Annotated in this window: 49 protein-coding genes and 2 pseudogenes (1 of these 51 cut by a window edge); 25 read left to right on the top strand and 26 right to left on the bottom strand. The window is 70.2% G+C overall.

From position 1 onward, the window contains the following. From hemC to QLQ12_RS14890, 6 genes are all read right to left on the bottom strand, one after another. A protein-coding gene (gene hemC, locus QLQ12_RS14865) for a hydroxymethylbilane synthase (RefSeq protein WP_282760306.1) crosses the window boundary here: on the bottom strand, nucleotides 1–814 show its 5' portion. The gene continues 116 nt to the left of window position 1, outside the view; 814 of the gene's 930 nt are visible here — the first part of the coding sequence; the start codon lies at nucleotides 812–814; the stop codon falls past the left edge of the window. Continuing rightward, nucleotides 811–2,112, bottom strand: a complete 1,302-nt coding sequence (locus QLQ12_RS14870) for a glutamyl-tRNA reductase (RefSeq protein WP_282760308.1) — start codon at nucleotides 2,110–2,112, stop codon at nucleotides 811–813. The genes hemC and QLQ12_RS14870 overlap by 4 nt, the downstream gene beginning before the upstream one ends. Further along, a complete protein-coding gene (locus tag QLQ12_RS14875; RefSeq protein ID WP_282760310.1) occupies nucleotides 2,109–2,897 on the bottom strand; it encodes a redox-sensing transcriptional repressor Rex in 789 nt (262 codons plus the stop codon). The genes QLQ12_RS14870 and QLQ12_RS14875 overlap by 4 nt, the downstream gene beginning before the upstream one ends. Before the next feature lie 232 nt (nucleotides 2,898–3,129). Next, nucleotides 3,130–3,771 carry an HAD family hydrolase gene (locus QLQ12_RS14880; RefSeq protein WP_282760312.1) on the bottom strand — a complete coding sequence of 214 codons (642 nt, stop codon included), beginning with the start codon at nucleotides 3,769–3,771 and terminating at the stop codon, nucleotides 3,130–3,132. A gap of 10 nt (nucleotides 3,772–3,781) precedes the next feature. Further along, nucleotides 3,782–4,027, bottom strand: coding sequence for a glutaredoxin family protein (locus QLQ12_RS14885; protein WP_282760313.1), 246 nt, complete (start codon nucleotides 4,025–4,027; stop codon nucleotides 3,782–3,784). After that, nucleotides 4,024–5,499 (bottom strand): class I adenylate-forming enzyme family protein, encoded by a 1,476-nt coding sequence (locus tag QLQ12_RS14890; RefSeq protein WP_282760314.1) that lies wholly within the window; start codon nucleotides 5,497–5,499, stop codon nucleotides 4,024–4,026. Before QLQ12_RS14890 ends, QLQ12_RS14885 begins: the two co-directional genes overlap by 4 nt. Nucleotides 5,500–5,877: 378 nt before the next feature. Here QLQ12_RS14890 and QLQ12_RS14895 point away from each other — a divergent pair, with 378 nt between their 5' ends. Together QLQ12_RS14895 and QLQ12_RS14900 are read left to right on the top strand one after the other, a co-directional pair. Continuing rightward, nucleotides 5,878–6,921, top strand: a complete 1,044-nt coding sequence (locus QLQ12_RS14895) for an ECF subfamily RNA polymerase sigma factor, BldN family (protein WP_407651483.1) — start codon at nucleotides 5,878–5,880, stop codon at nucleotides 6,919–6,921. Between the two features lie 175 nt (nucleotides 6,922–7,096). Next, a pseudogene (locus QLQ12_RS14900) lies at nucleotides 7,097–7,954 on the top strand (DUF5667 domain-containing protein); the annotation flags it as partial. A 396-nt stretch (nucleotides 7,955–8,350) separates the two neighbouring features. On the opposite strand, the gene QLQ12_RS14905 reads toward QLQ12_RS14900, so the two are convergent. The 5 genes from QLQ12_RS14905 to QLQ12_RS14925 all read right to left on the bottom strand — a co-directional run bounded on the left by QLQ12_RS14905 (nucleotide 8,351) and on the right by QLQ12_RS14925 (nucleotide 12,087). Further along, nucleotides 8,351–9,343, bottom strand: a complete 993-nt coding sequence (locus QLQ12_RS14905) for a lysophospholipid acyltransferase family protein (protein WP_282760316.1) — start codon at nucleotides 9,341–9,343, stop codon at nucleotides 8,351–8,353. After that, nucleotides 9,340–10,419 (bottom strand): NAD-dependent epimerase/dehydratase family protein, encoded by a 1,080-nt coding sequence (locus QLQ12_RS14910; protein WP_282760318.1) that lies wholly within the window; start codon nucleotides 10,417–10,419, stop codon nucleotides 9,340–9,342. The genes QLQ12_RS14905 and QLQ12_RS14910 overlap by 4 nt, the downstream gene beginning before the upstream one ends. A gap of 76 nt (nucleotides 10,420–10,495) precedes the next feature. Further along, complete coding sequence (locus QLQ12_RS14915; RefSeq protein WP_007465623.1) at nucleotides 10,496–10,597, bottom strand: 30S ribosomal protein bS22; 102 nt, start codon at nucleotides 10,595–10,597, stop codon at nucleotides 10,496–10,498. Nucleotides 10,598–10,772: 175 nt separating this feature from the next. Continuing rightward, nucleotides 10,773–10,985 carry a helix-turn-helix domain-containing protein gene (locus QLQ12_RS14920; protein WP_282760329.1) on the bottom strand — a complete coding sequence of 71 codons (213 nt, stop codon included), beginning with the start codon at nucleotides 10,983–10,985 and terminating at the stop codon, nucleotides 10,773–10,775. Between the two features lie 181 nt (nucleotides 10,986–11,166). Beyond that, nucleotides 11,167–12,087 (bottom strand): proline dehydrogenase family protein, encoded by a 921-nt coding sequence (locus tag QLQ12_RS14925; RefSeq protein WP_282760331.1) that lies wholly within the window; start codon nucleotides 12,085–12,087, stop codon nucleotides 11,167–11,169. Between the two features lie 122 nt (nucleotides 12,088–12,209). Here QLQ12_RS14925 and QLQ12_RS14930 point away from each other — a divergent pair, with 122 nt between their 5' ends. After that, complete coding sequence (locus QLQ12_RS14930; protein WP_282760333.1) at nucleotides 12,210–12,749, top strand: CGNR zinc finger domain-containing protein; 540 nt, start codon at nucleotides 12,210–12,212, stop codon at nucleotides 12,747–12,749. Between the two features lie 39 nt (nucleotides 12,750–12,788). Here the strand turns inward: QLQ12_RS14930 and QLQ12_RS14935 are convergent, their stop codons facing one another. After that, nucleotides 12,789–13,622 carry a sugar phosphate isomerase/epimerase family protein gene (locus tag QLQ12_RS14935; protein WP_282760335.1) on the bottom strand — a complete coding sequence of 278 codons (834 nt, stop codon included), beginning with the start codon at nucleotides 13,620–13,622 and terminating at the stop codon, nucleotides 12,789–12,791. 85 nt (nucleotides 13,623–13,707) lie between these two features. Between QLQ12_RS14935 and QLQ12_RS14940 the strand changes: the two genes are divergently transcribed. Next, nucleotides 13,708–14,541 (top strand): hypothetical protein, encoded by an 834-nt coding sequence (locus tag QLQ12_RS14940; RefSeq protein ID WP_282760337.1) that lies wholly within the window; start codon nucleotides 13,708–13,710, stop codon nucleotides 14,539–14,541. A 105-nt stretch (nucleotides 14,542–14,646) separates the two neighbouring features. Here QLQ12_RS14940 and QLQ12_RS14945 read toward each other — a convergent pair whose 3' ends face one another. Together QLQ12_RS14945 and QLQ12_RS14950 are read right to left on the bottom strand one after the other, a co-directional pair. Then, a complete protein-coding gene (locus tag QLQ12_RS14945; protein ID WP_282760339.1) occupies nucleotides 14,647–15,330 on the bottom strand; it encodes a response regulator transcription factor in 684 nt (227 codons plus the stop codon). Nucleotides 15,331–15,359: 29 nt separating this feature from the next. Then, complete coding sequence (locus QLQ12_RS14950; protein WP_407651484.1) at nucleotides 15,360–16,640, bottom strand: sensor histidine kinase; 1,281 nt, start codon at nucleotides 16,638–16,640, stop codon at nucleotides 15,360–15,362. A 184-nt stretch (nucleotides 16,641–16,824) separates the two neighbouring features. On the opposite strand from QLQ12_RS14950, the gene phoU reads away from it, so the two are divergent. Then, nucleotides 16,825–17,490 (top strand): phosphate signaling complex protein PhoU, encoded by a 666-nt coding sequence (gene phoU, locus QLQ12_RS14955; RefSeq protein WP_282760341.1) that lies wholly within the window; start codon nucleotides 16,825–16,827, stop codon nucleotides 17,488–17,490. An 81-nt stretch (nucleotides 17,491–17,571) separates the two neighbouring features. On the opposite strand, the gene QLQ12_RS14960 is transcribed toward phoU, so the two are convergent. Then, nucleotides 17,572–18,321, bottom strand: coding sequence for a phosphoglyceromutase (locus tag QLQ12_RS14960; protein WP_282760342.1), 750 nt, complete (start codon nucleotides 18,319–18,321; stop codon nucleotides 17,572–17,574). A 138-nt stretch (nucleotides 18,322–18,459) separates the two neighbouring features. Here QLQ12_RS14960 and QLQ12_RS14965 point away from each other — a divergent pair, with 138 nt between their 5' ends. Further along, nucleotides 18,460–19,698, top strand: a complete 1,239-nt coding sequence (locus QLQ12_RS14965; protein WP_282760344.1) for an MDR family MFS transporter — start codon at nucleotides 18,460–18,462, stop codon at nucleotides 19,696–19,698. A gap of 731 nt (nucleotides 19,699–20,429) precedes the next feature. Here QLQ12_RS14965 and QLQ12_RS14970 read toward each other — a convergent pair. Beyond that, nucleotides 20,430–20,912: a type III secretion system chaperone family protein gene (locus QLQ12_RS14970; RefSeq protein WP_282760346.1), complete on the bottom strand. Its 483-nt coding sequence runs from the start codon at nucleotides 20,910–20,912 to the stop codon at nucleotides 20,430–20,432. Next, nucleotides 20,906–22,204, bottom strand: a complete 1,299-nt coding sequence (gene mshA, locus QLQ12_RS14975; protein WP_282760348.1) for a D-inositol-3-phosphate glycosyltransferase — start codon at nucleotides 22,202–22,204, stop codon at nucleotides 20,906–20,908. The genes QLQ12_RS14970 and mshA overlap by 7 nt, the downstream gene beginning before the upstream one ends. A 150-nt stretch (nucleotides 22,205–22,354) precedes the next feature. Between mshA and QLQ12_RS14980 the strand changes: the two genes are divergently transcribed. Both QLQ12_RS14980 and QLQ12_RS14985 read left to right on the top strand, forming a co-directional pair. Then, entirely contained in the window at nucleotides 22,355–23,110 is a 756-nt protein-coding gene (locus tag QLQ12_RS14980) for an SDR family oxidoreductase (RefSeq protein WP_282760349.1), read from the top strand. A 5-nt stretch (nucleotides 23,111–23,115) separates the two neighbouring features. Then, complete coding sequence (locus QLQ12_RS14985; RefSeq protein ID WP_282760350.1) at nucleotides 23,116–23,886, top strand: class I SAM-dependent methyltransferase; 771 nt, start codon at nucleotides 23,116–23,118, stop codon at nucleotides 23,884–23,886. On the opposite strand, the gene QLQ12_RS14990 is transcribed toward QLQ12_RS14985, so the two are convergent. Both QLQ12_RS14990 and QLQ12_RS14995 read right to left on the bottom strand, forming a co-directional pair. Continuing rightward, the gene (locus QLQ12_RS14990) at nucleotides 23,883–24,290 is read right to left on the bottom strand and encodes a response regulator (RefSeq protein WP_282760352.1); all 408 of its coding nucleotides are present in this window, start codon (nucleotides 24,288–24,290) and stop codon (nucleotides 23,883–23,885) included. The two genes, QLQ12_RS14985 and QLQ12_RS14990, sit on opposite strands and share 4 nt — an antisense overlap. Before the next feature lie 154 nt (nucleotides 24,291–24,444). Then, nucleotides 24,445–25,692, bottom strand: a complete 1,248-nt coding sequence (locus QLQ12_RS14995) for a S8 family peptidase (protein ID WP_282760354.1) — start codon at nucleotides 25,690–25,692, stop codon at nucleotides 24,445–24,447. Between the two features lie 268 nt (nucleotides 25,693–25,960). Here QLQ12_RS14995 and QLQ12_RS15000 point away from each other — a divergent pair, with 268 nt between their 5' ends. Both QLQ12_RS15000 and QLQ12_RS15005 read left to right on the top strand, forming a co-directional pair. After that, complete coding sequence (locus tag QLQ12_RS15000) at nucleotides 25,961–26,173, top strand: DUF7455 domain-containing protein (RefSeq protein ID WP_282760356.1); 213 nt, start codon at nucleotides 25,961–25,963, stop codon at nucleotides 26,171–26,173. 80 nt (nucleotides 26,174–26,253) lie between these two features. Next, nucleotides 26,254–28,041, top strand: a complete 1,788-nt coding sequence (locus QLQ12_RS15005) for a sensor histidine kinase (RefSeq protein ID WP_282760357.1) — start codon at nucleotides 26,254–26,256, stop codon at nucleotides 28,039–28,041. A gap of 91 nt (nucleotides 28,042–28,132) precedes the next feature. Here the strand turns inward: QLQ12_RS15005 and QLQ12_RS15010 are convergent, their stop codons facing one another. Beyond that, on the bottom strand, nucleotides 28,133–28,972 hold the full coding sequence (locus tag QLQ12_RS15010; RefSeq protein ID WP_407651486.1) for an SRPBCC family protein: 840 nt from the start codon (nucleotides 28,970–28,972) through the stop codon (nucleotides 28,133–28,135). A gap of 79 nt (nucleotides 28,973–29,051) precedes the next feature. Continuing rightward, on the bottom strand, nucleotides 29,052–29,801 hold the full coding sequence (locus tag QLQ12_RS15015; RefSeq protein WP_282760362.1) for a hydrolase: 750 nt from the start codon (nucleotides 29,799–29,801) through the stop codon (nucleotides 29,052–29,054). A 219-nt stretch (nucleotides 29,802–30,020) separates the two neighbouring features. Here QLQ12_RS15015 and QLQ12_RS15020 point away from each other — a divergent pair, with 219 nt between their 5' ends. Continuing rightward, nucleotides 30,021–30,872, top strand: coding sequence for a M23 family metallopeptidase (locus QLQ12_RS15020; RefSeq protein ID WP_282760364.1), 852 nt, complete (start codon nucleotides 30,021–30,023; stop codon nucleotides 30,870–30,872). A 43-nt stretch (nucleotides 30,873–30,915) separates the two neighbouring features. On the opposite strand, the gene csrA is transcribed toward QLQ12_RS15020, so the two are convergent. The 5 genes from csrA to QLQ12_RS15045 all read right to left on the bottom strand — a co-directional run bounded on the left by csrA (nucleotide 30,916) and on the right by QLQ12_RS15045 (nucleotide 34,608). Continuing rightward, complete coding sequence (csrA, locus tag QLQ12_RS15025) at nucleotides 30,916–31,161, bottom strand: carbon storage regulator CsrA (RefSeq protein ID WP_282760366.1); 246 nt, start codon at nucleotides 31,159–31,161, stop codon at nucleotides 30,916–30,918. An 82-nt stretch (nucleotides 31,162–31,243) separates the two neighbouring features. After that, nucleotides 31,244–31,681, bottom strand: a complete 438-nt coding sequence (gene fliW, locus QLQ12_RS15030; RefSeq protein WP_282760367.1) for a flagellar assembly protein FliW — start codon at nucleotides 31,679–31,681, stop codon at nucleotides 31,244–31,246. Between the two features lie 2 nt (nucleotides 31,682–31,683). After that, nucleotides 31,684–32,643: a flagellin N-terminal helical domain-containing protein gene (locus QLQ12_RS15035; protein ID WP_282760368.1), complete on the bottom strand. Its 960-nt coding sequence runs from the start codon at nucleotides 32,641–32,643 to the stop codon at nucleotides 31,684–31,686. A 13-nt stretch (nucleotides 32,644–32,656) separates the two neighbouring features. Then, nucleotides 32,657–34,123, bottom strand: coding sequence for a flagellar hook-associated protein FlgK (gene flgK, locus QLQ12_RS15040; RefSeq protein WP_282760369.1), 1,467 nt, complete (start codon nucleotides 34,121–34,123; stop codon nucleotides 32,657–32,659). Beyond that, nucleotides 34,123–34,608 carry a flagellar protein FlgN gene (locus QLQ12_RS15045; protein WP_282760370.1) on the bottom strand — a complete coding sequence of 162 codons (486 nt, stop codon included), beginning with the start codon at nucleotides 34,606–34,608 and terminating at the stop codon, nucleotides 34,123–34,125. Before QLQ12_RS15045 ends, flgK begins: the two co-directional genes overlap by 1 nt. A gap of 246 nt (nucleotides 34,609–34,854) precedes the next feature. Here QLQ12_RS15045 and QLQ12_RS15050 point away from each other — a divergent pair, with 246 nt between their 5' ends. The 14 genes and pseudogenes from QLQ12_RS15050 to QLQ12_RS15115 all read left to right on the top strand — a co-directional run. Next, entirely contained in the window at nucleotides 34,855–36,078 is a 1,224-nt protein-coding gene (locus QLQ12_RS15050) for a flagellin N-terminal helical domain-containing protein (protein WP_282760372.1), read from the top strand. A 128-nt stretch (nucleotides 36,079–36,206) separates the two neighbouring features. Further along, nucleotides 36,207–37,610: a flagellar filament capping protein FliD gene (gene fliD / locus QLQ12_RS15055; RefSeq protein ID WP_282760374.1), complete on the top strand. Its 1,404-nt coding sequence runs from the start codon at nucleotides 36,207–36,209 to the stop codon at nucleotides 37,608–37,610. 47 nt (nucleotides 37,611–37,657) lie between these two features. Continuing rightward, the gene (fliS, locus tag QLQ12_RS15060) at nucleotides 37,658–38,032 is read left to right on the top strand and encodes a flagellar export chaperone FliS (RefSeq protein WP_282760376.1); all 375 of its coding nucleotides are present in this window, start codon (nucleotides 37,658–37,660) and stop codon (nucleotides 38,030–38,032) included. Further along, entirely contained in the window at nucleotides 38,029–38,364 is a 336-nt protein-coding gene (locus QLQ12_RS15065; protein WP_282760377.1) for a hypothetical protein, read from the top strand. Before fliS ends, QLQ12_RS15065 begins: the two co-directional genes overlap by 4 nt. 179 nt (nucleotides 38,365–38,543) lie before the next feature. After that, complete coding sequence (gene flgB, locus QLQ12_RS15070; protein WP_282760379.1) at nucleotides 38,544–38,891, top strand: flagellar basal body rod protein FlgB; 348 nt, start codon at nucleotides 38,544–38,546, stop codon at nucleotides 38,889–38,891. A gap of 2 nt (nucleotides 38,892–38,893) precedes the next feature. Beyond that, entirely contained in the window at nucleotides 38,894–39,286 is a 393-nt protein-coding gene (locus QLQ12_RS15075; RefSeq protein ID WP_282760380.1) for a flagellar basal body rod protein FlgC, read from the top strand. A gap of 5 nt (nucleotides 39,287–39,291) precedes the next feature. After that, the gene (gene fliE, locus QLQ12_RS15080; RefSeq protein WP_282760381.1) at nucleotides 39,292–39,648 is read left to right on the top strand and encodes a flagellar hook-basal body complex protein FliE; all 357 of its coding nucleotides are present in this window, start codon (nucleotides 39,292–39,294) and stop codon (nucleotides 39,646–39,648) included. A gap of 1 nt (nucleotide 39,649) precedes the next feature. Beyond that, entirely contained in the window at nucleotides 39,650–41,257 is a 1,608-nt protein-coding gene (fliF, locus tag QLQ12_RS15085; protein ID WP_282760382.1) for a flagellar basal-body MS-ring/collar protein FliF, read from the top strand. A 16-nt stretch (nucleotides 41,258–41,273) separates the two neighbouring features. Continuing rightward, entirely contained in the window at nucleotides 41,274–42,299 is a 1,026-nt protein-coding gene (fliG, locus tag QLQ12_RS15090; RefSeq protein WP_282760384.1) for a flagellar motor switch protein FliG, read from the top strand. Continuing rightward, on the top strand, nucleotides 42,283–42,951 hold the full coding sequence (locus tag QLQ12_RS15095; protein WP_282760386.1) for a FliH/SctL family protein: 669 nt from the start codon (nucleotides 42,283–42,285) through the stop codon (nucleotides 42,949–42,951). The genes fliG and QLQ12_RS15095 overlap by 17 nt, the downstream gene beginning before the upstream one ends. Nucleotides 42,952–42,977: 26 nt before the next feature. Beyond that, nucleotides 42,978–44,285 carry a FliI/YscN family ATPase gene (locus QLQ12_RS15100; RefSeq protein ID WP_282760388.1) on the top strand — a complete coding sequence of 436 codons (1,308 nt, stop codon included), beginning with the start codon at nucleotides 42,978–42,980 and terminating at the stop codon, nucleotides 44,283–44,285. Between the two features lie 320 nt (nucleotides 44,286–44,605). Then, nucleotides 44,606–45,055, top strand: coding sequence for a flagellar export protein FliJ (locus QLQ12_RS15105; protein ID WP_282760390.1), 450 nt, complete (start codon nucleotides 44,606–44,608; stop codon nucleotides 45,053–45,055). After that, complete coding sequence (locus QLQ12_RS15110; protein ID WP_282760392.1) at nucleotides 45,052–46,026, top strand: transglycosylase SLT domain-containing protein; 975 nt, start codon at nucleotides 45,052–45,054, stop codon at nucleotides 46,024–46,026. Before QLQ12_RS15105 ends, QLQ12_RS15110 begins: the two co-directional genes overlap by 4 nt. Before the next feature lie 72 nt (nucleotides 46,027–46,098). Continuing rightward, a pseudogene (locus QLQ12_RS15115) lies at nucleotides 46,099–47,249 on the top strand (hypothetical protein); the annotation flags it as partial.

Genomic DNA, 47,249 nt, shown 5'->3' on the forward strand with positions numbered 1-47,249 from the left:
GAAGCCCATCCGGGCTGATCACCGCACCGCGCAGATAAATCTCGTCGCCGTCGTCGCCCTCAGCGACTTCGGCGTGTGCCGCGACCGGTGCGGAGCACCCGGCCTCGAGCGTGGCAAGCATCGACCGCTCCGCCACCACGGCGGCGCGGGTCGGTGCGTGATCGAGTGCGGACAGCAGCTCGATCAGGTCGGTGTCGTCGGCCCGGCACTCCACCGCCAGCGCTCCCTGAGCGGGGGCGGGCAGCATCAGCATCGGGTCGAGCGTCTCGGTGATCTCCGCAGAACGGCCGAGACGGGCCACTCCGGCCCGGGCGAGAACGACGGCATCGAGATCAGCCTCGGGTCCGAGTACCCGGGCGATACGCGAGTCGACGTTCCCTCGGATCGGTGTGACCTGCAAGTCTAGGCCCAGAGCGTGCAATTGCGCGACACGGCGCACTGCACCGGTGCCGATGGTCGACCCCGGCGGCAGCTCGGTCAAGGTCAGGCCGTCACGGGCGATCAGGGCGTCCCGCGGGTCCTCCCGGGGCGGCACCGCGGCGATGTGCAGGCGAGGGTGCTCGGCGGTGGGCAGGTCCTTGTACGAGTGGACGGCGAAGTCGATCTCACCGGCCAGCAGGGCGTCCCGCAGCGCGGACACGAACACACCGACCCCGAGCTGAGCCACCGGAGCGTCGGATCGGTCGCCGGGGGTGACGATCCGGACCAGCTCGACCGGGCGGCCGGTGGCGGCGGTCACGTCGTCGGCGACCATCTGCGACTGGGTGAGCGCCAGGGCGCTGCCCCGCGTCCCCAGACGAAGCGGTGTGCTCACGGCTTTCCCCCGATCTCCGGCACCGCGTCAGCCTGGGTGGCGAGCGGCACGTCCAGGTCGAACAATTCGCGGAGCAGGGCCGCGTACTGGTCTCCGCCGGGCTCGGCGGCGAGCTGGCGGACACGCACCGTGGGTGAGTGCAGCAGCTGCTGGACGACCCGGTGCAGGGTACGGGAAACATCCGCCCGCTGCTCCTCGGTGAAATCCGGCCGCCTGGAGATCAACTTGCGCATCTCCGTCGACATGACCTCTTCCGCGCGGGTGCGCAGTGCCGCCACCGTAGGCGCGATCTCCGCCCCGCGCAGCCAGCCGAGGAAGCCGTCCACCTCACTCGCGACGATCTGCTCGACGGCCGCGGTCTCGGCCACCGCCGGCTGGGTGCGGCGCCCGGCGGCGAGACTGTCGATGTCGACGACGACCATGCCCGGCAGTTCAGCGGCGTCGGGCGCCACGTCCCGGGGGACGGCCAGGTCGAGGACGACCAGCTCCTTGACGGCGAGCGCCTTCGCCAGACGGTCACGGGTCAGCACCGGCTCGGTGGAGGCGGTGGCCGTGACCACGATGTCGACCTCACCGAGCACCGCGTCGAGCTGCTCGAAACCGACGGCGATCGCGCCGTACGCCTCGGCCAGCCGGTCGGCCCGATCGTGGCTGCGGTTGGTGATCCGCAGCGGGCCGACGCCGGCCCGGGTGAGCGTGGCCACCGACAGGGCGCCCATCGCACCGGCGCCGATGACCAGCGCGGACCGCCCGGTCAGGTCGCCGCCGAAGTGCTCGGCGGCCACATCGAGGGCGGCGGTGACGACGCTCTGCCCGGCCCGGTCGATGCCGGTCTCGGCGTGGGCCCGCTTGCCGACCCGCAGCGCCTGCTGCATCAGCTCGTGCAGCAGCCGCCCGGCCGAGTCGACCTCGGTCGCCGCGTGGTACGCGTCACGCAGTTGCCCGAGGATCTGCGCCTCACCGACGACCATCGAGTCGAGGCCGGACGACACCCGGAACGAGTGCCGGACCGCCGCTTCGCCGTAGTGCACGTAGAGATGACCGGCCAACTCGGTGGCCGGGATGCCGGAGTGCTCGGACAGCACGTTGCAGATGTCGCCGAGGCCGCCGTGGAAGCCGCTGACCGCCGCGTACACCTCGACCCGGTTGCAGGTGGAGACGACGACGGCCTCTCCCACGTACGGCTGGGCGACCAGGCGTTGCAGCAGGTCGGGGACGGCGGACTCGGAGATGGCGAGGCGCTCCAGGACCGCGACGTCAGCGGTGCGGTACGAGGCGCCGATGCTGAGCAGGTTCACGAACCGACCGCCTCCTGATTTCCCGGCACGGCGTTCCCCGGCGCTGCCTTCCCCGGCGCGGCATCGGCCGCCACGGCGGCGGCCCGGCCGCCCGGGAGCGCGGTCAGGGACGCCTTGCGGTGCTCGTGGAACGAAAGGATCTGGAGCTCGATGGCGAGATCCACCTTACGGACGTCGACGTTGGGCGGCACCGAGAGAACTCCCGGGGCGAAGTTGAGAATGCTCGTCACCCCCGCGGCGATCAGCGCGTCGGCGACCGCCTGCGCGGTTCCGGGCGGGGTGGCGATGACGCCGATCGCGATCGACTCCTCGGCCGCGATCCGCTCCAGGTCGTCGGTGTGCTGCACGATGAGGCCGTTGATCTCCTCACCGACCTTCTTCGGGTCGGCATCGAAGAGCGCCACCACCCGGAAGCCCCGGCTGGCGAAGCCGGCGTAACCGGCCAGGGCGTGCCCAAGATTGCCGACGCCGACCAGGCAGACCGCGCGGTTCTTGTCGAGACCGAGGATGTACTCGATCTGGTAGACGAGCAGGGCGACGTCATAACCGACGCCACGTGTGCCGTACGACCCGAGGTGGGAGAGGTCTTTGCGGAGCTTGGCCGAGTTGACCCCGGCGGCTGCGGCCAGACCCTCGCTGGAGACCGTCTCCGCGCCGGTCTCGGCGAGGTGATGGAGGGCGCGCAGGTATTCCGGAAGTCGCGCGATGGTCGCCTCCGGTAGATCCGGGAAGGCCGGGACGCCATCGGCTTCGCCGGGCGTGCTTCCGTGACGCTGCTGGCTCATCTGACTCCGTGCCGACGAGGCGGACCTGCGGTGAGCCCTGTCTGTGCGATACCGGTGAAACCCTCTGGGGGTGGCTGTGGTAGCGGGGCTCGTCGGAGTCACAGAGTAGGCGCTTGTGAAGGCGTGCACAAATCGCGATCTTGCCGGGACAATTGGACAAGATCGACCCGGCTGTGTTAGTCGGGCCGACCTGTCGAGTATTACCGCTTCCACCCCGCCAGGGCCACCTGGCTCAGAGTGACATGGCCATCTTTACCGCTTCCACCAGCGTGTCGGCGACCGGACGGCCGGATTCACGCAACCGTGCGGGGTGGGTGAACCCGCCGGTGTAGAGGACCGCCTGCCCGCCGACCGACTCGGCGGCCTCCGCGTCGTCCAGCGAATCGCCGATCAGCACCACGTCGGCGCCGGCCACGCCGAGCTCGGCCAGGTGCGCGGCGAGATGCCCGGCCTTGAAGCCGCCGCCCAGCTCGGCACGCAGGCCGTCAATGCGGGTGAAGAGGCCGGCCAGCCCGTAGCCCTCGACCGCCGGGACGAGCTCGCTGTGGAACCACATGGAGAGCAGCGACTGGCTGCCCGGCCAGGTCTTGATCGCGGCCATCGCGTCGGCGGCCAGGGAGACGTCGGTCAGCCCCAGGCGGTACGCGTCGTGAAAGATCTTGTCGAGCCGCCCGAACTCCTCGGCGTCCACCGCCCGGCCGAGCATCTCGGCGTAGAACTCGGCCACCGGGCGGCGGAAGGCCCGCCGGTGCTCGTCGGCGTCCACCGCGCGGCCGCCGACGTGGGCGAAGGCACCGTTGGTCGACGCGACCACCAGGTGGAGATCGTCGAGAAGTGTTCCGTTCCAGTCCCAGACCAAATGCTTTGCTGTCACCCGCGAGAAACTACAGGCGGGGCTCACCCGGTTGTCGAGCCAAATCCCGCAGCAGCCGGTCCTCCTCGATCCGCCAGTAGCCGTGCTCCTTGCCGTCCAGCAGCACCACCGGCACCCGGTCGCCGTAGTCGCGTTCCAGCTCGATCGACGAGTCCACGTCGACCCGGGCCCACTGTCCCGGCGCGATCCGGTCCAGCGTCCGCTCGGCCACCTCGCACAGGTGACATCCGTCCCGGCTGATCAGGGTCAGTCTCACAGGTCCCTCTTCCGTACCTTGCCGATCGCCGTCCGCGGCAGTTCGGCCACCAACTCGACGCCCGGCAGCTTGAACCGGGCCAGCCGGGCCGCGCAGTGCACCTGCAACTCGGTCGCGCTGGGCGGCGGATCGCCGGAGACCACCACGTACGCGTGCGGGCGCTGGCCGGTCTCGGTGTCCGGCACGCCGACCACGGCGGCCGCCGTCACCCGTGGATGCGCCGCCAGCACCCGCTCGATCTCGGCCGGGTAGACGTTGAAGCCGTTCACCAGGATCAGCTCGCCGATCCGGTCGACCAGCACTAGGTCGCCGTCGCCGTCGGCGTACGCGATGTCGCCGGTGGGCCACCAGCCGTCCGGGCCGGGGCCGTCACGGCCGTCCGGCCAGTAACCGGAGAACACGTTCGCCCCGCGCACCACGATCTCGCCCGGATCGGTGCCGGCGGACTCCGCCACCTCGAGGCCCTCATCGACCGAGGCGGTGCCGTCCCGCCACAATTCGGCGCCGGAGACGGTGCGCAGCAGCAGCTCGACACCGGGCAGCGGGCGGCCGATCGAGCCGCTCTTGTCCCGGTCGCTGACGGCGGTCGTGGTCAGCACCGGGGCGGTTTCGGTCAGGCCGTACCCGATGAGGATGGCCCGGCCGGTCAGGGCGCGGTAGCGCGCGGCGACACCGCCGTCCAGCGGCGCCGCGCCGCACACCGCGGTCCGCACGCCGGCCAGCGCCGCGCCGGCCTCCGGGAGCGCGGTCCACGCCTGGTACATCCCGGGCACCCCGACCGTGACGGTCACCGCGTGCCGGGTGATTATTTCCAGACTCTCCACCGGGTCGAAGCGCTCGACCAGCACCCCGGTCGCCGCGTGGTGCGCCACGCTGCCGAGCCCGGTGTTCAAGCCGTAGGCGTGGAAGAACGGCACCGCCAGCAGCACGACGTCGTCCGGCCCGACCACCGCCGGCTCGATGCGGTCCAACTGGTCGTGGTTGGCGGCGAGGGCGGCGTGGGTGAGCATCGCGCCCTTCGGGCGCCCGCTCGTCCCCGAGGTGTAGAGCAGAACGGCGAGATCATCATTCTTCGGTACGCCGTGGGCGTGCCCGCCGTCCGCAAGAGGCGCGCCGGTCGCCTCCGGGGACGGGCGGCCCTCCGCGGGCAACGGGCCGTCGACGGTCAGAGCCGCACCGGAGTCGGCGATCGCGAACTCCCGCTCGTCGGCGGTGTAGCCCGGGTTGAGCGGCACCGCCACCCGGCCGGCGCGGAGCACCCCGAAGTAGACGGCGGCGAAGTCGGCCGTGTTGCCGAGCAGCAGCGCGACCCGGTCGCCGGGCGCGGTGCGCGAGGCGATCCAGCGGGCCGCCGCGGACACTCGCGCGTCCAGTTCCGCCCAGGTGACGGATGCGTCCCCGGCGATCAGCGCGGGCCGGCCGGGACGGCGTCGGGCGGCCTCGGCAACGGGGTCGCGCGCGGGTTCCTCCACGAGGCCCGAGTCTGGCACAAAGGCCCCTCCACCGGGACGCCGGACATCCGGTCCGTCCGGAATGCGGCTTGTTCCATCAACGTGACCTTGACGAGGGTTGCCGAGTTCGGCGCGATTCGCGGCTTTGCGCGCACCGCACACGGTGTGCGACTCCGCGTGTCCGAAGTCGGCAATACTTCCGCTCTTAGTAACGGAATCACACCAACGGGTGAGGGCGACCGGCTTTTCCGCGGGTTGTCCCACCCCTTTTGTTGTGAGTGACCACCCTCATCCCGAGGAGGCCGCTGTGCCCCACAAAGCACAAAATCACGGTGAATCTACGTCTGGCGGGACGGATTCGCTGTCATGGCAGCAGGCCCGCCGGGTTGAGGAGGCGCAGTGACTCATGTGTACGCCGAGGACCCGTACCACCGCGATGTCCTCGCGGCCCGCCACGCGCTCACCGAGGGGCTGAACGTTCTGCGCGATTCAGTGAACCATTTTCAACCTGGCATCGGCCTTGGAGTGTCCTGGATGATGACGGGCACCGGGCCGCAGCGCCCTCGCCACGTTGAAAAAAGTTCATTCGACGGCGTGATCGTCAACGCGATCCGTGGTGACAGCTCGAAGCAGACCGGCAGTCGCCGGACGCCCAACGGGCCCCCCGCGGTCGCGTCGCCGCAATCCGGCAACGGCAAGTTCAGCGGCGGCCGCGTGGGCGGACCCCGGACACCGTCTCAGCCCACCGCGGGCCAGCGGTCCAACATCGGCGAGGGTGAGACCGTCGCCGGCGACCACACCGTGGTCCTCCCGACGCAGAGCACCACCGGCCCCCCCACCGAGGCCACTCCACCGAAGGCCCGGCCCGACCGCGGTGATCCGGCCGCCGAGGTGTGGGCCCTCGTCGAGCGGGCCCAGGCCGGCGAGTCCGAGGCGTTCGGGCTGATCTACGACCGTTACGTCGACACCGTCTTCCGGTTCGTCTACTTCCGCGTCGGTAACCGGCAGCTCGCCGAGGACCTCACCTCGGACACCTTCCTGCGCGCTCTCAAGCGCATCGGCAGCTTCACCTGGCAGGGCCGTGACCTCGGCGCCTGGCTGGTGACGATCGCCCGGAACCTGGTCGCCGACCATTTCAAGTCCGGCCGGTACCGCCTGGAGGTGACCACCGGCGACGTGCTCGACGCCGACCGCGAGGACCGGGGCCCGGAGGGCAGCCCGGAGTCCGCGGTGGTCGACCACATCACCAACGTCGCTCTGCTCACCGCGGTCAAGCAGCTCAACCCGGAACAGCAGGAGTGCATCGTGCTCCGGTTCCTCCAGGGCTTCTCGGTGGCCGAGACCGCGCAGACCATGGGGAAGAACGAGGGAGCCATCAAGGCGCTGCAGTACCGGGCGGTGCGCGCGCTCAACCGGCTTCTGCCGGACGGGTTCCAATCTTGACCGGGCGTCCGCGGATGTCGATCTCCGATACCCGATGGCACCGTCGCACACCCGTAACCGGGGCCGCGTGTCGCGCGTTTGTCCGGATGCGACCCGGAACCGTGAACGACGGCACGGTCGCCGGCGTCGGCCCGCTGGCCGGCGAGACATTAACAAGCGAGGGGAGGTGCCCACGGTGAAGTTCGCGTTCCCGAACTCCCGGAGTGCCGAGCGCTTCGCGGAACTTATCGACGACACCGGCGGCACGCGTCGGCACCACAGCCGTGGTCAAGCCGACGAGGAGCTCAACCGACTGGTCGCCATCGGCAGCCGGCTCTCCGCGGCCCGGCCCGGCGCAACGGTCGAATCCGAGTTCCGCGTCGGCCTGCGCGCCATGCTGGTCGCCACAGCCGAGCGGGACGGCATCGGGCGGACCGCCGCCGAAGCCGATCCCGAGGTGATCGTCGAGGCCGCCGTCCGGCGCCCGCTGTTCGGCCGCCGGATACGTGCCCGTGGAGCCATCGTGATCGGCGTAGCCGCCGGCGCGATGGCCGTCTCCGGGATTTCCGCGGCTAGCGAGAGCGCATCACCGGGCGACGCCCTGTACAGCGTCAAACGCCAGACCGAACGAGCGCAGCTGGCGATCGCCGGTTCCGATGTGACGCGGGGGCAGCTGTCGCTGGACTTCGCGCGGACCCGGCTCTCCGAGGCTGTCTCGATGAAGGGCGACGAGCCCGAGTTCGCGCTGGTGCTGGACGACATGGACGCCGACACCCGCAAGGGGGTACGGCTGCTGACCACGTCGTCGGTGGCTCAGCGGGACACCAAACCGCTGGCCACACTGGACGGCTTCGTCACCGACCAGCGCAAGTCGTTCGCCCCGGCCATGGAGAAGCTGTCCACGGCCAACCGCGAGCGGGCCACCGTGTCGCTCGGCCTGCTGGAGGACGTCGCCCAACGCGCCGACGACCTGCGCACCGGGCTCGGCTGCGACAAGGTCACGCCGGCCGGTTCCGACGCGCTCGGGCCGAAACTGCGCGACTGCACGGCCGGATCCACCGGCGGCGGCGGGCCGGACGTGACGTCCAGCCAGGATCAGAACGACAAGACCGGGACCAGGCAGGGTGGGCAGACCACGACGCCGAAGCCGTCCAAATCGGGAGCCGCCGTGGATCCCGCGGTGACCGGGCAGGCGACCGTTCCGGGCAAGTCGGCCGGACCGGGTGTGGCACCGGCCGTCAGCGGCGGGGCGGCCACGCCGGCGTCCGGCGTGCCGGTCGGCCCGCTGGACAGTGGGCCGGCGAACGAAGAAGACGGTGTGCTGGGCGGCCTGCTCGGCGACCTCTTCTGACGGAACTGGCGAGGGGCGGTGCCGGAGCTCATCACTCCGGGGCCGCCCCTCAACCGTCACTATAGGACGGACCGGGCGAACCGTGCCAGAAGAATGGCATTACGGCCCGAACGGGTCGGGGCGCTTCTCCAGCAGCTCGTGCAAGGTCGCCTGGATGGTTTCGCGGACCTGGTCAGCCAGGTTGTAAACGACCAGAGGATCGTCCGCGAACTCCGTCAGATGCGCGGTGGGGATCGGCGGGCAGAACTGGATCAGCCACTTGCTCGGCAACGGCACCATGCCCAGCGGTCCCAGCCAGGGGAACGTCGGGGTGACCGGGAAGTAGGGCACACCGAGCAGCCGGGCCAGCGGTTTCAGGTCAGCCAGGATCGGATAGATCTCCTCGGCGCCGACGATCGCCACCGGGACGATCGGGGTGCCGGTGCGCAGAGCCGCCGAGACGAACCCGCCCCGGCCGAACCGCTGCAACTTGTAGCGGTCGGCGAACCGCTTCCCGATGCCCTTGAAGCCTTCCGGGAAGACTCCGACCAGCTGCCCCGAGTTCATCAGGCGCTCGGCGTCGGGGTTGCAGGCCACGGTGGCGCCGGCCGCACGAGCCAGCTCGCTCATCACCGGCATCCGGAAGACCAGGTCGGCGCCGAGCAGGCGCAGATGCCGCTGGCGGGGGTGCTTGTCGCGCAGCGCGACGGTGAGCATCAGAGCGTCGAGCGCGATCGTGCCGGAGTGGTTGCCGACCACCAGGCCGCTGCCGTCGGCCGGAACGTTCTCGATACCGAACACCTCGGTCCGGAACCAGTCCCGGTAGAGGAGCTTGAGCACCGGGTGGAAGAGCGCGTCGGCCAGTTCCGGGTCGAATCCGAACTCGTCCACCTCGTACGCCCCGGCCAGCCGCCGCCGGAGGAACGCCAGGCCGTCGGCGACCCGCCGGTCCCAGACGTCCAGGCCGTCGTCGGCCTCGGCGGGCGGTGCGGGCCGCGGGGCGGGTTTCTCCGGCACCGGCCGGCGCCCGTTGACCCGCTGCACCGGCGGCGGGCCGGGAAGCTGGAAGTCGGTGTGCCCGGGAAGCATGTCGCGGAACTCGTCCTGGCTCACGAGCGCTCACTTCCCGCCGGTGCGGGCTCGGCCGCTGCCCGGACCCGGCGGATGCCGTCCAGAATCGCGCTCTCGGCGGCGGCGAGCCGGTCGGCGGTCAGCGTCGAGCCGGCCACATGCGCCTGGATGAAGTCCTCGAAGGCGGCCACGGTGCTGCGCGGGGTGAAGCCGAACTCGTTGATCAACCGGGTGGTGTCCACCACCCGACCGTGCACGAAGAGGTCGATCTGGTCCATCCCGATCTGCTCGACACCGAGGTTCCGCAGCAGGGCCGCCCCGGCGGAGAGGGCCGACTCGGGCAGTGGCAGGGAGATCCGCCCGGCCCGGCGGACCGCCTGGGAGAGCATCAGGACACCGGAGCCGGCGACGTTGAACGTGCCCGGGTGATCCTCGGTGACCGAGCGGTGCAGGATCTCCAGCGCGTCGTCGGCGTGCACGAACTGGAGCCGGGCGTCGCGGCCGAGCACGGTGGGCACCACCGGCTGGGCGAAATAACGGGTCAACGACGTCTCGGCGGACGAGCTGATCATGGGGGCGAAGCGCAGGACGGTCGCCGCGACCTCGGGCCGGCGGCGGCGGAATCCGCGGACGTACCCCTCGATGTCGAGGATGTCGCGGGCGAACGAGCCACGCGGGACCGCACGGGGCTCGGTGTCCTCGGTGAAGACCGCGGGGTCGCGGAACGAGGCGCCGTAGGCGGCCGTGGAGGAGCGCACCACGAGCTTGCGCAGGCCGGGAGCGCCCTGGGCGGCGGCCAGCACCTGCATGGTGCCGATGACGTTCTGTTCCTTCATCGCCGCGCGGCCGCCGTGCTGGGCGTCGGGCACGCTGGTCATGGCCAGGTGGACGACGGCCTCGGCACCGAGGTCGGCGATGGCCTCGGTGGCGGCACGCGCGTCGGCCCGGATCCGCTCCACACCGTCGAGCAGGCCGAGAAGGCCTGCCGGCGGGTCATGCGGATCCAGACCGACCACACGGTCGATTCGAGGATCTGCGGCGAGGCGTGCGGCCACCCGAGCGCCGATATAACGGCTTACTCCGGTGACCACGACAACGCTGGGTGGTGAGGTCACCAAGGAGGCACCTTTCGATGCGCGGCCTCGAACATTAGGCAAGTGCCGTCACTGGCCGGGAGATGGTCCCGGCCGACGATCACTTGCCGAGACGGCGACGCTGGACGCGGGTCTTGCGCAGCAGCTTGCGGTGCTTCTTCTTCGCCATACGCTTGCGGCGCTTCTTGACCACGGAGCCCATACGAAAAGCCTCTCGAAACCATGTGAATGGAACCGGCGCGCCCCGAAAAGAGCGCGACCGGAAGCCGGACTGGGATGGGACCCGGAGTAACGGACGATCCGGGATCCAACCGGTCCAGCGTAGCGGCATGCCGCAGCGGGGCCAACACGGCCCCGTTCGTCAGGCGCCTGCTTCGTTAGGCACTGCGCGAGAACGCGCCGCGAAGATACTCGTGTACCGCGTGCTCAGGCACCCGGAAGGAGCGGCCGACCCGTACCGCGGTGAGGTCACCACCGTGCACGAGCCGGTAGACGGTCATCTTGGAAACCCGCATGAGCGCGGCCACCTCGGCCACCGTCAGGAACCGTACCTCCGAGAGTCGTTCCTCGGTCTGGGCTGGACCCGTCATCTCGTCGCACCGATCCTTTCGCAGGCACGATCCGCCGCGGCCGGAGGATCCCGGACGCCGCGGGGACCACGTGCGTGTCATCAGAACGGTATCGAGACGGCTGTGACCAACGCGATACGTTCCGTGAAATGCCCACAAAAAGTCAAGCGCGACACGCCGGTTCTGTGGCGATATGGACCCTTTACTTACGGGAAGCGACGGCTCGTGCCACGAAACCGGCGTGCGCCGGGCTGGCGGCGAGGCGGCGCATCAGATAGCCGTACCACTGATCGCCGTAAGGCAGGTAGATCCGCACCGTGTGGCCGCCGCCGGCCAGCCGGGCCTGCTCCTCCGGGCGCACGCCGTAAAGAAGCTGGAACTCGTACTCCCCGGTGGAGCGGTCGAACCAGCGGGCCCGGTCCTCGGTGATCGAGATCAGCCGAGGGTCGTGGGTCGCCACCATCGGGTACCCCTCCCCCGACATCAGGATGTTCAGGCAGCGCACGAACGACTTGTCCACGTCCAGCGCGGACTGGAACGCCACCGACTCGGGTTCCGAGTACGCCCCCTTGCAGAGCCGCACTCGCGACCCGGCCGTCGCCAGTTCCCGGCAGTCGCCCTCGGTCCGCCGCAGATGCGCCTGAAGCACCGCCCCCGTGGACGGATGGTCGCGCCGCAACTCGACGACGGCCTCCAGGGTCGCGTCGGTGGTGCTGTGGTCCTCGGCGTCCAGGGTCACCGTGGTGCCCGCCTCGGCCGCCGCGGCGCAGATCGCGTGGGCATGCTCGTACGCCAGCTTCTCGTCGATCGCCTGGCCGAGCGCCGAGAGCTTCACGCTGACCTCGACCGCCGGAGTCAGCCCGGCGTCACGCAGCCGGCCCAGCACCGCGAGGTACTCGTCGCGGACGGCCGTCGCCTGCTCCGCGGTGCGGGTCTCCGCGCCCAGATGATCGAGGCTGACGGCCAGGCCGTCGTCGGCCAGTTCGCGACTGACCCGCACAGCCTCCTCGGCACTGTGGCCGGCGACGAACCGCTGCACGATCCCCCTGCTGACAGGGGCGGACTCGACCAGTCGCCCGAGCCGGGCGGACCCGGCCGCGGCGAGAAACAGGGAACGGAGCATGGGCCGAGCGTAACGTCCGGGCCCCGGCCGGCACCCAGGGTGCGGGCGGGGTTCCCACTTACCAGACCCGATGGCGCAGCACATACGTGTCCCATCGGGCCGGGTGCCGCTACCGTTGTCGGGTGAACTTCGATGCGTACGCCCGGACGGCGATCGACCTCGTCAACGCCGGTCTGGACGATCTCGCCGGGCTGCGGGCACTGTTCTCCGGCGAGCAGGCATACATGCGCGACCAGGTCGCCGAGAAGGACCTGGTCCCGTTCCGCCGCGCCCAGCGCCGGCTGCGTGAGGTCTTCGAGTTCGGCACCTCCGGGCGCGACGCCGAGGCCGTGCACGAGCTGAACGGCCTCCTCGAGGCCTATCCGGTGCAGCCACGCATCTCCGGGCACGACGCCAGCGACTGGCACATGCACGTGACCAGCCGCGGCTCGTCGGTCAGCGCGGAATACCTCGCGGGCGCCGTCTGGGGTCTGTCCGTCTGGCTCTGCGAGTTCGGCAGCGCCCGTTTCGGCATCTGCGCCGACGAGCGGTGCGGCAACGTCTACCTGGACACGTCATCCAACAACTGCCGGCGCTTCTGCTCGGAGCGCTGCGCCACCCGGTCGCACGTGGCCGCGCACCGGGCCCGCAAACGGGCCGCCGAGAACCTCACCCCCGCGTGACCGCGGCGCGTTCCGCCCGCCGGCGCCGAGGCGCCGGCCTCAGGGCCGCAATGCCGCCGAGCCCGAGGCGAGGCCGTCGGACACGGTCGGCTCCAGGTGGCGCCGGGCGAATTCCAGCGCCTCCCGGAGGTCCGCCTCGCGTGCCGGGCGGCTCGCCGCTTTCCGGGTGGAGACCTCCAGCGCCACCGAGCCGGTGAACCCACGGCCGGCCAGCGACCGCAACAGCTCCGCGCATGGCTGGTTGCCACGGCCCGGGACCAGATGCTCGTCACGGCCCTCGCCCGTCCCGTCGCCGAGGTGCACGTGCCGCAGGCCGGGGCCCATCCGGTCGGCCAGCTCCAGAGCGTCGATCCGTGACGCGGCACAGTGCGACAGGTCCAGCGTGTACGCGTCGAAGCCGGTCTCGGTCGGATCCCACCCCGGGTTGTAAGGCACCACCCAGCGGCCGGCCATCTTGACCGGGAACATGTTCTCCACCGCGAAGGTCAGGTCGGGATGCCGGCCGCTGACCTTGGCCAGCCCCTCGGCGAAGTTGCGCGCGTAATCACCCTGCCAGCGGAACGGCGGGTGCACCACCACCGTCGGCGCGCCCAGGGACTCGGCGAGCTGAGCGGCCCGGCTGAGCCGTTCCCAGGGGTCGGAACTCCACACCCGCTGCGTCACCAGCAGGCAGGGGGCGTGGACCGAGAGAACCGGCACGCCGTAGTGGTCGGCCAGCCCCTTGAGGGCGCCGGTGTCCTGGCTGACGGCGTCGGTCCACACCATGACCTCAAGACCGTCGTAGCCCACCGTGGCCGCCATCTCGAACGCCGCCGCCGTCGGCTCCGGGAAGACCGAGGAGCTGGAGAGAAGCACGGGTACGCGGGAAGTCACGCCCTCCAGCGTAGCCGCGCTCCACCGGGACGGATATATCAGCTCTAAACGGTCATGATCCATCGGTACGCGTACGCTGACCCGGATGAGCCGCACGCAGCCACCCCGGGAAGTACCGCTCGACTTCCCTCGCGAGTGGATCGAGTTCCTCGACCCCGCCGACGAACAGCACCTGATCCGAGCCGACCTGACCTGGCTGCTCTCCCGCTGGACCTGCGTCTTCGGCTCCGCCTGCCACGGCATCCTGCCCGGCCGCGCCGAGGACGGCTGCTGCTCACACGGCGCCTTCTTCACCGACACCGACGACGAGAACCGGGTCCGGGCGGCGGCCGCCAAGCTCACCCCGCAGACCTGGCAGCACCACCGGCGCGGGTTCAAGAATTACACCGAGGTGGACTCGGTCGACGGAACCACACCCGCACGGCGTACGGCCACGCGCTCCGCCGACGGCCCCTGCGTCTTCCTGAACGAGGCCGATTTCGCGGGCGGCGGCGGGTGCGCCCTGCACGCTCAGGCCTTGCGTGACGGTGTGCACCCGCTCAAATACAAGCCGGACGTCTGCTGGCAGCTTCCGGTGCGCCGCGAGCAGGACTGGATCACCCGCCCCGACGGGACGAAACTGCTGCAGTCCACTTTGAGCGAGTTCGACCGGCGCGGCTGGGGGCCCGGCGGCCACGAACTCGCCTGGTGGTGCACCTCGTCGCCGGAGGCCCACGTCGGCACCGAGCCGATGTATGTCACCTACGCCCCGGAGCTGGCCGAGCTGGTCGGCGAGGCCGCTTACGAGAAACTGGCCGCCCTCTGCGCGGCGCGCGTCAAGACCGGCCTGGTGGCCGTGCACCCGGCCACCACGCTCGCCGCGGCACCGAAACGCCGTGGCGGCCGGGAGCCGGCCACTCCCCGCAAAAGCGCGGGTTGAGGGTGCCGGATGACCCGATCACGGGCGGGTCATCCGGCCCCCACATAGTCGCATGACTGGTAGTCGCTAAGCAAGAACGAGCCGGACGGTTGTCCGGCTCGCGGCCTAGGACTCGAACTTGTAACCCAGGCCGCGGACCGTGACGATGTAGCGCGGCGCGGAGGGCTCCGGCTCCACCTTGGAGCGCAGGCGCTTGACGTGCACATCGAGCGTCTTGGTGTCACCGACGTAGTCGGCGCCCCAGACACGGTCGATGAGCTGGCCACGGGTCAGCACCCGGCCGGCGTTGCGCAGCAGTAGTTCGAGCAGCTCGAACTCCTTCAGCGGGAGCTGAACGCTGGAGCCGTCGACGGTGACGACGTGACGCTCCACATCCATCCGGACCGGGCCGGCGGCCAGGGTCGGGGTGGTGACCTCGGCCGCCTCGGCGCCCTGGCGCCGGAGCACGGCACGGATGCGGGCGACGAGTTCGCGCGGCGAGTACGGCTTGGTGACGTAGTCGTCCGCTCCGATCTCCAGACCGACCACCTTGTCGATCTCGCTGTCACGGGCGGTGACCATGATGATCGGAACCGCCGAGCGCTGCCGCAACTGACGGCAGACCTCGGTGCCGGACATCTCAGGCAACATGAGGTCGAGAAGCACGATGTCGGCACCAGTCCGGTCGAACTGCGTCAGGGCGGAGGTTCCGGTCGCGGCGACCGAGACTTCGAAACCCTCCTTACGCAGCATGTACGACAGGGCGTCGGAGAACGACTCCTCGTCCTCGACCACGAGCACGCGGGCCAATGCAGTTCCTTCCGTCGTCGGTGACCGGGCTAGCGCCCGGCCACACCGGACTCGATCTCAATCGCCGTCGGTGACGACGAGGGGGACTCGGGGGGTCGCGCCGGTAGGCGCAGGGTGAACGTAGATCCATCGCCGAGTGAACTGGTCACGTCGACGCGGCCACCGTGATTGGTGGCGATGTGCTTGACGATGGCGAGGCCGAGGCCCGTGCCGCCGGTCGAGCGGGATCGAGCTTGATCGGCTCGGTAGAACCGTTCGAAGACCCGCTCGACGTCCTGGGGGGCGATGCCGATGCCCTCGTCGGTGACGTCGATCTCGATCCAGTCGTCGCTGTTGCGCATGGTGAGCGAGACTTTGGTGTCCTCACCCGAGTACGCGATCGCGTTCTCCACCAGGTTGGTGACCGCGGTGGCGATCTGGCTGTCGCTCCCGTAGGCCATGGTGCCCTTGGGACCTTCGTAGGTGATCTCGATGCCCTTGGCCGAGGAGGTCGTGCGGGTCCGGTCGATCACCTCGGCGATCACCCAGTCCAGCGAGACCGGTTCGGGGTGGGGCAGTGGCTCCGCGCCTTGGAGCCGGGTCAGTTCGAGCAACTCGTTCACGAGACGGCCCATCCGGGCGGACTCGTGATGGATTCGCTCGGCGAAGCGGCGCGCCGCCATCAGGTCCTCGGACTGGGCCTCGGGAGCCGTGTCGGGGAGCTGGGTGGCGTCGAGCAGCGCCTCGGCCAGGAGCTGGAGGGCTCCGATGGGCGTCTTGAGCTCGTGGCTGACGTTGGCCACGAAGTCACGGCGAACCCGGGCGAGGCGGTGCGACTCGGTCACGTCGGCGGCCTCGACGGCGACGTGGGTGGAATTCAGCGCGACCGCACGCAGGTGCAGTCCGAGCGGGGCGTGCCCGCCGCCGGCGCGACCGCGGGGCAGGTCGAGCTCGACCTCCCGCCGGACGCCGGTGCGCCGCACCTGGCCGGCGAGGGTCCGCAGGATCGGATGCGCGGCGATGGTGCCGGGCGCTCCGCCGGAACGCAGCAGTCCCATCGCCCGCGCCGCTGGATTGACCAGCACGGGATGGTCGTCGGCGTCCAGGACGACGACACCCACCCGTAGCGAGTCGAGGCTCTTGCGGCCGAGCCCCTTGAGGCCGTGCTTGTTTGCCGGGCGATCGTCGTCCGGTTCGATGTCGGCTCTCCCCTCCGGTGCCCCGTCCCGGGCCGGTGCGCCCGGTCGGCGTATCCGGGCAAGGGCGAGTCCCGCTCCCACACCGACGGCGAGCGCGGCTGAAACCATGCCGACGGCGTATTCCCACTCCACGCTGCGATCGTAGGGTCATTGTTTACCTGAGCTACAGGGCCATTACGGCAAATCGGGCGCACGTCGAATAATGTTCACCACTAGGCCCGGCGTCGTTCACCGGTGTTCATGTTGAGGCAGCCCCACACCCCTAGCGTGGGCGGCAGACACCCGGCCGCCGCCACCGAAAGAGGGACTTGAGAACATGCGCGAGGAGTACCAGGCCGATCTGGTCGAGGTGAGCCGCCTGCTGGTGACCATGGCGGAGTCGGTTCGCGCCGCACTGCGCAAGGCGACGTCGGCGCTGCTGACCGCCGATCTGGAGTCCGCTCAGGCCGTGATCCAGCGCGACGCCGAGGTCGACGCCATCTACGAGCAGGTCGAGGTGAAGGTGGCCGACACCATCGCCCGGCAGGCTCCGGTCGCGTCCGACCTGCGGCGGGTCATCACCGCCCTGCACATCGCCGCCGACCTGGAGCGGATGGGCGACCTGGCCGAGCACGTGGCGAAGACCGCGGCCCGGCGGCACCCGTCCCCGGCGGTCCCGGCCGAGCTGCGCCCGACCTTCAAGGGCATGGCCGAGGTCGCCGACGAGATGGCCGAGAAGATCACCACCCTGCTCGGCAAGCCGAACGCTGAGATGGCCGCTCAGCTCGAGAAGGACGACGACGCGATCGACGACCTCGAGCGCAAGCTGTTCAAGATCATGCTGGCCGACGACTGGCCGTACGGCGCGGAGACGGCGATCGACGGGGCCCTGCTGGGCCGCTTCTACGAGCGGTACGCCGACCACGCTGTCAACATCGGCGAGCACTTGATCTACCTGATCACCGGAGAAACGGCCGGTCAGGCTCAGGTCACCCAGAACTGATCAGATCCGGGGGCGCGCGGGAGCGCCCACCCCCGGGATCCGGGGGCCGGGGCACCACGGGGGTGTCCCGGCCTCTGTCTCTTACTTGCGGCCCTGGTTGGCTACGGCGGCGGCGGCCTCTTCGGCGGCCTTCGGGTCGAGGTAGGTGCCGCCGGAGTTGGTCGGGCGCAGGTTCTCGTCGAGGTCGTAGCGCAGCGGGATGCCGGTGGGGATGTTCAGCTTGGCGATCGCCTCGTCGGAGATGTCGTCGAGGTGCTTGACGATGGCGCGCAGCGAGTTGCCGTGCGCCGCGACCAGCACGGTCTTGCCGGCGCGCAGGTCGGGGACGATCGCGTCGTACCAGTAGGGCAGCGCACGCAGGAGCACGTCCTTCAGGCACTCGGCCCGCGGCAGGATCTCCGGGGCCAGGTCCGCGTAGCGCGCGTCGCCGAACTGGGAGAACTCGGAGCCGTCCTCGATGGGGGGCGGCGGGACGTCGTACGACCGGCGCCAGAGCATGAACTGCTCCTCGCCGTACGTCTCCAGGGTCTGCTTCTTGTCCTTGCCCTGCAGGGCGCCGTAGTGGCGCTCGTTGAGGCGCCAGTGGCGCTTCACTTCGATCCAGTGCCGGTCGGTGATGTGCAGCGCGATCTCGCTGGTCCGGATCGCGCGGCGCAGAAGGCTGGTGTGCACCACGTCGGGCAGCACCCCCTGCTCCTTGAGAAGCTCGCCACCACGCCTGGCCTCGTCCTCGCCCTTGGCGTCCAGGTCCACGTCGACCCAGCCGGTGAAGAGGTTCTTGGCGTTCCACTCGCTGTTGCCGTGCCGCAGCAGCACCAGGGTTCCAGTCATGAACACATCTTCCCCCGAGGCCCGCCGCCCTGTACGGGCCACCCGGCACGTGTCCGCCACCACACCGGAATCCGGTTGCGCCACCCGCGCGAATGTAAGGGAATAGTCCTCGGCCGCTACTTACCGCAGGAGGCGTCGGTGCGAGGTTGGTTACGGCGGGCCGCGGGCGGGCTTCCCCGGCAGTTCTGGTTCCTGTGGACAGGCACCCTGATCAACCGGGTCGGCGGGTTCGCGGTGTTGTTCCTCAGCATCTACCTGACCGCGGAGCGGGGCTTCTCGCAGAGCATGGCCGGCCTGATCCTCGGCATTTACGGCGTCGGCGGCGCGATCGGCGCGGTGGGCGGCGGTGTCCTGGCCGACCGCTGGGGCCGGCGGCCGACCATGCTGACCGCCCAGTTCGGCGCCGCCGCTCTGATGCTCGCTCTCGGCCTGGCCCAGACCTACGCCCAGATCGCGGTGGCGACGTTCCTGCTCGGCCTCTTCGCCGAGGCGGTCCGGCCGGCGTTCTCGGCGATGATGGTCGACATCGTCCCGGAGCATGACCGGGTCCGGGCGTTCTCGCTGAACTACTGGGCGATCAACCTCGGCTTCGCCTGCGCGGCGATCATCGCGGGTTTCGCCGCCAGCATCGACTATCTGCTGCTCTTCGTCGGCGACGCGGCCACCACGCTGATCACCGCCATCATCACGGCGATCTTCCTGGCCGAGACCCGGCCGGCGGCCCGGTCCTCGCGCAGAGCGGCCGGCCCCGGCCTGGGCGCCGCGCTGAAGGACCGTGTCTTCGGCGTCTATCTGCTGCTCACTCTGATCTCCGTGCTGGTGATTCTGCAGCACCTCTCGACGCTGCCGATCAGCATGCTGGCCGACGGTCACTCGGCCGCCACCTACGGCGCGATCATCGCGGTCAACGGCGTGCTGATCCTCTCCGGCCAGCTCTTCGTCCCGAAGCTGATCGAGGGCCGGGACAGCGCGAAGGTCCTGGCGGTCGCGTCCGTGCTGGTCGGTTCCGGTTTCGGGCTGGTCGCCCTCGCCGAAACCCCGCTGGTGTACGCGCTGACCGTGATCATCTGGACGCTCGGCGAGATGCTCCAGTCCCCCAGCAACGCGGCCACCGTGGCGGCGCTCTCCCCGCCCGAGTTGCGTGGCCGTTACCAGGGCCTGAGCTCGCTGTCCTGGTCCGCCGGCAGCGCGCTCGCCCCGATCATCGGCGGGCTGGTCCTGCAGAAGGCCGGCGACGTGGTCCTCTGGGGCGGCTGCTTCGCCCTGTGCGTCCTGGTCGCGGTGGGCCATCTGATGGCCGGTCCGGCACGCGCCCGGCGGGCCGCACGGGTGCGGGCCCGGGAGATCGAAGAGGCGCTCGCGGCGGCCGCCGTCTGATATCGGCGCCGATCGCGGGTGGGCCGGAAGCCACAGCACATCGGACGTTGTGCTGATCGCGTCATGGATTACGCAAACGCGCCCATCGCCATTAACCGGCGGCCTCGCGACAGAAAGATCCGGGTTGTGTTCATCTGATGAACGCTTAGAAACAAGCCGGAAACAAAAGCGCCGGCGGCGGCGGGCGACACCCATCCCCATAGGCGCCGCCCGCACTTACCGCCGGTCTCGGGTCGCGCCGTCCCCCAACGGCTCATGCCACCCGTCCCCAAACGCCGGACCGCGGCGATCATTGCTGATCGACCCGTTCCCCGAACTGACGGCTCGGCGTCCATCGACCACGCTAGTTGGGGCGGTCAAGCCTCACAACCCGATTTCGTGTCGACATCTGTCTTAACCGTCACATTGCCCAACAACCAACCGATCGGCTGATCCACCAATCACTCGTCCGGGTTTCTCGGACAGGCGAGAAACATGCCGCGGCAAATGGCGTGGGCGGCTCGGCGACCGCCGCGTCGGCCGCCGTCGACCCTCAGGAAAACATCAGCACATCGACAGGAGACTGCCAGTACCCAGGGTCGGCGCGATCCACGCATCGACCATCGTTCGCCTTCCATCCCGGACGCGAATCGATCGCGATTGCGGGCACCCGCCACAATGGACGGATTGCCACGGATAGACGGCACTTGATGATCAAATTGCGGCGGCAAGCACTCCGGTCGCCGCGGGCGTCAGTCGGTGCGCTCGACCAGGTGCTGGAAGGCCCGCAGGTTCGCCGTCGATTCGCCGCGCTTGACACGCCAGTCCCACTCGCGGCGGATCGACGTCTCGAAACCGATCTCCAGCATGGTGTCGAACGACTCGTCGGCGTAGGTCAGCACCGATCCGAGAAGCCGGTCCAGTTCGTCCTCGTCGAGGCCGTTCAGCGCCACCCGGCCGGTGAGGTAGACGTCGCCGGCCGCGTCGATCGAGAAGGCGACGCCGTACATCCGGGCGTTGCGGCGCAGCAGCCAGGCCCAGAGCTCCTCGTGGCGCTCGTCGGGCCGGCGCATCACGAACGCCTCGATCCGCAGCGAGTGCCGGCCGACGATCAGGTTGCACGCGGTCTTCAGCTTGTGCGTGCCGGGCAGGCTGACCACATAGGAGCTCTCCCCGGTGGACTCCCACTCCAGCTCGCGCTCGGTCAGGACCCGCTCGATCAGTTCTGTCACCATGCGCACGACGCTCCCTCGACCCGCGCCGTGATCAGCGCTCGGTGTTCGCTCACCGCGTCACGGTAGACCCGCAACAGCGTCTCGGCGGTCCGATCCCAGGAGAAGTGCGACGCGTGGGCGACCGCGCCGGCCGCCAGCCGGCGCCGGTGACCGGGCGCGTCGAGCAGCCGGTCCAGCGCCTTCGCCCAGTCCCGCGGATCGTGCCCGTCGACGAGCACGCCGCTGACCCCGTCACGGACCGCGGTCACCAGGCCGCCCACCGCGGCCGCGACCACCGGCGTGCCGCAGGCCTGCGCCTCGAGCGCGACCAGACCGAACGACTCGTTGTAGGAGGGCACCGCGACCAGGTCCGCGGCCCGGTAGAGGGCGGCCAGGTCGTCACCGGTCTGCGGGGGCAGGAACACCACCGAGTCGCTGACCCCGAGCCGGGAGGCGAGCTCGATCAGCGAGGACGGCCGGTCCAGGCCGCTGCCGCTGGGGCCGCCGCAGATCACCAGGGTGGCCGTGGAGCCGGCGGCCCGCATCTCGGCGAGCGCGGCGATCAGCACATCGGGGGCCTTGAGCGGCTGGATCCGGCCGACGAACGCCACGATCCGGCCGTGCTCGGGCAGGCCGAACCTGGCCCGGTCCGCCGCACCGGGCCGGAAACGCCGCAGGTCCACACCGGGCTCCACCACGCTCACCAGGGCCGGGTCGGCGTCGTAGTGGGTGATCAGATCCTGCGCCTCGAAGCCGGTGTTCGCGACCAGCCGGTCGGAGGCGGCCACCACCTGCTCCTCGCCGATCACCCGGGCTTTCGGCTCGGGACGGTCGCCGGCCGCGATGAACCGGTTCTTGACCTTGGCCAGAGTGTGCGCGGTGTGCACGTGCGGCACGCCCCAGCGCTCCCGGGCCAGCCAGCCGACCTGGCCGGAGAGCCAGTAGTGGGAGTGGATCAGGTCGTAGTGGCCGGGCGGGTGCGCCGCCTCGGCCCGGAGCACCCCGTGGGTGAAAGCGCACAACTGGGAGGGCAGCTCCTCCTTGGAGAGGCCCTCGTACGGCCCGGCGGTGACGTGCCGCACGTGCACACCCGGAGCCATCTCGACGACCGGCGGCAGGTCCCTGGTCGTGGCGCGGGTGAAGATCTCCACCTCGACGTCCCGTTCGGCCAGCCGCTTGGCGATCTCGACGATGTAGACGTTCATGCCGCCGGCGTCCCCGGTGCCCGGTTGCTCCAGGGGCGAGGTGTGCACGGAGAGAGTGGCTATCCGGCGGGGAGTTGGCCATCTGCCGCCGGACCGTAGATCAGCCACGCTGACTCCCCTCCGTGTCGGACGTGAGAACTTGTTGCGCCAAGGTTCATCTTCCCCATCGGCGTGCCCGGAACCACCACGCAGCCGACCGGGGGTGATCCAGGTCATTGAATGAGCGGCGTCTCCGGGCTCATGGATGAGAATCAGGACATGCAGAACATCGCAGTGGTGACCGGCGCGTCGAGCGGAATCGGGGCGGCCACCGCCCGCCGGCTGGCGCGGGAGGACTTCCATGTCGTCGTCGCGGCCCGCCGGCTGGACCGGCTGGAGGCGCTGGTCAAGGAGATCGGCGCGAACGCCACGGCGGTCGAGTGCGACGTCACCTCGGACGACTCGGTCGCCGGCCTGGCCGAGGCGGTGACCGAGCTCGGCGGGCCGGTCACCCTACTGGTCAACAACGCGGGCGGCGCCCGCGGCCTGGACCAGGTCGCCGACGGGTCCGTCGGCGACTGGCAGTGGATGTACGACGTGAACGTGCTCGGCACGTTGCGGGTCACCAAGGCGCTGCTCCCGGTGCTGGAGGCGAGTGGCCGCGGCACGATCGTGACGGTCGGGTCCACCGCGGCCTTCACTCCCTACGAGGGCGGTGGCGGTTACGTCGCGGCCAAGCACGCCCAGACCGCCCTGGTCGGGACACTGCGGCTGGAGTTGTCCGGCAGGCCGGTGCGGGTGATCGAGATCGACCCGGGCATGGTGCGGACCGACGAGTTCGCGGTCAACAGGTTCGGTGGCGATCAGGCCAAGGCCGACTCGGTCTACGCCGGGGTGAAGGAGCCACTGGTCGCCGACGACATCGCGGACTGCATCGCGTGGACGGCCACCCGCCCGCAGCACGTCAACGTGGACCGGCTGGTGGTGCGCCCGATCGCCCAGGCCGCACAGCACAAGGTGCACCGGGAGCACTGAGACTCGTGATCAAACCGGTCGGCGCCATCACCCGGGGGACGACCAATCCCAACCGGCTGCGCCGCGTCGACAACTTCATCGCGTACCGCTGCGGTGCGCTCCTGAAGGAGGCGGCGCAGCCGCTGGTGATCGACCTGGGCTATGGCGCCACGCCGGTGACGGCGGTGGAACTGCGGGGCCGGCTGGCGGCCGCGGTCCGCCCGGACGTCGTGGTGGCCGGTCTGGAGATCGACCCGGTACGGGTGAGCGACGCGCAACCGTTCGCGGATCCGCCGTGGCTGTTATTCCGCCGCGGCGGATTCGAGCTGGCCGGGATGGCGCCGGTGGTGGTGCGCGCGTTCAACGTGCTGCGGCAGTACCCGGAGGAGGAGGTGGCGGCCGCCTGGCGGGCGATGACGGCGACCGGCGCGCTGCTGGTCGAGGGCACCTGCGACGAGTTGGGCCGGATCGCCACGTGGACCGTGGTCGAGGGCGGCGTGCCGTCGACGCTGACCCTGTCGGCCCGGCTGCCGGTGCTCTCGCATCCGGCGATCTTCGCCGAGCGTCTGCCGAAGGCGCTGATCCACCACAACGTGCCCGGTCATCCGGTACACGAACTGCTGCGGGCGCTGGGCCGGGCGTGGGACGCCGAGGCCACCCCGTTCGGGCCACGCCAGCGCTGGCTGGCCACGGCCCGCCGGATGCGTGCTGACGGCTGGCCGCTGCTGGACGGCCCGGCCCGGTGGCGGCTCGGAGAGTTGACCCTGCCCTGGCCGGCCCGGCTCTGGCCGGTCTAGCCCTCGCGCTTCTTCTTCTCGTCCAGCGCCGCCCGCAGGGCCTCCAGCAGAGCGTCGGCGGTGAACGGCTTCTTCACCAGCACGTCGTCCTCGGTGATCTCGCCCTTGCCGACCGCGATGTCCTTCGGCAGGCCCGACACGAACACCACGCCGATGCCGGGACGCAGGCCGCGGATGGTCTTCGCCAACTCGCCCCCGGAGGCGCCGGGCAGCGTCAGGTCGGTGATCAGAACGTCGATGGGGCCGGGCTGGTCCCGGCAGATCGCGACGGCTTCCTCCGGCTCCCCGGCGGAGAGCGTCGTGAACCCACGCCGTTCCAGCATCCGGCGCATGATGTCGCGCAGATCCTCTTCGTCGTCGACGACCAGGACTGTCGGCCTCTCGGCGTCCGGCGCCTCGGACATCTCGGTCCTCCTCGGGCTGGGGTCGTTTCTCACGCTATCCGTCCCCGGGGCCCCGCGTACGGCGGTTGGCTGATCGAAACACGACGCCGCGCGACGCTCCCCGAGGGGTGCGCCGCGCGGCGTCGTGGTTTCCTCCGGTCTGCGCCGGAAGCGGTCAGCGAGTGGTGTTCAGGTGACCGGTGAAGAGCAGGCGGTTCGCGGAACCCTTGCCCGGGTTGCGGACCAGGTTGACGCCGGCGTTGGCGACCAGGTCGTCACGGACCTGGCGGGCCGTCCAGTTCGGGTGCGCGCCGAGAACCAGGGCGGCCGCGCCGGCCACGTGCGGCGACGCCATCGAGGTGCCGCTCAGCTTCTTGGTGACGGTGTCCGAGCCCGAACCGGCCGCCTGGATGTCCACGCCGGGGGCGAAGATGTCGAGGCAGGTGCCGTAGTTGGAGAACGAGGCACGCGCGTCGGCGGAGTCCACCGCACCGACCGTGATCGCGTCGGGGGCGGCGGCCGGCGAGCCCTTGCAGGCGTTCTTGCTCTCGTTGCCGGCGGCGATCGCGTAGGTGACGCCCTTGTCGATGGAGCGCTTGACCGCCGCGTCCAGCGCCTTGCTGCGCGGGCCGCCCAGGCTCATGTTGGCCACGGCGGGGAGCTTCGCGTTCGCGGTCACCCAGTCGACGGCGGCGATGAAGTCGGAGAACGAGCCGGAGCCGTCGCAGCCGAGCACCCGCAGGGCGACCAGCTTGACGTCCTTGGCGACGCCGTAGGTGGCGCCGCCGACCGTGCCGGCGACGTGGGTGCCGTGGCCGTGGCAGTCGTTGGCGACCGCGTCGCCGTCGACGAAGTCCCAGCCGTTGGTGGCGCGGCCACCGAACTCCTTGTGGCTGGTCCGGATGCCGGTGTCGATCACGTACGCGGTGACGTCGGCGGCGGACTTGTAGGTGTAGGACTTCGACAGCGGCAGCGACCGCTGGTCGATCCGGTCCAGGCCCCAGGCCAGCTTCTTGGCCGGGGCCGCCGGGGCGGACGCGGTGGCCGTGGTGGCGATCTGGGCGTCCTGCTCGACGAACGCGACGGCGGGGTCGGCGGCCAGGCGGCCGGCCTCGGCGGCGGTGGCCTCCAGGTGGAAGCCGCGCACGCTGGCGAGGTAGTTGCCGGCGACCTTGCCGCCGTACTTGCGGACCAGCTCCTGCGAGGCGGAGGTGACCTGGCCGGCGGCCTGCGAGCCGGGCTGGAGGACGACGATGTAGCTGCCCGGGATGGCGCCTTCCACGCCGGTCCCGGAGACGGTTCCCATCACGGGCGTGGCCGGAGCGGCGACGGCCGGCCCGGTCAGACCCCAGAGGGTGGCGGTGGCGGCGCTCGCAGCAACGGTCAGTCGGATGGCCAGGCGGCGGGCGTCGTTACCGAACATATGGTGTAAGTCCTCTCGGTTATGCGCTCAGGTCGGCTTCACATTCCGGCCCGTGGGTATGCCGGAAGCAGCTGAGACAAATGTTGGAGAGGAGCGGTAGCGCCCCGGGGTTCCTCCGGGTTGCGTCCGGGGTGCGGGATTTCCGGCCGTTTCGATCGGACGCGTCACACCGCGAACCTCTAAGCCGACCGTGCCGCGGGCCGAATTTCTCGCTGTCAGGCCCGCTGCACCACCACCGAGCACCGCCCACCGAAGCTAGGAGAGCGATATGACCACTCTGCTGTCGCCCGCGATCGACACTGTCGGCGAGATGACCGAGCGGTGCGACCGCTGCGGTGCCGCCGCCAAGCTGGAGGTCGTTCTGACCAGCGGTGGGGATCTGGCCTTCTGCGGGCACCACGCCAACCGGCACCACGCCGACATCACCAAGGTGGCCAGCATGATCCGTATCGAGGACGGCTTCGAATGGGCGGGTAAGTAACACTCCGCTCACCCGGGTAGCCCGCGTTATGCTCTTTCCCTCACGTCTTGGGGGTATTTGTGCATATCGCGGCGCATGACGTGGGCAGGTTGTCCCGGCTCGCCGCCGGGTGCGCCGGAGTCATGGTGGCCGTTTTCGGCATCCTGCACACGTTCGACGCCGGATCGGCGCCGGAGGACCCCCGCGGTACTCCGGCGATGGCACTGATCCCGGCCGGGCTCGCCCTGCTGCTCCAGGTGGTGCCGGTCTCCGGCGTGCCAGCCGGCCGGCTCCGGGCGGGGACGGCCGCGTTTCTCGCGCTGTCCGCCACCGGAGCGGCGGCCACGGCCCTGGGCGGCGCACCGGCCACGGCGGTCGCCACCGCCCTCGCCGGCCTGGCCCTCGCCTGCCTGGATCTCCGCGTCCCCCGCCGCAGTGGCGGCATCGCGTTCCGGGTGGCCGACCCGCTCCTGCTCGGCGCCGCGATCATCGCACTGGTCGCCCTGGTGCCCCAGCTCTTCGAACCGGCCTTCCCGCCCGGCCGCGGGCCTGACAGCGTCATGCCCCCGCACCTGGCCGGCGCGCTGCTCTGCCTCGCCACGGGCACGATCCTGGCCCGGCCGGAGACGGGGCCGCTGCACACCCTCGACGATTCGGGGCCGCGCGCTGCCGTACGCCGGCTCGCCCCCGCCCTGATCGCCGCCCCCATCGTCGCCGCGCTGGTCAGCGCGTTCGCCGCGCGGACCGGCGTGAGCCGTCCGGTGGCCGCGGTGAGCACCGGCGTGATCCTCGCCGCGCTCGCGCTGCTCGCCCTGCTCGCCTACCTGGTCCGCACCCTCGACGACGCCGACCAGCGGCAACGGCACCTGGTGGCGGAGCTGCGGGAACGCCAAGACTTCGCGCAGACGCTGCTCCAGTCGATGAACGAGGCCGTCATGGTCCTCGACGCCAACTACCGGGTGATCGACGTCAACCGCCGCTGGCGGGAGCTCACCGGCCACGACGGCCTTCCCGCCGAGTCGCCGCCGCTGCCGCCTCCCGGGACCGGCGGCGACTGGCTTCTCCCCCGGGCCGACGGCACCGACGTCCCGGTGCTGGCCACCATGGCGGCCATTCCGGACGCGACTGGCACGACTCGCGGGTACGTGGCCACCTACATCGACATCGCCGAGCGCAAACAGGCCGAGGTGGCGCTCACCGAACACGCCGCCGACCTGGAGCGGGGCAACGCCGACCTGGCCGCGGCCCTGGCCTTCAAGAACGACCTGACCTCGATGCTGACCCACGACGTGGCGCAGCCGATCAGCTCGATCGCCAGCCTCGCCGAACTGCTCTGCGCCGACTGGGCGGACCTGCCGGACGACATCCGGCTGGAGCTCGCGACCAAGATCGACAAGAACACCCGGCGGCTCATCAAGATGATGAACGACCTGCAGCTCCTCTTCCGGCTGGACACCGGAACGGTCACCGCCCGGCGGGTGCCGGTGCCGCTCCTGGAGGTGGTCGAGGCGGCCTGCGGCACGGCCGTCGACACCGCGGACGTGAAGATCGTGATCGACGAGGAGCTGGCCGCTCTCGCCGACCGCGGGCATCTCACCGTCGTGGTGGAGAACCTGCTGAAGAACGCGATGACGCACGGGGCGCCGCCGATCCACATCCAGGCCGGCCGGGAAGCGGGTGGCACGGTGCGCCTGACGGTGCAGGACAGCGGCGCCGGGATCCCGGAGGACGTGCTGCCCAGCCTGTTCGGGCGGTTCATCCGGGGAGCGGGGCTCGGGCTCTTCATCGTCCGGCACCTGATCGAGGCCAACGGCGGGTCGGTGAGTTACGAACACGCCGAACCCCGCGGCGCCCGCCTGCTGGTCACCTTGGAGGCCGCACCCAACTAGCGCATGTCCCCAGCGGGGAGCCCCGCCGCCCCAGCACACCGAGAAGCCCGGAACGCTGAGCGTTCCGGGCTTCTGTCTGGTCCGCGCCGTCTCAGCCGCGCTCTTCCTCGTTGATCATGCCGTGGCCCCACATGTCGCCGCCGGACGTGTGGCCGCCCATCCGGGCGGTGCCGGCGCCGCCCCCGCTCGGCGATCCGGGACGGGCGGCCCGCCGGCCTGCCGCGTCGTCGCGAGGGCTCCGGACGCCGGACGGGCTCGGGAGGTCGGCCGAGGTGGGCACGTGGTGCAGCGGATTGTCGGTGAGACCGGTGCCGGTCGGATCGGCGTTGCCGAGGTCCGCGGCTCCGGTGTCCCATCCGGCCCCCGGGTGCGGCGCTCCGGACGCGGTGTTCCGATTCCGGATCCGCGCGGCGACCGAGGCCGGCGACACGGGGTCGATGTTGATCCCGGGCAGCAGCGTGTGTGAACGGCCGGCCAGCGGCTTGGTGCTGACACCGCCGTGCGGGATCGGCCGGCCGCCGAGCACCCCGCTCTCCACCAGGCCCTTGAACGTGGTCAGGTCGGCTTTGAGACGGCGGTTCAGCGACTCCTGCCCGTGCCGGTCACTGGGCATGAGGAACGCGATGTCGGCCTCCAGCTGGGCGACGATCTGGGTCTTCGTCTCACCCATGGGGCGCAGCGTGATGGTCTCGGCGAGCAGCGGGCCCTCCATGGTGGACCAGGAGACGCGCTCGTCCGGCGACCGCTCGATGATCTGAGCGTCGAACTCGCGGCGCTTCCCGTCCACATCCATGATCCAGTGGGTCTGGTCGGCGCCGACCGCCGTCACCTGCCGCACACCGGTCATGAAGCGGGGGTAGTTCTCGAACGCCGCGAGCTGCTCGTACACAGTGTGCACCGGCGCACTCACTTCGATAGCCTGCTGAACCATACTCATCGCAACTCTCCCATGCTGAAGTGCTGGCATCACAGAGAGTACGGAGACGACTGCGACTCGTGTTCGGTTTCGCTCAGACACGACGCAGGTATTGCCAACGGCCTACCTCTGCGGCATAGCGGGCGTCGCTCGCCGGCACCACGGTCACGGCGGCATCCAGAAGCATCTCCACCACGCGCGGTGACGGGCTGCGCCAGGCCTCGCTGACCTCCACCACGGTTCCGGTGGCCCGGCAGGCGGCGGCCAGGTCGGCGATCAGCGCGGGCGTCACCGCGGAGTCGTCGAGGCCCGCCTGGCCGAGCAGCGCCAACGGGCGGGCGAGCTGCGACGGCACGTACCGCGAGGCGCGCTCCACACCTTTCACGGTGGCCGCCACCAGCAGCTCCGCCACCTGAGAGGCGTCCATCAGACCAGCGTCGAGCCGGGCGCGGACCTCGCGCGGAGTCAGCAACTCCCCACCGGCCGGCAGGCAGGAGACCGCCACCGAGAGGGCGTCCAGCGGAGCGAGGTCGGCGGGCAGGGCCAGCCATCCGTCCGAGCGGACGACCTCCACCTCTGCGGCGACCCGCAGATTCATCTCGGTACGGTGCCGGGCCCGCCGCACCGCGTCGGAGTAGGCGGTGAGCCAGGTGGTGTCCGGCCCCGCCTGGTCGGCGAAGGTGAGTGCGGTCAGACCGGCCCGGTCGGCGGCCGAGACCACCACGCCGACGGCGTCCCGTCCGGCCGCGAACCCGGTGTGCACATGCGCGTCCACGGACAGATCCAGTGCGCAGGCAGTGCCGACCGCACCGCCACCGATGACTGACTCGCGCTCTGCTCCCATGCCGACTCCCCGCTGAATGGGACGGGTTTCTCCCGCCGAGGATGAGACTGCGGGTCCGACGTTGTCTCCCGGGTCAGCCGCCGGTGCAGGTCAGGAGCGCCCCAGCGACGATCATCGCGGCAACCGGCCCGCAATCGTCGCGCACCCTGGACCGCATCCCGCGGCGGCCAACCTTTCCCTTGACCGCGAGCGCCCGCCCGCGCGCCGAAGGGGGAGAGCATGAAGGTGCCTGCGGCTCTGGTGACCGGACTGGTGGGCGCGCTGCTGCCGATGGCCGTGCCGGCCGCCGCCGGCCCGATCGCCACCCCGACCGCGACCGCGGTCACCGGGACGGCCCGGACCGGCGGCACGGCGCTCACCATGCGGCGCATGCCGTCCCCGGTCGCGGAGAAGACCGGCACGATCGCCAACGGCGGCCGGGTCGCGATCGTCTGCCAGGTCACCGCGCAACGGATCACCGGCACGGTACGGACCACGAACCTCTGGGATCGGCTGGCCAACGGTCACTACGTCTCGGACGCGTACGTGCGGCGCCCGGCCACTCCCATCCCCGCATGCCCGGCAGCCGTCCCGCCGGCGCCGCCGGCCCCCGCTCCCTCGATTCCCGCTCCCACCCCCGGTGAGAGTTGGGGACTGCCGGTGACCGCCGGCCTGGTCAGTGGTTTCCGCACCGTCGCACGGCCGGCGCACGACGGCGTCGACCTCTCCGCCCGGCGCGAGACCCCGATCCTGGCCGCGGCGGCCGGCACGGTGATCCGGGTGGTCTGCAACGTCTCGGCCGGCACCTGTGACGTCGACGGCAAGCCGGCTCTCCGGGGCTGCGGCTGGTACGTGGAGGTGCAGCACGCCGGCAAGGTCGTCACCCGTTACTGCCACATGGTCCGGCGCCCGGTCGTCGCGGTCGGCCAGGCCGTCACGAAGGGCCAGTTGCTCGGCCACGTCGGCACCTCGGGTTCGTCCTCCGGACCGCACCTGCACTTCGAGGTGCACGTCGAGGCGGCGCCCGCGATCCATGACAACGCGGTGGACCCGATCGCGTTCCTCCGGAGCCGCGGGGTGTCCATGGGATGACGGAACGCCCGCCACCTCACGGCGACGGGCGCTTGCAGTGTCCTCACTCGGCCGCGGGATCCGGGCTTCCGAGCATCTTGGCGAGTGCGTGCACGGCGCCATCGGTGGGCGAGGCCGCCGCCCGGTTGGCGTCCTGGAGTTCGCGGTAGACCTCTTCGCGGTGCACCTGCACGTCTCGGGGGGCCTGGATGCCCAGCCGGATGACGTCGCCGCGGGCCTCGAGCACCGTGATGACGACGTCGTCGCCGATCATCACGCTCTCACCGGCCCGCCGGGTCAGCACAAGCATCGGTGCCCTCCTCCATCCATGGAACGCCACAGCATGGCAAAGGCGCGGCCGCGAGGAACGCGACCGCGCCCGCGGTGGAGGGTCAGAAGGCCCGGTTCATGATGGCCCGGACCGGATAGTTCGATCCGCCGAGAACCACCTGCATGGCCCGCATGCTGTCGCGGTCCACCACGATCGGGGCGAGCAGGTTCGCGGTGGTCTCGTTCTCGCTCGCGGTGATGACCGTGAGCAGCAGCAGCCGGTCCGGGTCCTTGGTGTTCAGCGCGGCGAACACCCCGTTGTCGATCTCCGGGGCGTAGTCCGGGAAGAACGGCTCCGGCGGGGCCACCAGGAAACGGAGCTCCGGGTTCTCGACGGACGTGAACGCGTACAGCAGTCCATCTTCGTTGAGACGCACCAGAACGAACTCCCGATAGGACGGGAAACCCGGCATAGGCACCGCCATCGTGATGGTCGGCAGCCCCAGCGACGGGTCGGTCGTGGTGGCCTCAATCGGACGGGACGCGGTGCGAGTAGTCATGGTCACCTCAGGAAATCGATGAGCGAGGGCTGGATCACCTTGGCCGTGGCGGCCAGGGCGGCCTGATACGAGGTCTGCTGGAGCTGCAATTCCATGATCGCCTTGGGCAGGTCGACATCCTCGATATCGGACAACTGCGACGAAACGGACATCAAGCGATCCTCAGCGGACTGCTTCATCTGTTCAATCCGATTGTATCGGGCACCTACATCCGAAAGGGTTGAGTTCACGATTTCGGACGCTTTATCAAGTTTCCCCAGACCAGCGGTGATACCGGCGGAATCGCCTGTCCGCATAGCCGTGGAAAGGTCGTCGAGAACCCGAAAGAGCTGGTCCGGATTGGGAACGCGGTCACCATTGGCGTCCACGGCCGGCGTGACGCCGTCCGGCTGCATCACCCAGTCCATGCCGAACACCTCGGGGCCGCGCACGTCGACACGGACCTTGGCGTTCGGACCGATCGAGCGCAGCGCCTCGCCGGCTCCCTCGCCGGAGTAGGTGCCGCCCTGCGCATAGGCGGTGCTGTCCGGAGTGGAGCCGCCGAAGACCGGGCGATCCAGGTACTTGGTGTTCGCGTACTGGATGAGCGTGCCTTTGATCTGCTCGATCTCCTCGGCCCGGGCCTTGTTCGCCTGCGGCGTACTGCCGCCGCCCATGCTGGACGCCTCGAGGGTGAGCGTCCGCACCTTCTGGAGCAGCCCGGACGCGCTCTGCAAGGTGTCCTGCACCGTGCCGAGCCGGCCCATCGCGTCGTCCGCGTTGGCCGAGTACTTCTTGTTGGCGCGCACCTCGCCGCGAAGCTGGAGCGCGGTGACCGTGCCGGTCGGCGAGTCCGACGGACGGCGCAGTTGCTTGCCGCTGGAGATCTGGTCCTGGGCGTTCTGGGTCCGGCTCAGATTGCGTTGCAGGCTGGCCATCGTCCGGGTGCGGACGCTGCTCTCGGTGATCCGCGGGCTGCTCATGGACGGTGCCCCCTTACCTACCGACCAGGCCGGTGCGGTTGATCAGCTGGTCGAGCATCGAGTCGATCGTGGTCAGGACGCGCGACGCGGCCTCGTACCCGCGCTGGTAGGTCAGCAGGTTCGTCATCTCCTCGTCGAGGTTGACCCCCGACTCCGAGTCCCGCGCGGCGTCCACCTGGTCGGTCACGGCGTTCTGGATGTCCCGCCGGCGGATCGAGGACTGCGCGGACACGCCGAGGTCGCCGATCAGTGCCTGGTAGGCGGCGTCGGCGCCGCTGCGGGAGTCGGCCAGGTCGGAGAGCGCGTCGGCGGTCACTCCGTCCAGCACCCTGTCCTCCGGCGTGGCCGCCCTGGGGTTGCCCGAGGACACACCCAGCTTGTCGACGTCCGCCAGCAGGGCCGGGTTGACGGTGATGTTCGCCGCGGTGACCACCGGATTGCCGTCGGCGTCCACACGGCCGTTGCGGGCTTCGAAGAAGTTCTGGTTCGTGCTGCCGTCCATGCCGAACGCGGCCCGGTGCCGGGAGTTGACGTCGGCCGCGAGCGTGGTGGCGACCGTGTCCAGCCGATTCGCCATCGTCGCCAGGATCCCGTCCTTGGACAGCGTCTCCACCTGGGCGCCCATGGTGCCGCCCGCGACGACCGTGCCGCCGGTGTCCTTCCACTGCAGCTCGACGTCGAGGCCCTTGCCCAGGTCTTCGAGCCGGAGCGCACCGGGATCCTTGAGCGCGATCTCGCGCACGTTGAAGTCACTGACCAGCTGGGCGCTGCCGACGTAGACGCTGGTCGCACCGTTGGGCAGGTCCGTGGCCGTGGCGCCGACCATCTCCGACAGCTTGAGGATCTGCTGGCCGCGCTGGTCCATCAGTTCGTTCGCCTGCAGGCCGGCCTGGGTGGCGACCACGATCTCCTGGTTCAGCTTGGCGATCGAGGCGGCCGTCTTGTTCACCTCGCCGACGTAGGTGTCCAGTCCGCTCTGGGTCGCCATGTACTGACGGTTCATCGCCGCGGACGCGTCGTTGAGCGAGGCCGCGACGGTGGTCGCCTGCTCCAGCAGCGCCGACTTCGGCGCCTTCTGGGACGGGTTGGCGGCCACCACGTTCCAGCCGTCCCACATGTCCTGCAGGCGTGCCTGAAGGGCGGTGTCGCTCGGTTCCCCGAAGGCGTCCTCGATCAGGTTGTACGCCCCGGCCCGCTCGTTGTGGAAGGCCGAGTTCGCGTGCTCGGTGTAGCTGCGATGGTCGAGCGCCGTGTTGCGGAGTCGCTCCACAGAGGAGACGGTGACCCCGTCGCCCACCGCGCTCGTGGTGGCGTAGACGCCGGGCACCAGATTGGCGTTCTGTGACTGCATCACCACCCGTTGCCGGGTGTAGCCCTCGGTGCTCGCGTTAGCGATGTTCTGTCCGGTCACGTCCAGACCACGGCGCTGCGCGTAGAGCGAAGTGAGCGCCGTGTTGAGTCCGCCGAATGTGCTGCCCATCAGATCGCCTCATCAACCAGGGTGGGGCGCCGCACGGCGCCGCTTACGGTCTGGCCCTGCGGTCCGTACGTTTCCACAGTCTCGGCGAACGCGAGCATCGTTTCGCGAGCCGCGCGCTGACCGGCGGTGAGCAGCTCCCGGTTGACGTCGGCCAGGGCCCGGATCTCCGACGTCAGCATCAGGAATGCCTTGCGGTGCTGGTGCAACAGGTCCGACCAGGGGGCCGGGGCCGCGTCGGCGAGCTCACCGAGCGAGGCGTCCGGCGACAATCCGAGCTCGACCGCGACCTCCTGGGAGTACGCCGCACGGATCACCTCGGTCTGCCGGATCTGGTCCAGGACCACCTCCACCTCGCGGGTGGCGTGACTGAGCCATCGGGACCGGTTGGACGCGAGGAGCAACTGCTCCTCCTCAAGCTTGAACAGCAGCATCTCCAGCAGCTCGCGTGAGCGCCAAAGGACACTGGCCAGGTCGGTCAGGCTCACCCGGTCCTCCGTCGTATAGCCGGTCGGGCTCACCCACTCGGCGGACCCGCTCATTCGGACAGGTCGGCACATCCGCCGTGCCACTGAGCGGTTTCCCCCGGATCAGCACTTCTCCGGTTCGCCCGAAAAGCCCGAAGAAATCTCAGAGAATCCTCAGTGCCTCTCGGCGACCGGCCGAACAGAAGGGCGCAACACCACGGCTCACGGACGGGCCGGTTCCAGACCCCAGTCAAGGAGGAACACCCCATGGGTCTCCGCATCAACCAGAACATCGCCGCGCAGAACGCCTACCGGAACCTGTCGGTCACCGACAACCAGATGTCGAAGTCGCTGGAGAAGCTGTCCAGTGGCTTCCGGATCAACCGGGCCTCGGACGACGCTGCCGGCCTCTCCATCTCCGAGGGCCTGCGGTCGCAGACCGGTGGCCTCAAGGTCGCGGTGCGCAACGCCCAGGACGCGATCAGCGTCGTGCAGACCGCTGAAGGTGCGCTGAACGAGACCACCAGCATGCTGCAGCGCATGCGCGACCTCTCCGTCCAGGCCAACAACGCTTCTCTCGACGACAGCGCCAAGAAGGCCGCGGCTGAGGAGTTCACGCAGCTCGCCGGCGAGATCGACCGGATGGCCGAGACCACCTCGTTCGGCAAGTCGAAGCTGCTCGACGGCTCCTTCGGCATGACGAACACGAAGAGCGGGACCGTCGCGGGCACCCCCGCTACTGCGAGCGCTCCGGCCACGCCCGGTGCGCTGGCCGACACGCTCTCCGGCATGACGATCGGCGGGCTTCCCAAGCAGGCCTCCGGTGCGACGATCACCATTCCCGACGTCACCGGGCTGGCGACGCTCACCCCGCAGGCGGCCGCCGCGAAGATCAACGATGCCATCTCCACGGCCCTGAAGGACGGGGGCTTCGGCGACGTCTCGATGGAGGTCACGGCGAGCGTCGACAAGACGACCGGCGAGACGACTTACACGGCCTCCGGCACTAGCGGTTTCGAGCTCACCGCCAGCGGCCTCGGCATCTCCGGCGCGTCGGAGGCGAAGACCGGAGCGACGCCGGGCTCCTTCCAGATCGGCGCCAACTCCGGCGAGACCCTGAACGTCGGCATCGGCGCCATCAACTCCAAGACGCTGGGTCTCGCCAACCTGGACCTCACGAAGACCGCCGCGCAGAACGGCGGGACGAAGACCGGCGCCGCCGAGGCGATCGAAGCGCTGGACGTCGCCATCCAGTCGGTCTCCGACACCCGCGCCAAGCTCGGTGCCCACCAGAACCGCTTCGAGCACACCATCAACAACCTGAACACCGCGGTCGAGAACCTGTCCGCCTCCGAGTCCCGGATCCGCGACACCGACATGGCTCAGGAGATGGTGGGCTTCACCCGCAACCAGATCCTCACCCAGGCCGGAACCTCCATGCTGTCGCAGGCCAACCAGGGTTCGCAGGGCGTGCTGTCCCTGCTGCGCTGAGCAACCGGATAGCTACCGCCGACAACTGAAACCGCAACACGAACGACCGAAGAGGGTGGGGGTAGCCGGCACGCCCAGCCGGCTGCCCCCGCTCCGTTCTCGAACTCGGTACCGGAAAGTAGGCTCCCGTGAGCAGTTCCGTCGACGGCCTCGTCAGTGGTCTCAGCACGTCCTCGATGATCAGCCAGATGATGAAGGTCGAGGCCGCCCCGCAGACCAAGCTCAAGGCCAAGGTCGAGACCGCGGAGACCGCGGTGACCTCATACCAGTCCGTCAACACCAAGCTCAAGGCTCTCAAGTCGGCCGCCGACGCGGTGAGCTCGATGGGCTCGTGGCGGGCGCTGAAGACGAACTCCAGCTCCGAGAGCGTCACCGCCACGGCCGTGGGCGGCCTCACCGGCATGACCGGCAGCGTCAAGTTCGACGTCACCTCGGTGGCGCGGGCCCAGACCTCGCTCCTCAAGATGTCCGACACCACGGCGGAGCAGGTCTTTCCCGCGTCCATCACGATCCAGCCGGGCACCTGGAGCCCGGACATCGACGCGGACGGAGTCGACGAGTTCACGCCGGTGGGCGACCCGGTGAACGTCACCATCCCGGACCCGCGGAAAGCGGACAACCTCACCAACGCGGTCAACTCGGCCGGTGCGGGCATTCGCGCCTACACGGTCACCACCTCGGGCACCGAGGGCGTGGTGCAGTTCACCTCCATGAAGAGCGGCGCCGCGAACGGATTCCAGATCTCCGGACTGGAGACCGCCGGCACCGGCGGCACCGGGCCGGAGACCACGTCCGGCAAGGACGCGGTGCTGACCATGAACAAGAACACCCCGACCGAGTACACGGTCGTCAGCAGCACCAACACCTTCAGCGGGGTGATGCCGGGCGTCACGCTCTCCGTCTCGAAGGAGGAGTCCAACGTCACGGTCGACGCCACCGCCGACACCGGCGCCGTCGCCGACAAGTTCAAGGCGCTGGTCGATGCCGCCAACGCGGCACTGACCGAAATCAAGACGCAGACCACGTACGACCCGGAGACCAGGAAGGGCTCGCCCCTCACGGGTGACTTCACCATCCGCCAGATGAACCAGGCCGTACTGAGCATGGTCAGCGGCGGGCTGTCGTACGACAAGGTCGTGGGCAAGGACGCCGACGAGAACGACATCAAGGAGACCGTCGGCTTCGGTTCTCTCGGCCAGCTCGGCATCTCTCTGAGCCGGGACGGCCTGATGGAGTTCGACGCGTCGAAGTTCACCAAGGCGTACACCGAGGACCCGGCCAAGATCCAGGAAGCCGGCATGGCGTTCGGGTCCCAGGTCCGGGCGCTCGCCGACAAGCAGTCGAAGACCGTCACCGGTGTGATCACCGGCCGGAAGAGCGAGATCGACACGCTTACCACTCAGATCGAGAACTGGGATGTCCGGCTGTCCAGCCGGAGGCAGGCGCTGCAGCGGCAGTACGCGGGCCTGGAGACAGCTCTCGGCAAGCTGAACAACCAGTCGAGCTGGCTCTCCGGGGCCATGGGCGGCTGACGATCTCCATCAGCCTCCAGCCGCCGGCATCTGATCAAAGGAAACTCATGAGCGCAGCCAACCTCCGCGACCGTTACCTGCAGGATTCGATCAACACAGCCTCGCCCGCCAAGCTGCTGATCATGCTCTATGACAGGTTGATCCTCGACCTCATGCACGGCGAGGAGGCGATTCGTCACGGCGACCGGGACCAGGCCAATGACAAGATCAATCACGCTCAGGAAATCGTTCTCGAGCTGCGCGTCACCCTGAACCTGGAGGCTTGGGACGGCGCTCCTGGCCTGGCCGCCCTGTACGGCTTCGTCCTGACCGAGCTGATCGGCGCGAACATCAGGCAGGACGCCGACCGGGTGGCCGGATGCCGGGCTCTGCTGGAGCCGCTGCGCGACGCGTGGCGCGAGGCTGCGACGGCCTCGACATGACGACCGCCGTGGAGACCCGTGACTGGGGTGTGGAGTGGGCGGCGGCTCTGGACGAGCTGGAGCTGGACGTCGTCGAGGTCGAGGCGATGCTGGCCGACGAGCGCCGCCTCGCCGAGACGCCGCCGTCGAACCTGTGGCGACCGCCGACCGAGCTGGGCGCTCTGCCGCTCGAACTCCGGCCGCGCGCCGACGAGATTCTGACCCGCCAGCTCGCCGCGGCCGAGGAGATCGCCCGGCGGCTCACCGCGAACCGCCAGCAGATGGCGATGACGTCGCGCATCGAGACGGGAGAAGCGGTCAAACGTCCGGTATATCTCGATTGCGCCATGTAAGACGCTTTTCCAAGTAGGTCCCGGCCCCGGAGGGTCCGGGACCTTTTCGCGTGCAACCTTCCAGCAACCGGTTGGGACTCAGCGGATCGCCTGGCACGCCGAAATGCAGGGTACGAGCACGGAATGCTCACCAAGAAGCCACGGATCGGCGACCTGACGGATCGACTAGGGAGCTCACCTTGTTCGACGACCGCGCTTCCGCCTCTCTTCGCGTCGCCGTTTCCGGACTGGCGGCACGGCAGCAGGCCATCGCCAATAACATCGCCAACATCGAGACCCCCGGTTACCGGGCACGTAAGGTCAAATTCGAGGAGGCGCTGCAGAGCGCCGTCGCCCACGGCGCTTCTCCCGCCAGGGTCACCCCGAGTGTGCTGACGTCACTGGAGCCGACACGGCTCAACGGCAACAACGTCAACCTCGATCAGGAAACGCTCTCGCACATCGACACCTCGATGCGCTATTCGCTCGCCATCCGTGCGCTGGACGGCAAGTACAGCTCTCTGCGCGAAGCCATCAAGGGGGCCTGACGATGAGTACCTTCAACGCCATCGGGATCGCGGGTAGCGGCGTCACCGTCTACCGCAAGTGGCTGGACGCGGTCGCCGACAACCTCGCCAACATCAACACCACCACCCGGACCTCCGAGAACGCCTTCCAGGCCCGGTACGTCGAGGCCCGCGCCGCACAGGACGGAAACGGCGCCGAGGTCGGCGGCATCCAGTACGGCAGCGCCGAGGGTGTCCTGGCCTACGAGCCGGACAACCCGCTCGCCGACGCCGAGGGCTACGTCCGCCGGCCGGACATCGACATGGGCAACCAGATGGCCCAGCTCATGATGGCCCAGCGTTCCTACCAGGCAAATCTCTCGGTCGTCGACCGTGCTCGTGAGTCGTACACCGCCGCGATCAACCTCGGGAAGTGATCACCATGACCTCACCGATCAGCCCCCTCGGCGGCTTCTCCGCCGTCGAGGGCATCAGCGGCCGCGGCGGCGGCCTGGGCGGCGTCAGCGGTCTGGGTGGCCTCACCGGCTCGGACGAGAGTGCCCCGGCGCAGGGACCGAACACCGACTTCGCCGGGATGCTCGCCAAGGGCATCGAGAACGTGCACGCGTCCCAGGCCAAGGCCAGCGACCTGGCCGTCCAGGTGGCCGACGGCCGGCTGGTCGACCCGGCGCAGTACACGATCGCCGCCACCGAGGCATCCCTCGGACTCCAGCTCACCATGGCCGTCCGTAACAAGGCCGTGGAGGCGTTCCAGGAGATCATGAGGATGCAGGCCTGACATGACCGACCGCCTTCCCGCTCCGGTACGCCGCGTCACGGACACCTTCAAGTCCTTCACACCGGGACAGAAGGCTGTCACGATCTTCGCGGTTCTCGCACTCGCTGTCGGTGGCTACTTCTTCGCCACCTGGGCGGCCAAGCCGTCGTACCAGATTCTCTTCAACAATCTGTCCACCAAGGACGCCAGCGCGATCGTCGAGTCGCTGCAGAAGGCCGGCACCAGCTACGAACTCGCCAATGACGGTCAGACGATTCTGGTGCCGCGTGACCAGGTGAACCAGCTCCGGCTCCAGCTGTCCGGCGAGGGCCTGCCCAACGACGAGGGCACCGGTTACTCGTTGCTGGACCAGCAGGGCATCACCACCAGCGACTTCATGCAGCACGCCAACTACCAGCGGGCGCTGGAGGGTGAGCTGTCCAAGACGATCAAATCGATCGACGGGGTCGAGGCGGCGACGGTGCACCTCGTCATGCCCAAGCAGGACGTCTTCGCCGACGACCAGGCGAAACCCACTGCTTCGGTGCTGGTCGCGTCGAAAGCGAACAACACCCTCGAAACAGCGCAGGTGCAGTCCATCGTGCACCTGGTGGCGTCGAGCGTCGAGGGCCTCGACCCGACGCAGGTCACCGTCGCCGACTCCAACGGCCGGATGCTCTCCACCGGCGGCGGCAACACGATCGGCGCGACCGGCGCGGACAGTGGCGCCGAGCAGCAGACCGTCGCGTTCCAGAACCGTCTCAACGCCTCGCTCCAGCGGATGCTCGACAGCCTCGTCGGCCCGGGCCAGTCGGTGGTCACCACCACCGCCGCGCTCGACTTCGACCAGTCCGAGATCCGGGAGAAGAAGTACAGCGCCGACCCGGCCGTGCCGGCCCAGTCGGAGAGCCTCAGCACCGAGACCTACAACGGCACCGGCAACCCCGCCGGTGGGGTGCTCGGCCCGGACAACATCCAGGTGCCCAACGGCACCGGCTCCGGCCAGTACCAGAACAAGAACGAGGTCCGGAACCGCCAGCTCAACGAGACCGAGGAAGTGCGCCGGAACGCGCCGGGCAGCATCGAACGGCTCAACGTCTCGATTCTGCTGAACAGCGCGGTGGCCGGCGCGATCAACCCGGACGAGGTGCAGCAACTGCTCAGCGCGGCGGCCGGCATCGACCCGACACGGGGCGACACCATCGCGGTGGCCTCCATGCCGTTCGACGACAGCGCCTCCCAGGCGGTCAAGGACGAGCTCAAGGCCGCCACGGAGGCCGAGAAGGCCGCGAAGCAGACCAAGCTGATCCAGACCGCGGCCCTGGTGCTGGTCGTGCTGATCCTGATCCTGCTGGCCTGGCGGGCCAGCCGCCGCGCCCGCAAGCGCCAGCAGCAACTCACCGACGAGGAGCGCCGGCACCTGGAGGAGATGCAGGCCGCGCTCGAGGCCCAGCGGGCGGCCGAGCTGGACGTCGCCACCTCGCACGTGCTGGAACTGCCCGAACTGACCGATCGCAACGACGAGGCGCGGCAGGAACGGCACCGCGAGATCGAGGATCTGGTCAAGGAGAAGCCGGAGGAGACCGCGACCCTGATACGCAGCTGGATCTCCGCCGACAGCAACCGCTGAAACACAGGAGCATCAGTTGACAACACCGGCGCTCAGCACGCTCTCCATGAACGGCGTGCGCAAGGCCGCGATCATGCTGGTCCAGTTCGGCAAGGAACACGCCGCGCAGGTGATGGCCAGCCTGACCGAGAAAGAGGTCGAGATGCTGTCCGCCGAGGTCGCTCGGCTGGGCAAACTCGATCCCGTCCAGGTCGACGACGTGATGGACGAGTTCTACGCCATGGCCACCACCCGATACGCCGGGTCGGGTGGCATGGACTACGCCAGGGAGCTGTTGGAGGCGTCGCTCGGCAAGGAGCGGGCGGCGCTCATCCTGGACCGGCTCGAAGCGTCGCTGAACGACATCCCGTTCAACTTCCTCAGCAACGCCGATCCCCGTCAGCTGCTCTCCTACGTCCAGTACGAGCATCCGCAGACCATCGCGCTGGTGCTGGCACACATCCCATCGGCTCTGGCCTCGTCGATCCTGGCCGGCCTGCCGCTGGAGGTGCAGACCGAGGTCGCGCACCGTATCGCGATCATGGACCGCACCTCGCCCGACATCATCCGGCAGGTGGAGAGCGCGCTCCAGCGCAAGCTGTCCAGCGTGCTCCAGCCGGACGAACTCTCCACCGTCGGCGGCCTGCAGCCGCTGGTCGACATCATCAACCGCGCCGACCGCACCACCGAGCGGATGATCCTGGAGGCCCTGGACGCCCGCAGTCCGGAGCTGGCCGAGGAGATCCGCCGCCGGATGTTCATGTTCGAGGACGTCGTGAACCTCGAAGACCGGGCGGTGCAGCTGATCCTGCGCCAGGTGGAGCCGGCCGACCTGGCCACCGCGCTCAAGGGCGTACCGGAGAACGTGCGCGACAAGGTCACCAGAAACCTCTCCGAGCGCGGCCGGGAGAACCTGCTGGAGGAGATGGACCTGCTCGGCCCGGTCAAGGTCAAGATGGTCGAGGAGTCGCAAGCCAAGATCGTCGGGGTCATCCGCACTCTCGAGGACTCCGGCCAGATCGAGATCCAGCGTGGCGGAGACGTCGATGAGCTCATTGCCTGATCGCGTCATCCGCGGGGTGGCGGCCGAGAACGCCGCCGCCGCCCGGTTCGGCGTCGACCTGCGGCAGGAGGCCCCGGTCGACAACGAGGCCGTGGAGAAGGCCAAACAGCAGGCCCGGACCACTGGCTACGCCGAAGGATGGGGAGAGGGCAAACGCGCCGCCGCGACCGCCGCCGAGGCGGCCGCGGTTCGCGCCGCCGCCGCCGAGGAGGCGTACGAGCAGCGCCGCACCACCGCCCTGGCCAGCGCCGTGAACGCCCTCGGCCGTGCCGTGACCGGCCTCGAGGACCAGCTCATGCCGACCTTCACCGAGTTGCAGGAGGTCGTCCTCGTGAGCGCCTGGGACCTGGCCGAGGCGATCATCGGCCGGCACCTGCGAGACGACCCGGAACGTGGCGCGGACGCCCTCCGCCGGGCGATGACCGCCGCCCCGGAGCATGGTGACGTGACCGTCAGCCTGCACCCGGACGACTACCGCAGCCTGGTGGGTGAAGGCTCCGGCCAGGACTTCGACTTCGGGGGCCGGCGCATCGTGCTGCGCTCCGACGCCGGGCTCCAGCCCGGTGACGCGATCGCCGAAACCGGCACCGCGACCGTCGACGCGACCATCGCCGCGGCGGTGAGCCGGGCCCGCGAGGCGCTACGGCTCTAGGCTTCGCGACACCCCACGGGAGCACCATGACCGACGTCTTCCAGCACCGCCTGCAGAGCGCCATCGATGCGGCCCGCCCCATGGTCAGCGGGCGGGTCACCGGCGCCGTCGGCCTGCGCGTGTCGGTGAGCGGCCTCGAGGCCAACGTCGGTGACCTGCTGCAGATCGGCACCGGGCCGGACATGGTTCTGGCCGAGGTGGCCGCGCTCGACGGCGACCGGCTGTCCTGCATGCCGCTCGGCCCGATCACCGGCCTCGGCACCGGCACCCCGGCGGTGAGCACCGGCGGGCCGCTGCGCGTCGCGGTCGGCCCGGATCTGCGCGGGCGCATCCTGGACGGTCTGGGCCGCCCGATGGACGGCGGTCCCCCGCTGCGCGGCCACCTGGTGCCGATCGACTCGGCCCCGCCCTCGGCGATGGAGCGGCAACTCGTCGGCGCGCAGATGTCCCTCGGCGTACGCGTGCTGGACACGCTCATCCCGTGCGGCAAGGGTCAGCGGATCGGCATCTTCGCCGGATCCGGGGTCGGCAAGTCCACCCTGATGAGCCAGATCACCCGGGGCACCGCGGCCGAACTGAACGTGGTCGCCCTGGTCGGCGAACGCGGCCGGGAGGTGCGCGAGTTCATCGAACACGACCTGGGGCCGGAGGGCCTGGCCCGCTCGGTGCTGGTGATCGCCACCTCGGACACCCCGCCCCTGGTCCGGCTCCGGGCCGGGGCCGTCGCCACCCGGATCGCCGAGTACTACCGCGACGAAGGCGCCGACGTGCTCCTGATGATGGACAGCGTGACGCGTGCGGCGATGGCCCAGCGCGAGGTCGGGCTGTCCGTCGGCGAGCCGCCGGCCACCCGCGGCTACCCGCCGTCGGTCTTCGCGATGCTCGCCTCCCTGCTGGAACGCGCCGGGCCGGGCGCCCGGGGCAGCATCACCGGCCTCTACACGGTGCTGGTCGAGGGCGACGACCACAACGAGCCGATCGCCGACGCGGCCCGCTCGATCCTGGACGGGCACATCGTCCTGGACCGCAAACTGGCCACCGCCGGGCATTTCCCGGCCGTCCAGGCGCTGGACTCGATCTCCCGGGTGGCCAACAAGATCACTACCCGGGAACAGCGCTCCGACGCCACCGAACTGCGCCGTCTCATGGCCGCACACCGCGACGTCCGCGAACTGGTCGAGATCGGCGCCTACGTGCCCGGCACCAACCCGGACGCCGACCGGGCCAACGCAGCATGGCCGCAGATCAGCTCCTTCCTCCGCCAGGACCTCGACGACCGCACCACGGCCGACACCGCCTGGGCGGCGTTGCGCGCACTCATCGCCAGTGTCTGAGTGGGGCGCCGTGAGCGGGCAGCAGCCCGGCGGTCGCGCCGCGGCCTGGCGACAGGAGACCTGGCGCGGCGCGGGCGGGACGGTTCGGTTGCGGTTGGTCACGTCTTCGCGCGTACCACGAAGGCCCTGAAGTTGACTTCGGGGTGGAATGTGCCCGGTAAAGGACAGACGGGCGCTTCCGGGCACGGGCCGCCGCCTTGAGGGAACTCGGATGTGCAGGTCAGTAGCGAAGCGGGTGCAGGGGCTCAGGGGTTCGGCGGGCGGACCGAAGCGGCTAGATGAGGGCCCACCGACCCACTAGGAGGCCGACGTTGAATCGCATGTTCCGACTGGCACCCGTGCTCCGCGCCCGCAAGGCACAGGAGGACGCCGCCCGCGGCGCCGTGATCCAGTCCCGAGCCGACATCCGTGAGGCCGAGGCCCTCGTGAAGCGCCGCAAGCTGGAACTCATCGGTGCGGACGCGCCGAGCGAGGGCTCCGCCCGGGCCATGGTCGCGGCGCTGGTCGCCCGTCAGTCCCTCGCCGCGGGGGTCTTCGGCGCTCAGCGCATGGTGACCGACGCCGAGGAGGTCGAGCGGGAGAAGCAGGCCGTCCTCTCCGACGCCGCCAAACGGCGGCGGGCGGTGGAGATGATGGCCGAGCGGCACGCGGCCCTCGTCAAGGCCCACGACCTGCGTACCGATCAGGCGAACCTCGACGAGCTCGCGGTCACCGCCAAGGCGCGCAACTCCGCCGGTGACGTCGGCACGCCGGACGGGGGCGAAGCATGATGCTGGGTGTCGGCGGCGTCCTGTCCCGCGTCACGGAACTGCAGGATCGGCTCGGCCTCACACCGGCCCCACCGGCCCCCGGCGGCACGACGGGCGCGAAGTTCGCCTCGGCGCTGGCCAACGCCGCCGGCACGGCCACCGGCACGGCCACCGCCGCCGGGCCGAGCGGCGGCGACATCGTGGCGGCGGCCAAGAAATACCTGGGTACGCCGTACGTCTTCGGCGGCACCGACCCGGGCAAGGGCCTGGACTGCTCCGCCCTGGTGCAGCGGGCCTACAAGGACATGGGCGTCGATCTCCCGCGCAACTCGTGGCAGCAGGCCAAGGCCGGCCGCCCGGTCGCCGGCATGGCCGACGCCAAGCCGGGTGACATCCTCGCCTTCAATTCGCCGGTCGACCATGTGGCCATCTACCTGGGCGACAACAAGATGATCGCGGCGCCGAAACCGGGCGACCACGTCAAGATCCAGAGTGTGTACGAGAAGCCCACCGCTATCCGCCGTGTCCTCGACACCGTCCCTGCCGCCGCCGTCCAGGACATGTCCTCGCTGCGCCCGGCCGGTCTGCGGACCTCCGGTGGCCTGAGCGGGGTGCCCTACGCCGACCTGTTCGAACGGGCCGGCGCCAAGTACGACGTCCCGCCGAAGCTGCTGGCCGCCGTCGCCAAGGTGGAGTCCGGTTACAACCCGAAGGCGGTCAGCAAGGCCGGCGCCCAGGGCCTGATGCAGCTGATGCCGGCGACCGCTCGCGGACTGGGAGTCGACGACGCCTTCGACCCGGCCCAGGCGATCAACGGCGCCGCGAAGCTGCTCTCTCAGCACCTGCGCGAGTTCAAGTCGGTGCCGCTGGCGCTGGCCGCCTACAACGCCGGCGGCGGAGCGGTGCACAAGTACGACGGCATCCCGCCGTTCGCCGAGACCCAGGCGTACGTCCCGAAGGTGCAGAAGGCCTTGGCCGCGCTCGGCGGCTGAGGCCGGACCGGATCAGTGGCCCACGATCAGTGACCCAGGAGCAGGGGAGACCGCATGACCATGCCGAGTTCAGTGACGGGTCCCGACCGCCGGCCGGACACCGAGGCGGCCAAGCGGCCGGGCGGGCGGCGCGCCGAGGGCGGGGCGGACTTCGGCTCGGCGCTCTCGGCCGAGATGGGCCGGCCCGGCGAGGATGAGCGGGAGGAGCCGGCCCGGACCAGCGATCGGGCCGCTTCCTCCCCTGCCCCCGGCCGGGAGGCGGCTGATCGAGCCGCCGGGACCCGTGACCTGGCCTCGCGCGCCGCGGCCGAGCGGGCGGCGGCCGAACGGGCCGCGGTCTCCCGCGCCGCCACCGAGCGGGCCGCGATCTCCCGGGCGTCCGCCGAACGGACCGCTGACCGGGCTGTCGCCAACCGGGCGGCCGACCGGGCCGCCGACCGGGCCGCCACCGAACGGGCCGCCGATCGGGCGGCCGCCGCGCGGGCAGCCGACGGGCGTGAGGCGGCGCAGCGGGCCGCCGGACGCGACCTGAAGCGGCCCCCGGTCCGGGACACGACCGACCGGCCGGCCGCCGGACGGGACGAACGGCTGGCCAGGAAGCCCACCACGCCGCCCGCGACCGTTCGGCCGACCGCACCCACCGGGCCCGGCCCGCACGCCGCCGAGGCGCGCGCCGGGAGCCCGGAACAGTCCCGTCCGGCCGGAACCGAGACGGCCCAGGTCACGGTGACCGAGGAGACCGCCGCCCCGGCCCGGCCGGTGTCCGAGGAGGCGGTGGAACCGGAGCGGAAGGAGACCGGCGACGAGACCGCCGCGGGCACCGCGCTGGCCGGTGCGATGGCGAGCGCGATGGCCACGGCGGCGCCCGTCCCGGACGAGGCCACCACTGCCCCGACGGCCGGGACGGATGCGCTCGAGGTGGCCGGTGCGGCGCCGGTGACCGTCGCGGCTCCGCAGGCCGGCGCGGGCCAGGCCCCGGCGGCTCCGAACCCGGCGGCTCCCCATGCGGCGGTCACCGATCAGACGGCCCCGCAGACCGGCACGGTGCCGGCGGTCCAGCCCGGCAGCGGTGCACCTGCTCAGCCCACGGTCGGCGCCGGGGCGCCGACCGCCACCGGCCAGGCCGCGCAGCCCGGCGCTCCGGCCGCCACCGGCGCTGCGGCCCAGCTCACCACCCCGGGCCAGCCCACCGCGGGCCAGCCCACCGCGGGCCCCACCGCCAC

The organism is Actinoplanes sandaracinus, from assembly GCF_030009775.1.
In the GTDB taxonomy this organism is placed as follows: domain Bacteria; phylum Actinomycetota; class Actinomycetes; order Mycobacteriales; family Micromonosporaceae; genus Actinoplanes; species Actinoplanes sandaracinus.

Bases quoted from the DNA above. Each gene is read 5' to 3' on its own strand.
- QLQ12_RS15095 (WP_282760386.1), top strand. From the start codon at position 42,283: ATGAGCTCATTGCCTGATCGCGTCATCCGCGGGGTGGCGGCCGAGAAC.
- flgK (WP_282760369.1), bottom strand. From the start codon at position 34,123: ATGGGCAGCACATTCGGCGGACTCAACACGGCGCTCACTTCGCTCTAC.
- QLQ12_RS14915 (WP_007465623.1), bottom strand. From the start codon at position 10,597: ATGGGCTCCGTGGTCAAGAAGCGCCGCAAGCGTATGGCGAAGAAGAAG.
- csrA (WP_282760366.1), bottom strand. From the start codon at position 31,161: ATGCTTGTGCTGACCCGGCGGGCCGGTGAGAGCGTGATGATCGGCGAC.
- phoU (WP_282760341.1), top strand. From the start codon at position 16,825: ATGCGCGAGGAGTACCAGGCCGATCTGGTCGAGGTGAGCCGCCTGCTG.
- QLQ12_RS15010 (WP_407651486.1), bottom strand. From the start codon at position 28,972: ATGGTTCAGCAGGCTATCGAAGTGAGTGCGCCGGTGCACACTGTGTAC.
- QLQ12_RS15000 (WP_282760356.1), top strand. From the start codon at position 25,961: ATGACCACTCTGCTGTCGCCCGCGATCGACACTGTCGGCGAGATGACC.
- QLQ12_RS15050 (WP_282760372.1), top strand. From the start codon at position 34,855: ATGGGTCTCCGCATCAACCAGAACATCGCCGCGCAGAACGCCTACCGG.
- QLQ12_RS14940 (WP_282760337.1), top strand. From the start codon at position 13,708: ATGAGCCGCACGCAGCCACCCCGGGAAGTACCGCTCGACTTCCCTCGC.
- QLQ12_RS14875 (WP_282760310.1), bottom strand. From the start codon at position 2,897: ATGAGCCAGCAGCGTCACGGAAGCACGCCCGGCGAAGCCGATGGCGTC.
- fliF (WP_282760382.1), top strand. From the start codon at position 39,650: ATGACCGACCGCCTTCCCGCTCCGGTACGCCGCGTCACGGACACCTTC.
- QLQ12_RS15105 (WP_282760390.1), top strand. From the start codon at position 44,606: ATGTTCCGACTGGCACCCGTGCTCCGCGCCCGCAAGGCACAGGAGGAC.
- QLQ12_RS15035 (WP_282760368.1), bottom strand. From the start codon at position 32,643: ATGAGCAGCCCGCGGATCACCGAGAGCAGCGTCCGCACCCGGACGATG.
- QLQ12_RS14960 (WP_282760342.1), bottom strand. From the start codon at position 18,321: ATGACTGGAACCCTGGTGCTGCTGCGGCACGGCAACAGCGAGTGGAAC.
- QLQ12_RS14980 (WP_282760349.1), top strand. From the start codon at position 22,355: ATGCAGAACATCGCAGTGGTGACCGGCGCGTCGAGCGGAATCGGGGCG.
- QLQ12_RS15100 (WP_282760388.1), top strand. From the start codon at position 42,978: ATGACCGACGTCTTCCAGCACCGCCTGCAGAGCGCCATCGATGCGGCC.
- QLQ12_RS15020 (WP_282760364.1), top strand. From the start codon at position 30,021: ATGAAGGTGCCTGCGGCTCTGGTGACCGGACTGGTGGGCGCGCTGCTG.
- QLQ12_RS14970 (WP_282760346.1), bottom strand. From the start codon at position 20,912: ATGGTGACAGAACTGATCGAGCGGGTCCTGACCGAGCGCGAGCTGGAG.
- QLQ12_RS14990 (WP_282760352.1), bottom strand. From the start codon at position 24,290: ATGTCCGAGGCGCCGGACGCCGAGAGGCCGACAGTCCTGGTCGTCGAC.
- fliW (WP_282760367.1), bottom strand. From the start codon at position 31,681: ATGACTACTCGCACCGCGTCCCGTCCGATTGAGGCCACCACGACCGAC.
- QLQ12_RS14995 (WP_282760354.1), bottom strand. From the start codon at position 25,692: ATGTTCGGTAACGACGCCCGCCGCCTGGCCATCCGACTGACCGTTGCT.
- QLQ12_RS14925 (WP_282760331.1), bottom strand. From the start codon at position 12,087: ATGCTCCGTTCCCTGTTTCTCGCCGCGGCCGGGTCCGCCCGGCTCGGG.
- QLQ12_RS14920 (WP_282760329.1), bottom strand. From the start codon at position 10,985: ATGACGGGTCCAGCCCAGACCGAGGAACGACTCTCGGAGGTACGGTTC.
- QLQ12_RS15075 (WP_282760380.1), top strand. From the start codon at position 38,894: ATGAGTACCTTCAACGCCATCGGGATCGCGGGTAGCGGCGTCACCGTC.
- QLQ12_RS15015 (WP_282760362.1), bottom strand. From the start codon at position 29,801: ATGGGAGCAGAGCGCGAGTCAGTCATCGGTGGCGGTGCGGTCGGCACT.
- fliE (WP_282760381.1), top strand. From the start codon at position 39,292: ATGACCTCACCGATCAGCCCCCTCGGCGGCTTCTCCGCCGTCGAGGGC.
- fliS (WP_282760376.1), top strand. From the start codon at position 37,658: ATGAGCGCAGCCAACCTCCGCGACCGTTACCTGCAGGATTCGATCAAC.
- QLQ12_RS15065 (WP_282760377.1), top strand. From the start codon at position 38,029: ATGACGACCGCCGTGGAGACCCGTGACTGGGGTGTGGAGTGGGCGGCG.
- QLQ12_RS15110 (WP_282760392.1), top strand. From the start codon at position 45,052: ATGATGCTGGGTGTCGGCGGCGTCCTGTCCCGCGTCACGGAACTGCAG.